The sequence below is a fragment of the Paenibacillus popilliae ATCC 14706 genome, from assembly GCF_000315235.1.
GTDB classification, from domain to species: Bacteria; Bacillota; Bacilli; order Paenibacillales; family Paenibacillaceae; genus Paenibacillus_B; species Paenibacillus_B popilliae.
The window spans coordinates 1-57,551 of the sequence record NZ_BALG01000042.1 but is presented as its reverse complement, the minus strand read 5'-3'; the positions used below and the strand labels follow the sequence as shown (position 1 = coordinate 57,551).

Sequence of the window (57,551 nt, the reverse complement as noted above, 5' to 3'; positions counted from 1 at the left end):
ATGCTAAGGCATCCCTCCGTGCCGAGCTGTTCTCCTTCCGCCTTGAGAATGATAGGGTTAATCATCTCAATCAAGCCGTGCTCGTCTCCGACATCGACGATGATCACGCGCTTCAAAATTCCAATCTGAGGCGCGGCCAGGCCGACGCCGTCCGCGTGGTACATCGTGTCCGCCATATCATTCAGCAGCTTGTGAATATTCGGGGTCAGCTTCGTGACCTCCTTCGCCATCTGATGAAGAACCGGATCCGGTTCATGTACGATAATTCGCAATGCCATAGGGCACACCATCCTTTTTCGTCTTAAAAAATAGCGATCTATGCGATTCAGCCGGGCTACATCATCATCTGCGGGTCGATATCGACGCTGAACCGGACGTCCTGCTCTTTGGCGACCAAATCGAACTCGCGCATCGCTTCCGCCAGCAGACCCGATAGATTTACGTCTCCCCGGCATTTGATCATGCATTGGAAGCGGTAGCGGTTCTTGATACGCGGAATCGGGGAGGCGACCGGTCCGAGAATCTCCATCGCCTCCGCATGCTCATGCAGCGGATGCAGCCAGCCTTGGCGTTCCGCCAGTTCCTTGAGCCGCTGGGCCGCGTTCTCGGCCACGCGCACGAGCAGCGGCAGCTGTTCATGTGATATCGACAGCAGCGCCAGGCGGCAGAAGGGCGGCACCATCAGATTGCGGCGGTGTCGCAGCTCTTCGGAAGCGAAGCCGCGGTAATCATGCCCCGACGCATGGATGATCGAGTAATGCTCCGGCGCATAGGTCTGCACGATGACTTCACCCGGCAGCTCATGGCGTCCGGCCCGGCCGGCAACCTGCGTCAACAGATGGAACGTCTTTTCCGCCGCGCGGAAGTCCGGCATATGCAGCGCCGAATCGGCGGCAATGACGCCGACCAGCGTGACATACGGGAAGTCCAGTCCCTTCGCCACCATCTGTGTGCCAAGCAGCACGTCGGCCTTCCGTTCGCGGAACTGCTGCAGCAGTCGTTCATGCGACCCTTTCTCCGAGGTCGTGTCCACGTCCATCCGAATGACGCGAATGCCGGGGAAGCGGCGGGCGAGTTGTTCCTCTACCCGCTGGGTCCCCGTGCCAAAATAACGGATATGCTCGCTCTCGCATGACGGGCATACTTCCGGCGCCCGCTCCGCGTGGCCGCAGTAGTGGCAGCGCATATGCCCCGTCTTCATATGATACGTCAGCGAAATATCGCATTCCGGACACTGAGCGACATAGCCGCAGCTGCGGCACATGACGAACGTCGAGTAGCCTCTGCGGTTCAACAGCAGCACCGTCTGCTCCTGACGCTCCAACCGCTGCTCTAACGCCGCCTCCAACGGCGCGCTGAACATGGAACGGTTGCCGATCTTCAGTTGCTCCCTCATATCGACGAGCGTCACCGGAGGAAGCGGCCTGCCGCCAACGCGCGAAGGCATCGCCAGCGGGATCAGCTTCCAAGGCGGAGCCTCCAGCCCCGCAGGCAGCTGCTCGTAGCCGTTCAGTCGGGAGGCGTAATACGTCTCCATCGCAGGCGTCGCCGAACCGAGGACGACGATGGCGCCTTGCCGGCGCGCTCGTTCAATCGCCACGTCGCGGGCGTGATATTTCGGCGTCTCTTCCTGCTTGTAAGATGATTCATGCTCTTCATCCATAATAATAAGGCCAATCCGGGGAAAAGGGGCAAACACCGCTGAGCGGGCACCGATCGCCACCTGCACGCGGCCTTCACGGATTTTTCGCCACTCGTCGTAACGTTCGCCCTGGGAGAGTCGGCTATGCATGACCGCTACCCGGGAGCCGAATCTTCCCTTGAAGCGCTCGACCATCTGCGGAGTCAGCGAGATTTCCGGCACAAGCACGATCGCTTCGCGTCCGGAATCAAGGCAACGCTCGATCGCCTGCAAATAGACCTCCGTCTTGCCGCTCCCGGTGACCCCATGCAGCAGGAAGGTCTGATGCTCCTGTTCGTCCACCGCGAGCACGATCGCTTCGAAGACCTGCTGCTGCTCCTCTGTCAGCGGCAGCGGCTTCGATGGCCGAAAGCGGCGTTGAGTGTATGGATCCCGCATCACCTCAACCTCAGCGACAGCCACATAACCTTTTGCCTCAAGCGCCTTGACCGCAGATGCGTTCAAGCTTTTAAGCGGCAGCTCTCCGCCATATTCCTCAAGGAGCCGCAGCGTTTCCTGCTGTCTTTCGGCTCGGTTGCCCAGCCGGCCAACCGCCTCGCCGACATCATCGACCGTCAGCGTCACCCGCTTCAGCCGCTTGATACCGATGCGATCCTTAATCCGCTCCGTCTCCTGCAGCCAGCCGTGCTGGAGCGCTTCCTTAATGAGGCGTGCTGCCTGAGGAAAGGCCTGCAGCAGCTTTCTCGCTGGCAGCGGCTCGTTGCGCTGCACATAAGCAAGCAGGCTGCGTGTCTGCGGGTCGTCCAGCAGACGATCCGGGCGCAGCGACAATTCATCTGCTCCGCTGTCGGCGCCTTGAAGGAACAAGCGCGCATCGGCGCCCACCGAGAGCGCCTTCTCCCGCTTACCCTTGATGGCTCCCGGAATCATCGCCTGAAGAGCAGCCGTCAGCGTGCATACATAGCGGTCGCTCATCCACATTCCGAGCTCAATGAGATCGGCCGGGAGCGGCGGGACGACATCCAGTAGCTGCTGAATCGGCTTCAGCCGGGACAGCGGCACATCCGTCCGGTCGGATAACCCGATAACGAAGCCTTGCACGGTCCGCCCGCCGAACGGGACACCGACCCGACTGCCCGTCTCGATCCATTCCACCATAGATAGAGGAATCGCGTAGTCGAACGGCCGGTCCGTGTCTTTGACCGACACATCGACGATGACGCGCGCGATCAACAAGTCAGGATGAGCCCCGACTGCCCCCGCTTGCCATTTGTCCCGCACCCGCTCCACTTCATTATGGTTCAAGCGAATGTACCTCTCCAGGCTTGGATGGCGGTTCGTCTCCTGCGGCGGACGCTTGAGCCGCAAGCCGGAGCAGACGCCGGGCCACCTCGCGCTTGGCCGTGAGCGGGATGCGCTCGACGAGTCCATTTATACTATATATATGCACTTCATTGCGGTCGGAACCGAAGCCCGCGTCGGTGCGGGAGACATCGTTCGCAACGATAAAATCGAGATTTTTGCGCACCAGCTTGTCCAACGCATACGGCTCCATCTGTTCGGTCTCGGCAGCGAACCCGATCAGCAGCTGATTCTTCTTCATCTCGCCCAGCTCCTGCAAAATATCCGGGTTCCGCTCCAGCTCGATAACGAGCCGCTCGCCCGTCTTCTTCAGCTTCTGGGCGGCCTGGTGCACTGGCCGGTAATCGGCGACCGCCGCCGCCTTCACAACAATATCCGCTTGCTCGTACCGCGAGATGACGGCATCCCGCATATCCAGTGCCGATTCGACGCGGATCAGCTCGACACCCTCTGGAGGAATCGCCTGGGTCTGGCCGGCGATGAGCGTCACATAGGCCCCCATGTCGCGAGCGGCTTCCGCGATCGCGAAGCCCATCTTCCCGGACGAATCGTTCGTAATGTACCGGACCGGATCGATGCGCTCGACTGTGCCGCCTGCCGTGACCAGCACCCGCTTGCCTTGAAGCAGTCCGGACCGTGCGCTTTCTTGGTCGGCTGGCAGCAATGCGGATTCTCCGCCGCTGTCCGCGAGCCACCGCTTCACATATTCCACAATATGCTCCGGCTCGGCCAGCCTTCCCTTACCGGTATAGCCGCAAGCAAGGAGCCCTTCTTCCGGCTCGATGAACCGGACGCCGCGCGAGCGCAAGATGTCCATATTGTGCATGACGGCCGGGTGGGTGTACATATGTACATTCATGGCCGGAGCGACCATGACCGGCGCCGTCGTGGCGAGCAATGTCGTGGTCAGCATATCATCCGCCAGGCCGTGCGCCATCTTGGCGATCACGTTCGCCGTAGCCGGCGCCACCAGCACAAGATCCGCATGATCCGCCAGATCGATGTGGGAGACGACCGAAGCGTCCCGCTCATCGAACGTGTCCGTATACACCGGCTGACGCGACAATGTCTGGAACGTCAGCTCCGAAATAAACTGAGTCGCCGATGCCGTCATCATGACGTGCACCTCAGCCCCCTCCTGCTTCAACTTGCTGCACAGCGCTGCAGCCTTGTAAGCCGCAATGCCGCCCGTGATGCCGAGCAGTATCGATTTTCCTTGCAGCATACGCCCCCCCGCCTTTCCGCTCCTCTAGCGCGCAAGCGCTCCATCCCGGCGGCTGCCTGCCCCTCCCGGATAGGAAGCATTCTCGTCATTTGAAAAAAATAACAACCTGACGGTTGTTATTTGCTTTCCTGCTCAATTAATGGGCGGCGGTCATTCAGCCGGTTCGGCTATCCCGCTCACCGTCTATGAACCGATTCCACTGCCGGTTCGGAGTTACACCTCGTCGCCCTGTTCGACCGTAACCTGATCGCCGTAGATCTCTTCCAGCGCCACGCCGACCTGCTTGTATGATTTGGGATTATGCAATTCGGTCCGCTCCCCGTCGCGCAATTGGCGCGCCCGGCGGGATGCCGCCACAACCAGCGAGTATTTGCTGTCGACTTTTTTCATCAATTCGTCAATAGATGGATATAGCATAGTTCCGCACTCCTTCTCCTGCTTGTCCCGTTGCCTCTTGCCGCCGGGATCGCTTCTTACTCAACCTCGAATCCTGCGCCGCCCGGACGCAGGACAGCGCGTCACTAGGCACACTTTATCGAAAGTGCGCCTCTCTGACTGCCGTCTTACCGGTTAGGCCTGATTTTACAATGTTCGGCTATAATAATGCTCTCTATACGCTTGCATGCCAAGTCGATCTCATCGTTCACGACGGCATAATCATAATTCGCCATCATGGCCATTTCCTCGACCGCCGCCGTCATACGGTGATCGATGACCGCATCATTCTCGGTGCCGCGTCCGCGAATCCGCTCCTCCAGCTCGTCCAGTGATGGAGGCAGCAGGAAGATAAAGATCCCATTCGGGAACTTTTCCTTTACCTTCAACGCGCCCTGCACTTCGATTTCCAGAATGATGTCCTGCCCTTCGTTCAGCGTCTGCTCCACGAAGTCGCGCGGGGTGCCGTAGTAGTTGCCCACATATTCGGCATGCTCCAGCAGCTTATCGTTCTCGATCATATCCAGAAATTCTACCCGCGACTTGAAGAAGTAGTTCACTCCGTCAACTTCTCCGAGACGGGGCTGGCGCGTTGTGGCGGACACCGAATAGATCAGTTCGGGCAGCCGCTTCAATAAAGATTTGCATATCGTGCCTTTGCCAACGCCGGAAGGGCCGGATAGCACAATCAAAAATCCTATCTTCATGTTCATCCCCATTTTATTCGTCGTTGTCGTCGTCCTTCGTTGATAAGCGATGCGCTACTGTTTCCGGCTGGACCGCAGACAAAATGACATGGTCGCTGTCCGTAATGATGACCGCGCGGGTGCGTCGGCCGTAAGTCGCGTCAATCAGCATATGACGATCGCGCGCTTCCTGGATAATTCGCTTAATAGGAGCCGATTCCGGACTCACAATTGAGATGATACGGTTGGCAGATACGATGTTACCAAAACCGATGTTAATCAGTTTAATGGCCATTACAGATCCTCCCTCTACTTTCGAACGCTCCCTATTTATTCCAAGTTCGCGGCTTGTTCACGAATCTTTTCCACCTCTGCCTTCATGTCTACGACATGGTTGATAATCTCCAGATGGTTCGCCTTGGAACCGATGGTGTTCGCTTCCCGGTTCATCTCCTGGATGAGAAAATCGAGCTTCCTTCCGATCGGTTCCGTGCTGTCCAGCAGCTGTCTGAACTGGTTGAAATGACTCTGTAGCCGCGTCAATTCTTCATCGATATTGGAGCGATCTGCAAACAGAGCTACCTCCATGCCGAACTTATATTCGTTCAAGGAAGACTCGGCATCCAGCAGTTGCTCTATCCGCTGTTGCAGCTTGGCCCGATACTCGGCAACGACGAGCGGAGCCCGTGTGGAAATATCCGCATGCAGCGACTTGAGGCGGTTCAGTCGTTCCTTCATATCCTGGGCGAGGTGGCTGCCTTCCATGACCCGCATACGACATAAACTATCCATTGCCTCCGCCAGGCCGGATTCAAGCTCGTGAAGCAGCTCTTCTCCGGACAGCGGCTGCTCCTCCTGGATGGTAAATACATCAGGCAAGCGAAGCCAGTCATTGACGGTCATCTCCCCGGAGATGCCGTATTGGTCTCGAAGCAGCCGACCGGCCTCCCTATAGGCCTTCACGGTCTGCTCATTGATGGCTATCACTGTCTTCGCTTCCCCTTCACGTTCTCTGTTAATAAACACGTCTACCCGCCCACGCTTGACGGATTGCTGAACGAGGCGGCGCAAAGGCTCCTCGCAGCTTGTCCATTCACGAGGCATGCGCAGCATGATCTCGCAATAACGATGGTTAACGGATTTCGCTTCAATCGTAATCTTGTATCCGCCGACGGTCCGGACGGACTGGCCATAACCGGTCATGCTGTATACCATGGGTACCACATCCATTATCCTATTTTAATTCATTACGTATGCCGATACAAGGGGTCGGTTGGGCGTTCCGCCTTTTGCCATACATGTTCCGTCAGTTCGACGGTCATCTCGTAGAACATGAACGGGGTCATGAAGTAGATTCCGTTGAAATTCTTCATCGCCACATCCAGCAGATCCTTGGCGATGGCGACGCCCTCCCGGCGCCCGTTCTCGCCCTCGAGCCCCTTCATTCGTTCCCGCACCTCGTCCGAGAGATGAATGCCCGGCACTTCATTATGTAGGTATTCCGCATTCCGCCCGCTTGCCAGCGGCATGATACCGAGGAAAACCGGCACATTCAAATGCTTCGTTCCTTCGGCAATTCGTTCGCTCAGAGAGGCATCATATACCGGCTGCGTCATAATATAGTCCGCGCCGGCTTCGATTTTGCGCTGTAGGCGTTCGATCGCCTTGCTCAGATGCTTCACGTTCGGGTTGAATGCCGCCCCGACGACAAAGTTCGCACGCTGCTTGAGCGCCTTGCCCGAGAAAGCAAGCCCTGAATTCAGCTGCTTGATCATGCGGATAATCTCGAAGGAGGTCAAGTCATAGACCGAGCTGGAGTCCGGCAGATCGCCGAAGCGGGCCGGATCCCCGGTTACCGCAAGCACATGATCGATGCCGAGCGCATTCAGCCCCATCATATGGGATTGCGTTCCGATCAGGTTGCGATCCCGGCAGGCGATATGGATGAGTGGCCGAATGCCGATCTTATCGAGCGCCAAATAACCGAGCGCCATGTTGCTCATCCGGGTGACTGCAAGTGAGTTGTCCGCCAGTGTCAGCGCGTCAGCCCCCGCATCCTTCAGCGCCTGGGCGCCCAGCATGAACTTGGCGATGTCCAGATCGCGCGGCGGATCCAGCTCCACGATGACGGCATGGCGTTCACGAACCGTATCGATAAGTGACGGCTCGCGTGCCGTCGTCCCCTGCCCGGACACCGACTCCGCGCCGTGATCTCCGATCTCGAGCGGCCGAACGGCCCGGGCCTCCTCCTTGGCCAGTGTAGGGAGGACTGTAACCTTCGCATCCGCCAGCGCCAGCGCTATCGCCTGAATATGATCCGGCGTCGTCCCGCAACAGCCTCCGATAATGCGCGCGCCCAAATCGGCGAAGCGCACGGCACGCTCTGCCATATAGTTGGCCGTAGCCACGAAGTTATACCTTCCGTCCACATAATCCGGTAGACCGGCGTTCGGGTAGGCCGACATCGGCAGTGCCAGCCGACCGGCAAGATCCTCCATCGCCCGCATCAGGCCGTTCGGCCCCATGCGGCAGTTCAAGCCGACAACATCTGCGCCCTTCTCGCGCAACAGGCGGAACGCATCCAACAGACGAAGGCCGTCCTTCGTCCGATGCGACTTCTCGACCGCAAATTGGCAGATGATCGGAATGCGGTCGTCCAGAGCGCGCACGATCTGAACCGCCAGCTTCATTTCCTCCATATCATAGAATGTCTCGAACATGATCCCGTCTACGCCCTCTTCCAGCAAGGCTGACAACTGCTCGGTATAGTCGCGGTTGACCTGATCCGTCGCGATATTTTCCCGCTTGCCAGCACGGATCGAGCCCAACGCCCCCACCACATAGGCGTGGCCTGCCGCCGCCTCGCGCGCCAGTTGGGCCGCGGCGCGGTTAATCGCCTTCACCTGCTTCTCCATCCCATGCTTCGACAACTTCTCACGGTTCGCCGTAAATGTATTCGTTTCCAGGAGCCGGGCGCCTGCGCTCACGTATTCGCGGTGTATGTCCCGGATCCGTTCCGGAGCGCTGATGTTAAGCGATTCATAGGAGATTCCTACCGGGTAGCCCAATTGATATAAATAGGTGCCCATGGCCCCGTCACCGACAATAACTTCCCCTTGCAGCACTTGGCGCAAGTCCTTCATCCCGTCTCCACCTTTCTCCCCATCCCCCATTTTATCAAGCAACGGCACCTCTTGAAATAAAAGACGCTCCTACGGAAGCGTCTTCAGTGCATCGGTGTAGTTCACCGCTTATGCCGCATGCCGCTTCGGATATGTGGGTCTGCCGCCGGAAGGCTTCTTCTTCTGACCGCTCATGACCGAGCCGATGCCAAGGAGGAAGGTCGGTATCCCGGCCATGACAAATGTAATCGCCCAATCCCGGAAGCTGAGCGGAATCGTCTTGAATACCGGCTGAAGCGGTTCGATATACAGCACCCCGAGCAGCAGAAGCAAGGAAGAAATTACCGCGAGCACGAGATACTTATTTTGGAAAAGGTTGCGATGGAATATCGACCGCGAGCTCCGGCAGTCAAAGACGTGAATAAGCTGGGCGAGCACCAAGGTGGAAAAAGCGACCGTCTGCGCCTTCATCAGTTGCTCGGCGCTGCCGGAATCGACCTGCAGCGTCAGCCAGAACGCGATCAGCGTACAGACGCCGATAAGAATACCGCGGCTGATGATTTTCCAGCCGAGTCGGCGGGCGAAGATGTTCTCCTTGGCGGAACGCGGCCGATGCTCCATCAGATCCTTCTCCGGTTGATCGACGCCGAGCGCCATCGCCGGCAATCCGTCGGTCACCAGATTGACCCACAGAATCTGAATCGGTACGAGTGGAAGCGGGAGCCCCAACAACATCGCCAGGAACATGACTAGAATCTCGCCTACATTGGAAGCGAGCAAATAACGGATGAACTTGCGGATGTTCTCGTAGATGCCGCGCCCTTCCTCGATAGCGGCGACGATCGTGGCGAAGTTGTCATCGCTCAGAATAAGCGATGAGGCCTCCTTCGACACATCCGTGCCGGCAATGCCCATCGCGATGCCGATATCCGCGGCTTTGATCGCCGGCGCGTCGTTCACTCCGTCGCCGGTCATCGCTACGACATGCCCTTGGCGCTGCAATGATTTGACGATGCGCAGCTTATGCTCCGGCGACACGCGGGCATAGACATAGACGTTGTCGATGACTTCGTCCAGCGCGTCGTCATCCATCCCGGCCAGTTGGGCCCCGTTCACGCTCATGCCGCCCCGGGGAAGGATGCCGAGCTGATTCGCGATTGCTTCCGCCGTCGTCTGATGATCTCCGGTAATCATCACGGTCTTGATGCCTGCGCGGCGGCACAGGCGGATCGCTTGGCGGACTTCGCGGCGCGGCGGATCGATCATGCCAGCCAACCCGACGAACACCAGTTGCGACTCGGCTTCCGCTTCATTACGAATCGTCTCATGCGGCTTCAACTCGCGGTACGCCAGGCCGAGCACGCGCAAAGCCTGCTTGGCCATCCCCTCGTTCTCCGCTAGCACCTTTTGCTTCAGCGTGCCGGTGAGCGGCACCACCTTGCCATCCCACAGCAAATATTTGCACCGCTCCAGCAGCACATCTGGCGCGCCTTTGGTCAAAACGTGGCGTCCTCCCTGATGCATGACGACAACCGACATCCGCTTGCGCTCGGAATCGAACGGATACTCCTGCGTCCGTTCGTACATGCCTTGCAGCGCCCTCAAGGTCATGCCCAGCTTGGCCGCAAGGACGAGCAACGCGCCTTCCGTCGGATCGCCCGCAACGTTCCAGACGGCCTTGAGAACTTCCGGATCGGCAGCTTTCTCGCTCTTGCGCCCCCCCTTCGCCGAACGAAGCTCCTCCGGGTAGGTTTCCGTCAGGCTCGCATTATTGCAGAGCGCGCTAATCTGCAGGAAGCGGCGCAGTTCCTGATCATGCTTGAGCTCGATCGGCTTTCCCTGCTCGCACACCTGGCCGTTCGGCTCGAAGCCTTCTCCGCTTACCTCCAGCATCCGTCCGCCAAGCCACATCCGGGTCACCGTCATTTTGTTCTGCGTCAGTGTTCCTGTCTTGTCGGAGCAAATGACGGAGGCGCAGCCCAGCGTCTCCACCGAAGGCAGCTTGCGCACGATCGCTTTGCGCTTGATCATACGCTGGACTCCAAGCGATAGCGCAATCGTCACGATGGCCGGCAGCCCTTCCGGAATGGCAGCGACCGCCAGACTGACCCCTGCCATGAACATGGCAAGGGCGGGCTGTCCGTGCATGATGCCCGCGACGACGACCATGACAGTGAGGATGAGCGCCACGATGATGAGCATCTTGCCAAGCTGCTCCAGCCGATGCTGCAGCGGCGTATCCATCGTTTCTGTATTTTCGATCAGGTGGGCGATGTTGCCCATCTCGGTATCCATTCCCGTACGAATGACGACGCCCTTCCCGGTCCCCCGCGTCACCATCGTTCCCATGAAGCTGATATTTTTTTGGTCTCCGAGGGGGATCTCCACCTCCTGAATCCGGTGATGATGCTTGCTGACCGGAACCGACTCGCCCGTCAGGGTTGACTCCTCGACATAGCAGCTGTTGGTCTCCACCCAGCGAATATCCGCGGGAACGCGATCGCCGCTCTCCAGCAGAACGATATCGCCGGGAACAAGCCGGTTGGCGTGAATGTGGGTTACGGTGCTGGAGCGCATCACTTTGGCCGTCGGCGCGGACATCTGCTTCAAGGCAGACAGCGAACGCTCGGCCCGGAACTCCTGAACGAATCCAAGAACGCCGTTCAGCAAAATAATCGCGATAATCGTAATCGAGTCCAAATATTCGCCGAGCATCCCGGAGACGAGAGTCGCCCCCGCCAAAACGAGCACCATGAAATCTTTGAATTGATTCAAAAATAACGTTATCGGCGAAACGCGCCGCCCTGCCGACAGCTCGTTGGGCCCGTATCGTTCCCTTCTTGCGGCCGCTTCTTCCTCAGTCAAGCCTTGATCGGCGTGGACCTCCAACGTTTTCAGCAAATCTACGGCCGTTGACTGGTGCCACTTTAATTGATCCATAGGTACGTTCCCCTTTCCTCCCGTATGATGGCCCTCTTTGGCGTGACAATCCAACTCGTCCAAAGAAACGGTCTTTAGGGTAACTTTATTCGGATGAGTCGGAAAATATCCCAATGTGAACACGGAACTCTTACGTTTTGTCCAAAAATATGGCATCATAGGGAGATAAGGCAAATGAGCGGGAGACCGAACCCGGCCCCGCATGGATAGGAGCAATCAATTATGGCATTGGACGGAATCGTTACCCGCGCCCTTGCGCATGAATTGCAGCAGACCATCGGCGCGCGCATTCATAAAATTTATCAGCCGACCGAGTATGACATCGTGCTTCATATCCGGACAGCGGGACGGAACCGCAAGCTGCTGCTGTCCGCGAACCCGACCTACCCGCGGGTGCATTTTACCGAAGAAAGCTTCACCAATCCGCCGGAGCCGCCCATGTTCTGCATGCTGATGCGAAAAAATTGCGAGAGTGGCATTATCGAGCAGGTGGAGCAGATCGGCAGTGAGCGGATACTGCACTTCCGCGTCCGACAACGGAACGAGTTGGGGGATGAAGCAAATAAAACAATCGTCGTGGAGTTGACGGGACGCCACAGCAATATTATTTTGCTTGATTCGGTGACTGGCTCCATCGTGGACGGCATCCACCATGTGACCCCGTCCATCAGCAGCTACCGAATCATCATGCCGGGCTTCGCCTATACGGCTCCGCCGGAGCAGCATAAGGCCGATCCGCTCGGCACGGACTCGGAGCAGTTCCTCGCATGGTGGGAGGAAGCCGTTGCGGAGGAGGACGGAGTGGGGGCAGATCATCGTCTCTCATCCAAGCAGGCGGCCAAGTGGCTCGTGAGCCGCTTCTCCGGGCTCAGCCCCCGGCTCGCGGATGAGATTGTCTACCGCGTCGGCGTGAGCATGGCGGAGGCGGACACGGACAAGCTTCTCGACGGTCTGGCGTTGTGGGAAGTCTTCTCCTGCATGATGGAACAGGTTCGAGTCCATCATTACGAGCCAACGCTCGTAGAGGATGAAGCCGGCAAGTCGTACTTCTCGGCACTCCCGCTTACGCATAGTAAGGGGACCCGTACTGAATATGAGACGATGAGCGCCTGCATGGAGGCCTTCTATGGCGACAAGGCTGAACGGGACATGATTAAGCAGCGCGTAGGCGACTTGTCCCGCTTTCTCCAGCAGGAGCATAACAAAAACGTGAAAAAGCTGGGAAAGCTGCAGGCGACATTGGAGGAATCGAAGGATGCGGACGGCTTCCGGGTGATGGGCGAACTTCTATTCGCCTCGCTCCATATGCTTCGCAAGGGCGACGCTTCGGTCGAGCTCCCGAATTACTACGATGAGGATGGAGGCATGATTACCATCCCGCTCGACCCGCTGCTCTCGCCATCCGACAACGCGCAGCGCTATTTCAAGAAGTACAACAAGGCGAAAAACAGTATCGCCGTCGTACAGGAGCAAATGCGTGCGGCCGAGGAAGAGAACCGGTACTTCGACATGCTGTTACATCAGCTTGCAGGGGCCAATCTGCAGGATGCGCAGGAGATTCGGGAGGAGCTTGTCCAGGAAGGCTATTTGCGCGATCGGGAACGGAAGGGCAAGCGCAAGAAAAAGGACGGGCGGCCGACGATATACTGCTACACCTCAACCGAGGGCATTCCGATCTACGTCGGCAAGAATAATTTGCAAAATGAGTATGTCACCAACCGACTGGCCCAGCCGAACGACACATGGCTTCACACGAAGGACATTCCCGGATCGCATGTCATCATCCGGAGCGAGTGCTTCGGTGCCGCCACCTTGGAGGAAGCAGCCCAATTGGCGGCCTATTTCAGCCAGGGCAAGCAATCCAGCCTCGTCCCCGTCGACTATACGCTTATCCGCCATGTCCGCAAGCCGAACGGGGCGAAGCCGGGCTTCGTCATCTACGAGCGGCAGAAGACGCTGTTCATTACGCCGGACGCAGACCGCGTCGGCCAGCTTCCGGTCACCGTCAAGACGAACGGTTGAGCAAGCACGCGTAGCAAGAAGCCTAGAACGAAGGAACCGCTCGGTTCCTTCGTTCTAGGCTTCTTGTCTGTTCCTGTTTCCTTTTTGTTGCGCAACTCCTGTCTCTATGCCTGTTCCCCTTTTCGGAGTGCCTTGTCCCCGCCCCAGCGCGCCAGCCTGTACGCCCACTCTACTGTGGTAGAATGAACGTCTGCCGCGGGTCAATCCCGCCCGCTTCGCTCCCGCAAGCGCCGGACAGTCTTCAGCCCGACGCGCCGGCCGCCCAATGCGCCGTGGAATACCTTCCCTTGCCGCGCGCCATGAAAATCCGAACCTGCGGTCGCGATCAGGCCGTGCCGCTCCGCCATCTGCAAGTACCGCTCCGCGTCCGAGGCCGAATGATCCGAATGCCATACTTCGATTCCGTCCCATGGCGATTCATCCAACAGCCGCGCGACCCGTTCGTCATTGCCGTATATACCCGGATGGGCGAGCACGGCCACGCCTCCGGCTTCCTTAATCCAACGCACCGCCTCGCCAGGCTGGATGCGGGCCGGATTGACGTAAGCCGCCCCGCCGACGCCGATATAACGCTCGAACGCCTCCTGCATGTCGTGAACCGCACCACGGCGGACGAGGGCATCCGCGATATGCGGGCGGCCCACCGTCTCTCCCGGCAACAGTGGACGGCCGAGGCCCGACAGGATCTCCTCCATCGTCAACGGAATGCCTAGCTCGTTCAGCTTAGCGATCAGCATATCATTGCGGCGGTCCCGGACCGCGCGCAGCTCGCTTAACCGCTGCAGGAACCGCTCGTCCTCCACCCGCACGAAATAGCCCAGCACATGGATATCGATGCCTTCCTCGACCGTGCTGATTTCGACGCCGGGGACAATCTCGATGCCCCTGCGCCGGCCGGCGGCGAGCGCCTCGCCAATGCCGGCCACCGTGTCGTGATCGGTAATGGCCAACGCCTCCAGCCCGGCCTCCTTCGCCAAGCGGACATTCTCTTCCGGCCGGGTCATTCCGTCGGAAGCCTCCGTATGGCTGTGCAAATCCGCTCCCCCGATTCGGACCGGCGAACCGCCGGCACCTTCCATCGCCGCCAGCTGCGGCTCCTCCTCCTGCGCTGAAGCGGGGATAATAGGTTGTGAATCGGTCATGGCAACCACTCCTTTTCTTATTGGTACGCAAATAGGTCATTATCTCCCATGGACTCTCTCCACCATTATACTCCAGCGGGAGCGAACATGGGACAGGCTGCCCGCGAAGCCCACTTCGGGCCGGGAGCGGCTTTTTCCGGAGCCATGCTTCCGCCATTCCGGAATACCCCCCACCTCAAAAATAAAATGACCGTCCCCGGCAGGGAACGGTCTACTATGCACCGGCGTATGTTATACAGAGCTGCCTATGCGGCGCGCTTCGGAAAGCGCTCCCGCTACTTGCGCTTGCGGCTGTTCTTCATGAGCGTCATGCGGCGGGAATGACGGAGCCAGGAGTAGTACGTTTTCAAATCCCGCAGTTCCATCGTCTCCGACATTTTGCCAAGAAACGTAACGACAATCATCTTCATCATCGGCTCTCCCGCCAGATCGAAATCCCGATCTGAAGGAGAAATATCCGCCACCACGACCAAGTCTCCGTCAATCAGAAACACATCCTGCTCGTTGCGATAGTAAGGAGCGATCCGTCCCTGCTTCAGACAATCCCACATAAACACGGCGATCGATTCGGTATCGGCATCTCTCTTGGAAATCCGATCTACCCAGCGGGATCTGGCATGATGGGTGATGACGATATCAGCCACTTTGTTATCCCCTAACAAGACATAAAAAGGTTCATACGTGCTCCATCGTTCCATGACTTTATCTCTCATTGGTACCACTCTCCACCACGTTAGGTCTTTTTTGCCTATGTATATTTACCCAATATATTACATGAAGCTCAACCCGTTCTCAAGTTCACACCCGCTTTACAGACCGGTTTTAGCAAAAAGGTTAACAAAGTGTTCCAAAAAAGACACATTCTCCAACCTTTTCTGGTAACGTTTCCGCTTGCCCTACGAATCAGCCCTTCCCGGGCGCGTTCGGAGAGCGACGATATCGGCCGCTTCGAGCGTTCTCTGCAAAGAGATGTGTCTCCCGGTCGGAGCGCGAAGAGGCTCGGTCCGGCAACAACAAAAAGACCTATTCCATTAGATAGGAATAGGTCTGTATCCATGTTCTCACATTCCGAAATATTGGGTATTGTCTTGCCTTTCCCCGCCATATTCCGTCTTGATTTCGTTCCGGTACGAGCGTTCGATTTTTTTGACGTAATTCAATCGGCGAATATTCTTCATCGTATCCTCGGCTCGATCCGAGTTAACATACAGAACGGCATAGTGCATTTTGCGTGAAATATAGTGGAGCGTTCCGTATTTGTCCAGATTCCGGGCCGCCTTCACATCGGCAACCCATATAATATATCCCGTTCGCTCAGGAAACATAAATCACCTCGCTTTCCCCCGAATGAAGGCTGGCTAAGAGCAGTTGCTGCAGCCGCCATTGCATCCTCCGCTTCCACAGCCTTTTGACATCAGCGAGTCGTTGCTGGGTACATTGATCGTATCGGAGACCGCATGGGCAATCACCTCTGACAGTTCATGAAGCAGCTCGTCCAGTGCTTGCTCCGCCTGCTTGAAGCGGGCTACCTCGTCAATCTCGTCCATCTGTGCCTGCACTGCCATCACTTCATCCTTCGCCCGGTGATAATCCGGATGGAAATGTCCGAAGCGCTCCGTCTCCTCGAACAGCTCCTTCTTGCGAGCGAATTCGCGAACGAGGCGATCGACCTCCGCGTTCTGCTCCATACGTTTTTTCCAATATAGATATTCGGCTACTTCCACCGACTGGTTAATCATATCGCCCAATTGGTAAGCGTTCATGAGCAGAACGGCCATGTCGACAACGGATCCTACTGACATGTTATCACGCTCAATTCTTATCTAGGATTACCGGCTTGATCCAGGGCAACCTGCGGGAAGCACCAGCCGCTGCCGCTCCCAATCGGCCGGGGACCATGTCTTCAGCTCTGCCGCGTCTCCCTCGCCGGCATCATAAGCTTCCAACAGCCACGCTCCCTTCTCTGCGTCCCGGATTCTGATGGGAATAAGCGTGGCGCACTGCCCCGACTGCTCCACTTCGATAGGGGTCAAAAGCCGAATGGCTGTTGACACCAGATCCTTCTGTGTGGAAGCATGATAGGAATGCAACGTTCTTGTCCATTGGCTGGGTACCTCCCGATAAGGCGCCACCATATCTTCACCAAGCAGCGGTTCGGTCTCCATTTCATAATACTGCAACGGAGAAGGGCTGTAAACCATTGCTTTCCCCGCTTCCTCCGGAGCCGATCCTAATTCGGCGGAAGCCTCCTCCCACACCGATATCATGGCGTCCGCCTCCTCCTTCCCGGCCCATTGGCGCAGAGGCGCGATTCCCGCCTTATCCAGTGTCTTTCCCAGCTCGCGGACGCGCTCCCGATCGACGATGAAGTCCCGTTCCCCGATCGGCTCAATTCCGGCCATGCCAGAAGGTTCGCAGAGCAGCGCTTCCTTCACTTCTGCCGCAGCAACATGGTCCTCACAGCGAAGCAGCATCACTTCGGCGAAGCGGACGCGGCCGTATTGCAAGCTCCACAGCTCCATCGCATCCTGAATATTTTCGGGCACGCCCGACCAGGCATGCGCCTCCATGAAGTGCAAGACAGACTCCCTCGTCCGCCCATGCTCCACCCCTTGCTCGAAAGAGGCTTTAGTCAACCGGTACACATCCATCTGATCGGTGCGGATGTAGTCCGCGATTGCTTCCAGCTCCCACCGGAGATAGTACGGGGCGGCGGCGGGAAGCAAAATCTCGAAGTCCGGTTGAATGAAAAATCCCGGCCCCTCCGCCACTTCCTGTTCAGCGAGACGGTAAGACCACGCCTCCTCCCTCTGCTCTGACCGAGCCAGATGGCAGAAGCCGAGCGCGTGGAAAGTTCGCAGCCAGCCGCGCAGTTGGCGCTCCGCCCGGTCCTCTGCGTTCAGCAGTCCGAGGCCTCTCAGCCGCGCAATGACCTTCCGTTCACTATGCCATGCCCCATCCGCTCCGATAAGGCGCACCGCCAGTACGAGATGGCGCAGTTGCTGATCCGGCGGCAAGTAATGCTCTTCCACCACGGACATCACCGCTTCGCGCCAGACATGCGGAGGAAGCCGCAGCCAGCGGGCCAACTCCAACTCGATCACCGCATACCGGTTCGCCTCCTTCTTCAGCAGGCCGAAGCGAAGCGCGATATCGATGACCAGGGCAAGCGGCAGCGGCAGTGCATCGGCGAACGGATACTGCGCTCCCAAATCATTCGGAAGGTCCGCGGCCGCCCACGGATTGAGCGCCGACAGCCGAGTGACGGCACGCTTGTGGAGCGTTCCCTTTGCCGTCAGCGGCAGCCCTTCCTTTGCTGCGAAGGCGAGCAGGGAGAAAAGGCCGAACACGATGCCGCGTCCCGCTTCGGACAGATAGCCATCCGCTTCCGGACCAGGCGTCTCCTCCACTGACTCCGGCCGTTCCGGATGACCCGCTTCCGCCTGGAGCTGTTCATCAAGCAGACATCCCAGCAACTGAACATATATATCCGACGGCAGGAAGATCAGGCGCTCGCCCCACGCCCGCTTGACGCTCGCCACGATGCCGCGTTCGGCGAGCGAGTCGCAAGCGGCCAACAGAGCCGAACCGGCCGCCTGCGGCCCATGCCAGCTTCGCAGCTTGTCCACCGTGAACGGAAGCGGGCCGGCCTGCTTCAACATGATCACCAACGGGATCCGCAGCGGCGGCTGGAGCGCCTGGAACTCCTCCCGAATCGCTTCCGGCCGCTCTACATAACGCTCCCAGCAGCAGCGGGACGCCGAGGCTTCATCCGGTTCCGTCCGCTTCAACAGCTGATTCGTGTTCAATGCTCTCTTCTCCCTTCTCGATAAGATAGCGGTAGCCCTGCTCCACCAGGAACAACTGCCGCTTGAGCGCGTAATCCCGCTCCTTGGTCGCCTCGCTGACGACCGTATAGAAGTAGGCCATTCGCCCGTCCTTCTTCGGCCGCAGCAGCCTGCCGAGCCGCTGCGCTTCTTCCTGCCGGGAGCCGTAGCTGCCGGATACTTGAATCGCTACGGTTGCGTCCGGCAGATCGACGGCGAAGTTCGCCACCTTCGATACGATAAGCACCGGCAGATCGCCCCGCTTGAACGCCTCATACAGAAGCTGCCGCTCGGCCTGCGGCGTCTGCCCAGTAAGAACCGGTGCCTGCAAGGCTGCGGCAAATGCGTCAAGCTGGGACAAGTACTGCCCGATAATCAGCGTCGGCGCTCCCGGGTGGCGCGCGATGAGCTGCCGGACGGCCGGAATTTTGGCCCCGTTCTCCGCCGCGATGCGCGCCCGTTCGCGCAATCCGGACTGCTGATAAGCGATGCGGGTCGCCCCGGGGAGCGGAACCCTTACCTCCGTGCAGGTGACCCGGGCAATCCAGCCGGCCTCCTCCAGTTGTCTCCATGGCAGCTCGAACCGTTTCGGCCCGATGAGAGAGAACACGTCACGCTCGCAGCCGTCCTCGCGCACAAGCGTCGCGGTCAGACCGAGGCGCCGCGTCGCCTGCAGATCCGCTGTCATGCGGAACACTGGCGCCGGCAGGAGATGAACCTCGTCATAAATGATGAGCCCCCAGTCGCGCTCATGGAACAGACGCATATGGCTACATTCGCCTTCTTTCTGTTGGCGGTAGGTCATCATCTGATAGGTTGATATCGTCACGGGGCGCACCTGCTTGTCCGCCCCCGTATATTCGCCCACTTGCTCGCTCTTCAATGTCGTCCGCTTCAGCAGCTCTTCCTTCCACTGCTTGACCGACGTCGCGTTCGAGGTGAGAATGAGCGTCTCGCTCTGCAGCGCCGTCATCGCCGCCAGGCCGATGATCGTCTTGCCCGCTCCGCAGGGCAGCACGATGACGCCATCGCCGGCTGCCCGCATCCCCGCCCCGATGAAGGCGGCGACCGCATCCTGCTGATAAGGCCGCAGGGAGAAGGATGGGCACTCTTCCAGCCGGAACGAGAGCGACTCTCCGTCGCGGAAGCCCAAATGGTCGATGACGGGATAGCCCGCGCGCGCAAGGGCCCGCTTCAGCTGCCCGCGGTAGCGGGCATGGACGAGCACCCGACCCTGCTGCGGCCGGCTCGAGAACAGCGTGCCGACTTCCACATCGTGCATGAATCGTTCAAGCGTCTTTTCATCCTCAGAGCGAAGGGTGAAGTGCCTCTCTTTATCCTCCCCTTCCAGAATGAACAGGCCGTACCTTCCCATCCACATCTCAATCTCCTGCTTGACCTTGATAGGCGTCGGGTACGTCGCGTACCGATCCAGCGTTTCCGTGACCGACTGGGCCGTGGCGCCGTTCGCGGCCGCGTTCCACAACGTTATCGGCGTCATCCGGAACGTATGGATACCCGCCGGAATCTTCATCAGTTCGGCGAACCGTTGCACGGCCGCCCGAATCTCCGGATATTCCGGGCTCCGCTCGTTCACCAGCACCGTGCAATCCTGTTGTACCACCATTCGAAAAGATGCCTGAGCCAATCCTCTATCCCCTTTCCTGTCCTGCAACACAAAAAAGTTCATCCGTCTCGGAAGAGAGGATGAACTTGTGCCGTCCAGCCTGACCTAGTGCGTATACGGCGATTGTTCGGAAATCTCGCTTAATGCCTCTCCCGCTTCATCCACGAAATGCACGTGTACGGCAAGATCCCCAAGCGATACGATGCCGACCAGTTTACCATCCCGTACGACCGGCAGACGCCGCACCTGGTGGTCGGCCATCAATTCCGCCGTCTCGTCGATGGTGGCCTCCGGGCCTATGGTAATGACATCTTCCGTCATCACATCACGGACGGAAGTGGAGCCAGGGTGCTTGTCGGCCATTCCGCGAATGACAAGATCCCGGTCGGTAACGACACCGATTACGCGTTCGCCATCTACGATTGGAATGAATCCGGTGTCGTGCTGCTTCATCTTGACTGCGGCTTCATAAATATTGTCCTGTGCCGTGCAGGTAACGATGGAATCCGTCATCATGTTCTCAATGCTTGGCATAATCATCCTCCTGTTCAACCATTAGGATAACCGTTATGCCTATGAATTATGCTGGATTATGGATTCATGAGCAGCCGCATACCAGCCCCGCCAACAGCTCACCAGCCATCAGCATCGCCGGCTCGTCAATATCGAAGCACGGTTCGCGGTGCTCCGCCATCGCGCGGACGACGGACAGCAGTGTCGCTGTATGCGCGTTATGGCCGCAAACATGCATCGTTTTTTCTATATTGTACCATAAAATCCGGGTCACGCGGCTCCTTATGCTTCGGTTCAAGCAGACCCATTCATTTCGAATGCCGCCTCTTCCGCTCCACCGCCGCAAGCGATGTCTTGCGCAAGCTTAGGAAACATACTATCATGAGAAAGAGGTAACCGATTGCACTTGATGAATTAGGAACGATTGAAGGAGGAATAGATGCATGATTATTGACAACACCGGCCTGATCGGCCTCGAATCGGATCTGCCCTACTTGGATGAGGCAACGGAGAATCTCGGTTTTATCCGCTGGCAATGGGAATATTACCGGGCAACATACGATTTGAAAATGGAAGATAAAAAGAACGGCGAAGCCTACTTTCTGCGCATCAATACCCGCGTGAAGGAAGGGAAGCTGGAGAAGCCCGATTCGATTCTCGCCATCGAGGCGGTCTACATGGGCCGCGCTTCCTTCCCGCATGGACTGGATTACGAATCTGCGATCCCGCAGCCGATCGTGAATCATGCCACCCAGAAGCTGAATGAGCTGAAGCATGTGCTTCTTAGCGCCTAGAGGTACGTTCCCTTGAACAGTCCGCATAGACCCAGTCAATCGAAGAACCCGCCAAGCACGGGCAAGGGAGCGCCTGATTTTATTCTGCTGGTGCTGACCCTACTGCTTGTCGGGTTCGGCGTCGTGATGGTATTCAGTTCAAGCTCAAGTCTGGCTGCCGTATCTTCGAGGTATAATTATGATTCCTTCTACTTCGCCAAGCGGCAGCTGATGTGGGCTGGGTTAGGCCTCGTCGCTATGCTGTTCGCCATGAACATCCGTTATACGGCCTACAAAATACTGTTCATTCCGTTATTCATCGTTACGATCATCCTTCTTCTGATTGTCCCGTTCACGGCGGAGGATATGCACGGAGCGCGAAGCTGGTTTAACATCGGAGGCCTTGGCATTCAGCCTACCGAGCTGGCGAAGATTGCCGTCGTGCTGTATTTGTCGGCCTTGATCGCCAAGAAGGGGGAGAAATTCCGTGACTTCCGCACCGGGCTATTCCCGGTCATGATCATTGTCGGATTCGTCGTCGGCTTGATCATGCTGCAGCCCGATATGGGCGGTGCGATGATATTGGCAACATGCGCCGGCGTTATCGTCATCGCGGGCGGAGCCAACCTGAAGCATATTATGAATTGCCTGCTCGTCGGCATCATCGGCGTGCTCGGCGTGCTCGGATTGAGCATGCTGTTCATGCCGGACAAGCTGTCGGGCGGTTACAAGATGGCCCGGTTCCAATCTTGGCTCGATCCGTTCCATGATTCGCAGGCAGCCAGCTACAATCTGCTTCATTCCTTAAAGGCGATCGCGCACGGCGGCTGGACGGGAGCCGGCTTCGGGCAAAGTATTCAGAAGCTGTTGTATTTGCCTTATCCGTACAATGATTTTATCTTCGCGATCATCGCGGAGGAATTGGGCTTTATTGGAACCGCCATCTTTTTGCTCGTCTATATATGCTTCATATGGCGGGGCATCCTGATTGCGCTGCGCTGCCCGGATATTTATGGCACGCTCGTCAGCATGGGCATAGTCGGTATCATCGCCGTTCAGGCCTTCATCAATATCGGCGGCGTCACGCGGACGATTCCCATTACGGGAGTCACCCTGCCGTTCATTAGCTACGGAGGATCTTCCCTGTTCATTACGATGGTCAGCGTCGGAATACTGCTCAGCGTCTCGCGGGAATACAACCGCGTGCAGCAGAAGAAGGAGACCGGACAATCGGTCCCTCGCAATTCCAACAAAAAAGACTACCGGCCGCTTCGGTCCGTGTAGTCTTTTTTGTTCCCATGCATGATGCTCATCCATTCATAAGGACTATTTGATGCGCGGCATTTCTTCCAATTCCTCATCCTTGAATGCGACGCCTTCCACTTTGACGTTGACCTCAATCACATTCAATCCCGTCATGTTCTGCACCGCTTCCCGAACATTCATCTGCAGTTGTCGGCATACTTCCTGTATCGGCATTCCGTACATAATGATAACTCTCAAATCTATGGCCGCTTCCACTTGGCCCACTTCCACGGATACACCCTTTTGCACGTTGCGGCCGCTCAGGCGCTTTGCCCATCCTTCGGACAGCCCTCCGGACATGGCAGCAACACCTGGAGTTTCCAGCGCAGCGAGACCTGCGATTGTGGCGACAACATCATCCGATATGCGAATGTTCCCTTCATGGGTATTCAGTTGCTCCTCTGCCATCGTCATCCTCCTTTCTCTTATCTTTATTGTACCGATCCCCAATCTTGAAAGCAAACACCTGATGACAGGTAACGACAGTAATTTTTGTTTACGATCTCGATGCGGTTGGTTATATTAAATATCGGATGATCTCACGTAATTATGAATTTAGTAGGGGTGATGTTTTGGGAAAACGATTGTTCTTTATTATCCTCTGGCTGACCTTCATCCTAAGCGCAACCGGACATTACTTATCCTGGAACATGACGCTTCAGTTCACCCTGTCCGCCGTGGCGATTGTGTTCGTGGCCGGATTCCTCGGCCGGTCGACAGAGGCCGTCTCGCATTATGCGGGCCAGCGCCTGGGCGGATTCCTGAATGCGACCTTCGGCAATGCGGCTGAACTCATCATTGCGATTTTCCTGGTGCGGGAAGGGTTGTTCGACATGGTCAAGGCGAGCCTGACCGGCGCCATTATCGGCAACCTCCTACTTGTGCTCGGATTGAGCGTGCTTGTTGGAGGCATCAAGTATAAGGTGCAGACGTTCAACGCCAACCTGGCCGGTATGAACGGCTCGCTAATGATCTTGGCCGTGATCGCGCTGTTCGTGCCTGCCGCTTTATTCACGACCCATTCCCTCAGCGAGACGGGTACTGTAGTCTTGAGCCTGGTCGTGGCCGGAATTCTCATCGCCGCTTATTTGCTCTGGCTTCTGTTCTCCATGGTCACGCATAAGGAGATGCTGACGGAAAAATCGGAGCGGTCGGAGGAACAGGTGGAAGAGGAGCCGCAATGGTCAAAAGGGAAATCCGTGCTCTACCTCGTCATCTCCACGGTCATGGTTGCTTTCGTCAGTGAATGGCTTGTCGGGACGTTGGATACGTTCACGGCGCAATTCGGCTTGTCGGAGCTGTTCGTCGGAGCCTTCGTCATCGCCATCGTCGGCAATGCCGCAGAGCACAGCGCCGCCGTCATGATGGCCATGAAGAACAAGATCGGGGCCGCCGTGGAGATCGCAATCGGCAGCAGTCTGCAAATCGCGCTCTTTGTCGCTCCTGTGCTTGTCTTCGTGAGCGCGCTGTTCGGGCAGACGATGGACATCGTATTCACGACCCTGGAGATGATCGCGATCGGGGTAGCGGTATTCATCGCCAAATCGATCTCTCAGGACGGACGAACGAACTGGTATGAAGGTCTGCTGCTGCTCGCCGTCTATATCATTCTGGGGGTATCTTTCTACCTTGTCTAAGCTGGGTAGAAACGAGACTGCACTCAATAGGCCCGGGATATAAAATCCCGGGCCTTCCTGTGTTCGCGGATACCCGCGTAACGCGATAGCAATTATTGAGTAGCCTTATTCAATGCCTCATACAAGGTAGCCAGATTGCGTTCCAGCTTGCTGACAAGCTGCTTGCCAACGCTTTCCTCCACCAGTCCGGCTCGAATTGCGAAGTCAACCTGCCGAGAAAAACCGTACATTTGCGTATCCAATACTTCCTCATAGAGAGGGCAGTAACGCGTCGCCAAGTTCTCCATCTGGACCTGGATGAGTTTCTCTATTTGATGCGCATCCGCTTCTAGCAGAGTGAGCGCTCTGTCACTTAGCTGTTGCAACACATTCGACGAAGACATGCCTGGTTTCCCCCCTATGACTTGAAGTCACGATTGTTCTAACTCTAATATTAGACGATCATGACGGGTAACACAAGATGCATGACGAACTTCTCTTATGCTGTGCAATCTCCGCTAGCCGCTATCATGGCAATAGATTATAGAAAGAGCCGGAACATCCTGCTCCGGCTCTCGCTGTTACTCCGCTACAACAGATACGTCCAATCCATGCTTCTTGAATACTTCCGCCATCGCTGTCTTCGCTTCATCCGCATCCGGCCCATGAACGTGAAGCTCGTACTTCTGGTTGCCCACCAAGGTCGTGAACAGACCCAGAATGCTCTTAACATCAATGTATTTGTTGTCAGCTTGCAAGACTATCGAAGATCTGAATTTGCTTGCTGCTTGTGAGATTTCCACAATTGCCGTGTTATTAGACATCGAAATCCCTCCATCATCAATTAGTTCGACTAGTATCCTTACATTTCCATCATACCGCGAATGAGACGCTTGACGCAATAATAAATCTGCAAAAACATGTGAAAATCAACGGATTCCGCTTATTTCAGACGCTCCGGGTTCAAGCACTCCAGCTCAGGGATGACAAAAAGTCCGTCTTTACGCACAAGAACATCGTCGAAATACATTTCCCCTCCGCCATACTCCGGACGCTGGATCAGTACCAGGTCCCAATGGATCGAGGAACGGTTGCCGTTGTCTGCCGTCTCATAGGCCTGACCCGGCGTAAAGTGGATGCTGCCCGCAATCTTCTCATCGAACAGCGTATCCTTCATTGGATGCAAAATATACGGATTAACCCCAATCGCAAACTCCCCGATATGGCTCGCCCCCTCGTCCGTATGGAGAATATGGTTGATCCGGTCCGTATCATTGCTCGACGCTTTCACAATTTTGCCCTTCTCGAACCGGAACGAAATATTCTCAAAGGTGAAGCCGTTATAAATCGATGGCGTATTGTAGGTCAACGTGCCATTGACCGAATCGCGAACCGGCGCGGTATAGACCTCGCCATCCGGGATATTGTTCTGCCCCGAGCATTTAACAGACCCAATGCCCCGGATCGAGAACGTTAGGTCGGTTCCCGGGCCGGTCAGGCGGATCTTGTCGGTGCGGTCCATCAGCGCCTTCAGCGGCTCCATCGCTTTGTCCATCTTGAAGTAATCCAGATTACACACATCGAAGTAGAAATCTTCAAACGCTTCCGTTGACGTGTTGGCCAACTGGGCCATTGAAGCGTTCGGATAACGAAGCACGACCCACTTCGTGCGCTTGACACGCTCTTCCATATGTACCGGATGCGAATAAATGGTGTCATACAGCTTCATTTTGTCTTCCGGCACATCCGACATTTCGTTCGCGTTCTCCCCGGCGCGAATCCCGATATATCCCTGCATGTTCTGCATCCGAAGCAAATCATATTCCCGCCACGTCTTTATCTGCTCCTCAGACGCGATCTTGATCAGCGAGCGCAGCACTTTACGGTCGGTCAGTTGCACGAACGGGCGGCCGCCCCGCGCCGCGACTTCATTTACTAGCATCATTACCAGTTCGCGCTCGGAGCCAATCATCTCAATCAGCACATTTTCACCTGACTGCACATTGATGGAATATTGAACCAAGTTCTGTGCCAGCTTCTGCAATCTTGGGTCTTTCATGTCATGTTCCTCCTCGGTCGGCCGATAAAATGATGAAACCTTACCTACTTGTAACATGAGCGCTTATCGAAAACAGCGCCGCGCTCTCGATTGGCTGCGGACCGGCCAGGCTCGGGACGCTGCGGCGTTACTTATAAGAGAACCTCGTCTTCGTATGAACGGTCTCCCGGCGTTCCTTGCCATTGTCATTATAGCCGGCCGTAAACCATCCTTCCAGGATGACAGGCAAGGAATGGCGCCGCTCCACCCAGACGACATAACGCCCGGCGATGCTGGCGGCCTTCAGCTTGTGATCCAGGTCAGACCGGCTTCGGTCCACAATTGTCTTCAGCTCCGCATCTAATCTGCTCCGTTCCTGCTCACTCAGCGAACGACGCATTTTCTGGTACGGCTCGGAAGGGGGAATGATCCGCTTATAATCCTCCTCCAACTGGCTGATATAGATTCGCTTCGCATCCTCGTTGGACAACGTTACTTGCAGCGGAACCAGTTCTCTCCCTTCTTGCTCTGTCTTGTTGCCTTGTCCAGTCCCCTTCGCCCCAACAGGCCCCTCCCCTTGAGACAGGAGGGAGACCTGCTTATCCGGGATCCGCTGCAATTGATCCATCTGCGTTACCGGATTCCAGCGCTTGGCGGTCGTCCGCTGATCCATATCGGCGCTCAGCTTCATATGGACGCCCTTGTGCTGCTTCGCCTCTCCTTCATACCGGAATTGCTTGGTTAGCAGCATGTCCTTGCCGACGCATATCTCCGCCAAGCCTTCGAACCGCACTTGATCCTGACCCCCAACTCCGCTTAGGGCCCGGTTCAGTATATCATCGGGATTAGCGGTTACTCCGCATCCGTGCAACAGGATGACGAATCCGGTAATGATTGCGGACAACAAGATGCATCTTCGCCCCTGGCCTATCGTCCCGCCCATAACGAATCCTCCCCTTCTCTTGTCGCAACAAAATTTTCAATCCCCAAAAAAAGGACCGATTTACCAAAATAGAAAGAGATGGACATTGATCGCCCATCTCTACTATCGTCTCACGCTTGAATTGGGATTATTCATCAGGCAGCGCCGCATGCTAGGTGCTGATGCGGATCTGATTCCGCCCGCTGTCCTTCGCTTCATACAGCGCCATGTCGGCACGGTAGAACAGCGATTCGACACTGACAATATCGTCCTTCCAACTCCAGTCGGCAATGCCGCAGGAGACTGTGACATGCGGCTCCGTCTCGTTATCCACCCGGATCCGAATCCGTTCCGCAACCCGTATCGTCTGGCCGATGCTGAGCTGTGGAAGGTATACCGCCAACTCCTCGCCGCCCCAACGGGCCGCGATATCAGATTCGCGAATCGAGCTGCGAATAATATGACTGACCTGACTCAATATTTTATCGCCCACCTGGTGGCCGTAGCGGTCATTGATCTGCTTGAAATGATCGATGTCCACGACGATAAGCGAACCGCAGAAGTCGCTCTGTTGCTGGCGCTGGATCTGCTTGTCCAAGTAATGGCGCGCATATAACCCGGTCAGCTGATCGTTGTTGGCGAGATGCTTGACCCTGCTATGCAGCGCTGCATTCGCGATCGCCAGCCCGATGTGGGTCGCCAGCATCTGCAACAGCTTGAAATTGTCATAAGTGAAGAATTGCTTGCGCCGATCAGCAAGAATGACGATGCCCACCATCTCCCCGCTGCCGAACAAGGGCGCGGCGATGACAGAATGATAATTCAGCTTCTCGAAAAACTGCATGGACGCGGGTGCGTCCATCTCAATATCGGATACGATGACCGGCTCCTTTTCCACATACATATGACCGAACAATCCTTCATCGAAGGATAAATGCGCATCATCGAATTCTTCCATGTTGCTGGACACTACTTCATAGCACTGCCGCTCCGCGTTCAATTGAAGCAGTGTGCAGAAGTCGGCCCGAAACACGCGCAGCAGCTCGTGGGTCGCATCATGGAACACATCCTGCAGCCGCAAGCTCTGATTGATGCGCTTCGTCAAGTCATTGATGAAGCGCAGCTCTTGTATGACTTTATTCGCCTGCTCATGAAGACGGGCATTCTCGAAGGCCGTGCCGGCCGTCTCCACAATAAGCTGAATAAGCTGTACATCGGAAGGATCCGGCGCCATCCCGGGAAAGCTGACCTTAATCACGCCATAGGCCCCCTGCTCGCCGCACAGCGCAAACCCTACTTCCGTATCACTGTCCGCTCCGTCACGTTCATAACATACGTCTCCCTTCATGAAGGCTTGACGCACAACGCCGTCGCTTCCCGGCTGGAACAACAAAGGCTTTACCTTCAGATTCGAGCTGGTGTGATCCTGGGACAAATAGACCTCAATCCGCGCTTCCGGAACCAACTGCTCGACGCTGGACATAATCTGCGATAATACGGAATCGACATTGATCCGGTCATGCATGTGCCGAATAGCGCCATGCAGCACATCGCGGCGCTTCAGCTCCCGTTCGGCCGTTCTCAGCGTTCGCACCAGCTCGTCGACAATGACCAGCTCGAATTGCCGGTAAAAATGCGTTCGAAGTCCATAAACCCATGCATCCATGCCTACGGAGAACGATTCATCCGGAGCCGCGTCCAAACGGCATACGACTGCAGCGAAGCTCTCTTCCCGCTTGTTCAGCAGCGGGCAGGCGGCATAGAAGTAGCCGACTCCCGTCCGGACGGCCAGCTTGCCTTCCTGGAGTGCGGCAGCGGCTGCGCGGTCGGCTGCGGCTTCGCCGGATAATTCGGAGTCGCCCGCCATCCACTTGCCCACATAATCAAATAACGCCATACGGCCTCGCAGAACACAAGCGCGGGCAGGCAAATCATTCGCCCATTCCTTGTAGGCGGATTGCAGCGGCGACTGCAAATCAGGGAAATCGAAAACATTCGCATCCCGCTGCAACACCCAGCTGTCCCATGATAGAGGCTGCAGATCCCGGGTTCCGTTCGGGACTGAATCGTTCGTCCCTATAACCTTCATGTCCGATTCAATTGACTGGTGATGGACTAGACGTTCCGTCATGCTCTTCTCCTTCTATATAAAGGGTACTATATATTATCATACAATATATCTCTACTAAAATGTACTACTTCGATACAACCTTCTAAAAGTTTTTTCAGGTCATAAGAACTATGTTGAAAGATCTACGGTTTGTAAGCCACATATCGTAAAATATTTACTTTTTTTCTATTATTAGATAGAATCATTGAAAAACACGAGATTGCAGCAGGCAGTCTTGACATTGAGCCTGATGATCTTATAGAATTATTAGATGTATAAGGGGAGAACTGTTGTGTCACCCTCACGTATTTCCATCGCCGGACGGGCAGCGGCTGAAACCCTGTGCCGGAGCTGATTGATTTCAGCATAAGGATGGGAATCGGCGCAAAGCGACCCATTATCTAACATTCGTTTGAGAAGGAGTCAACTTTCATATGGCACGTTACACAGGTCCTAAGTTTAAATTGAGCCGCCGTCTCGGCATCTCTCTGAGCGGCACAGGCAAAGAACTGAAAAATCGCGCGTATCCTCCAGGACAACACGGTCCGGGTATGCGCAAAAAATTGAGCGGCTACGCTGTTCAACTGCAAGAGAAACAAAAGCTTCGCCATATGTACGGCTTGGGCGAGAAGCAATTCCGCACCTTGTTCGACCGTGCAACCAAAATGCAAGGCATCGCCGGTGAGAACTTCATGTTCCTGCTGGAGAGCCGTCTGGACAACTTGGTATACCGCCTCGGGTTCTCGAATTCCCGCGCAGGCGCCCGCCAATTGGTTGCTCACGGCCATGTTACGGTAAATGGCAAGAAGGTCGACATCCCATCCTATATCGTTACTCCAGGCGACGTTATCGGCCTTCGTGAGAGAAGTCGCAGCCTGAAAGTGATCAAAGAAGCGATGGAAGGCCGTCATCACCTTCCGAACTACTTGGAATTCAACGAAGCTGCTCTTGAAGGCAAGTACATCCGCCTGCCAGAGCGCGGAGAATTGTCCCAAGAGATCGATGAGAAGCAAATCGTCGAGTTCTACAGCCGTTAAGATGCTCATCTTAGGCAACGAATCGCCGTTCCGTATGGACGGCGATTTTTTGCGGCCTTTTTTCTTGCTCTGTGCGCACCAAGACCGCAATAAGAAGGCTGTTCAACAGCAAAACTCAGGCTGTTGGGAAACCCTATTTTTTGCGAAGGTTGATTCAATCATCGCTTTTATAGCACAACCGATCCGGTTCGTCAAATCATTTGCTTCGCCTTCCGCTTTCCAAACATCATTTTGTAAGTTGATAAGGAAAGTAACATCTATCAAATCAACTTTTGTGGTATAATGGAAAGCGCTGCAATATAAGGAGGAAAAAATGCATGGTAGATGAGAAACTGACGGAAAAGGACGACAAGCCAAGGCCGAAAAAGTCGGTTGGACGTCGAATCTGGACTGTCACGAAGTGGCTCATGCTGCTCGGTATTCTATGTTGCTTATTCGCAGGCGGTGTTGGCATTGGCTACGTCACTTCCCTCGTGAAGGATGAACCGATTCGTTCCCGGGAATACATCGAGCAGAAGATTCAGGAAAATGCATTCACAGGTTTTGTATATTTTAATGACGGCTCTCCTGTCGGCCAGCTTCGTACTGATGAAGACAGGCGGCCGGTCACGATGGACGAGATTCCCCAGACCGTTATCGACGCGCTTATCGCAACGGAAGACAACCGTTTTTTCGAGCATATGGGCATTGATATTCGGGGGTTGTCCCGAGCTGTTGTGCAAAAAGTGCTGAATAAGCCGGTGCAGACAGGCGGGAGTACTTTGACCCAGCAGTTGGCGAGACAAGTGTTTTTGACCTTGGATCGGACCGACATCCGGAAAGCAAAAGAGATCTTTCTATCCCTGCGCATCGAGCGCATACTGTCGAAGGAAGAGATATTGACCGCTTACCTGAACAAGGTTTCGTTCGGCAACGGATCGAGCGGTTATAATCTGTATGGCATCAAGGCAGCAGCCAAAGGCATCTTCAAAATCGACAAGCTTGATCAGCTGAATATCGCCCAATCAGCGTATTTGGCCGGTCTTCCCCAGCTCCCTTCCGTCTATTCCGCGTTCACAGGCAAGGGAGAAATCAATGAGGAAGGCATTGAAAGAGCCATCAAGCGCCAGAAGCTGGTTCTGAAACGCATGCTTGAAGAGCATAAAATTACGCAGCAGCAATATGACGAAGCATTAGCATTTGACATTCGGGGCTCCATCGCCAAGCCAAATGCGAAGGCATATGCGATCTATCCATACCTGATGCTGGAAGCGGAGCGGGCTGCCGCCAAAGTGCTTGTCCTGCAGCAGTACCCGGAATTCACGCAAGCCGATCTGCGCAAGCGCGAGAATGCGGAATTGCTGCAGAACGCCCGGGAGCAGTTGCTCCACGGCGGATACAAAGTCTACACCACGATCGACAAGATGATTTACAAGGCCATGAAAAACGTGGCGAACAACAAAGACAACTTCTCTCCATACAGCGAGACAAAGGGCTTGGAGCAAGTCGCTGCGATGATGATCGATCATCATACCGGGGCGATCCTTGGCATGATCGAAGGTCGAGATTTCTATGAGGAGCAGATGAACTTCGCCACGCAGATGATGCGCCAGCCTGGCTCGACGATGAAGCCGTTGGCCGCGTATTTGCCAGCTCTGGATCAAGGCTTGATTCAGCCGGCCTCCATACTGGACGACGCGCCGATGGTGTTGAAGGATGGTTCCAAGGGCTACCATATTCCCGGCAACGCAAATATGAGATACCAGGGGCTCGTAACCGCAAGGAAGGCGCTGAATGAATCGCTTAACTTGCCAGCGCTCAAGATCTACATAGAAAAGCTGGGCGTCAAGCAGGCGCTTGACTTCGTCAAGAAGCTCGGATTCACGACGATTCAGCCGGAAGATTATTACGCCCAGACCGGGGTAATCGGCGGCCTGAGCTATGGTGTTACCGTGGAAGAGATCACCAACGCCTTCGGTGTTATTGCCAACGACGGGAAGTATAACGATCCGTACATGATATCCAAGATCGTCGATTCGAACGGCAAAATCATATATCAGCACAAAGTCGATTCGAAGCCGGTCGTATCCGAGCAGAGCGCGTATTTGATGACGGATATGCTAAAAACCGTCATTACCGATCCGCGCGGTACCGGACGCCGGGTGCAGTCCGAGTTCAATCTGTTCGGCCAAGTGGAAGTGGCCGCCAAGACCGGTTCGACCCAGAACTATGCCGACACCTGGTTCGTCGGCTACACGCCGGATGTAACGATGGGCGTATGGGTCGGATATGACCAGCAGATTCACGTATTAAATCGAGACGCCTATTCCCGTTCCACAGAGATTTGGTCCAAAGTAATGAACGAAGTAAACAAGTTGAAGCCGGAATTGTTCGAGACGAAGCAGTTCAGCCAGCCTGATGACATCGTGCGGATGACCGTCTCCGGATTGAGCGGGAAGCTTCCGAACGAGCTGACGAAGCAGGCCGGCCGCTACGTAACGGAGCTGTTCGATCGCAAATTCGTGCCTACCGAGACCGAAGATGCGCTGCAGCGGATGAAGTACATCACGTATGACGGCGTCAACTATATCCCGCAAGATACGACTCCTGATGATATGACCCGGGAGAAAGTGGTCATCAAGCGCGAGAAACCGATTCAAGAGCTGATCGAGGAGCTGACGCAAGCGCTGAATCATCTGTCTTCCAGTAGTCAGCGGCGCTCGCTGTCCTCCTATTTGCCGGAGGACGCCAATACGGATGCGCCTGCGAAGGTCGATCCGCGCAAGGATGACGACGAGGTGCCATCGCCGCCGTCTGGCGTAAGTATGGAGGAATTGGGCGATACGACGCTGCGCATTTCGTTCTTGCGGAACGGTGAAGCAGATGTCGTCGGTTATCGTCTGTACCGCTCCTTGGATGGCGGTCCGTTCAAGCGCGAAGAAGGAACGGTGCTAACGGGAGAGGCGCTTCAATTCAAGACGTATTACTCTAGTTCGCATCAGTATGCTTACTATGTGACGGCTGTCGATGTGGCCGGCAACGAGTCCGCCCCATCTCAGACCGTGACACTGGGAGGCGCTAACGTGGAGCCTAATCCGGATGGTTCCGGCAATGGAAGCTCGGATACGCAGAACCCCGGCTCAACGGGAGACGGCAGCGCGGACGAAGACAGGCAGGATCAAGGAACGGAGACGGGGGCTCAGGATGAGGCGGACAGCCCGCCGAGCACGCCAGGCAATCCACAAGCTTCCCTGACCGATATGGGCTTGAAGCTGACCTGGGGCACCTCGTCCAATAATCCGAGCGAGTATGTGATCTACTACAGCTCCGACGGTGGATTATATGAACGCATCGGCACCACGCCGACGGCACAGTTCGAGCTCATCACGATCTCGCCCGCAGGCTGGTACCGGGTCACGGCCGTGAACACGGCCGGGGAATCGAGTCCGACTTCGGCAGTTCAAGTCAAAAATCCATAACGAATGGGCGCGAACCCTCGCGGCCTGCGAACGAACAACAGCGATGGCTCAGGAGGCCATCGCTGTTGATTATGCGAATCGACTGACCATCCGCTCGATAATTTGGTACGAGTGCAGCGCGGCTTTGACCGTGAATTCCGCGAAATTGACATGGGCCGATCCGTCCGCTTTGTCCGACATCGACCGGATAATGACGAACGGAACCCCATGGATATGGCATACTTGTGCTACGGCCGCGCCTTCCATTTCCGTGCATGCCGAACCCGGAAACGTCTCGTACAGCGCCTTGACCTTGTCGCGGCTGGCGATGAATTGATCCCCGGACAGCACCCCGCCTTTAAGATAACGTCCCGGGAACAGCTCGGCGCATACCTGATCCGCCAGCTGGATGAGGGCTCCATCCGCCTCGAACCGAGAGGTCTCCTGGAATGGAATGACCCCGGGCTCGAAGCCAAGAGCGGTTGCATCCATATCATGATGCATGCAGTACGTCGAGATGACGATATCTCCGATGTTCAGCTCCGGGTGAAGCGCGCCGGCTACTCCGGTGAAGAGCACCTGATGGGCCCCGAAGCGGTCAATCAGCACTTGCGTCGTAACGGCGGCATTGACTTTGCCGACACCCGATTTGCAGATGACAACCGAACGCCCCGCCAGTTGCCCCCTATAAAAGGTCATTCCCGTTACTTTCACTTCCTTAACGTCCTGTGCAGCCTGCAGCAGGCGCTCAATCTCTTCGTCCATCGCGCCAATAATTCCGAGTACGGCTTCGCTTGCCATATCGCCTTCCTCCTTCATGATCCAATATCTTGCACCGCAGCAGACCTCGACACACAAAAAGCCCCAATAATAGGGGCTCTTCATATGCCGCCAACATGCTTGCCGGACTTACTCATTCACCTGGCTGACCGATAAGCGAAGAATCGTCTCGTGCGGCAGAATGACCTGTGAATTCTCCACGTTCTCCTTCTTCATCAGCTTGGTCAACAAGCGCATCGCCACCGCGCCGATATCATAATCGGCTGAGCTACCGTCGTCAGTTGTGGACGAACCATCGAAGCCATGCGGATATTGTCTACGCTGATGACCGAGAAGTCGTCAGGCACCTTCAACCCGGCGTCCTGAATGCAATGAATCGCTCCGATCGCCATTTCGTCGGTTGCCGCAAAAATCGCCGTCGGGCGCTTCTTCAGACCGAGGAAATATTTCATGGCTTCCACGCCGGATTCATATCGGTAGTTCCCGATACGGACCAGGTCTTCCTTGTACTCGATCCCTGCGCTCTCCAAAGCCTTCTTATAGCCCTGGAAGCGCGCGAATCCGTTCGCCGGATCCTGAAACGTGCCGCTAATCATCGCAATATCGCTGTGACCGTGGCGAATGAGGGTGTTGACCGCATCGAATGCGGCCCCTTCATGATCAATGTCTACCGAAGGAATGGAGCCATGCTCGTCCGTCGTCGCGCATAGCACGATCGGAACAGATGCGGTACGGAACGCCTGGATATGATCCTCCGTTACGGCACCGCCCATGAACACAAGCCCGTCCACTTGCTTCTCCAGCAGCGTATTAATGACGCGTATTTCCTTCTCTTTCTTCTTGTCCGCGTTGCACAAAATGATATTATAGTGGTACATGTTCGCAATATCTTCAATTCCTCGTGCGACCTCAGCAAAAATAGAATTGGAGATATCGGGAATGACGACCCCAACGGTCGTCGTCTTTTTGCTCGCAAGTCCGCGTGCGACTGCATTCGGGCGATAACCTAAGCGCTCAATCGCTTCATACACCTTTTTTCGCGTTTGCGGCTTCACGTTCGGATTGTTATTCACAACCCGGGAAACGGTGGCCATCGAGACGCCCGCTTCTCTCGCTACATCATAAATAGTTACCGTCACGAATCTTCTCTCCAATTTACCGAAAATTTGTTACGACCCTTTTGTTTACATTTTATGATACGATATTTTCAGAAAATTCGCAATGTTACAACTGGAACCGACTGGAAACACGTCATTTAGCGGGAGGAGTACGTCAACTCCGAACTTACATTGTCAAATGTTATCGTATGATGAGAGTCGTGCCAGACGACCTGGCCCTCTTTCATCACAATTGCAGTAGGCAAAGAGCCTCTTACCTTATTTTAACCCGATCCGGATAGAAACTAAAACCGGAAATCTGTTTTAAACGCTGTTGCAGCTCAGACATCCATTCCTCATCCTCCAGCATCTTCGCCAGCAGGTACATGTCCAGAAGCTTGTTAACCCTCTCGTTCATCACTTTCTCTGCGTACGGAAGCAGATCGTCGGGCCCGAACGCGTCCACACATTCGACCAGTACATTCACCGCCTCGTTCATCTTCTCGAAAAAATAGTGCCGCGGCACAGAATCGCGTTCCTCCTCCATACCGGATAACTCCTTGCTTTGACTGGCCTTGCGGCAGTGAATCATATCCGTTATCTCCGACTTGATCGCCGGATACAGCTCCGAGCGTTCACAATGCGGGCAAGTCAACACAGGCACATGGTGAATGTGTATTGTCCTGTCGTGGATTACAGTACGCAAAGCAAGCCGCATTTCATGGCCACAGTTACATTGTTTGTTCATACAACCCCCCCCTACATCACAGTCTCTCTCTGTCAGACCCCTTATGTAATGAATAGATAAGGAACAGTCCATCCGCAGAATGAATCTCCCTGTTAAAATCGTAGGCGATTCCGCCTCAAGACTCAATAGGCTTCATTATGGAAATAGAGCCGTTAAGATGCAATAAGGGCCGGATCGCGTTCGATGCACGGGAGGTTTGTTCTTCGATACAACGTGCGAAGGAGTCGAGATATTTATGCGTTTAAGCGGCAAGCGCATCATCGCGCTCGTTGATAAGGACTTCGAGGATTGGGAATTGTGGTATCCAGTTCACCGCGTCCGCGAAGAAGGGGCGGAGGTGCATCTGGCTGGCGATAAGGCCGGCAAAATATACATCGGGAAGTACGGTGTTCCTGCTACGTCTGATTATGCTTTCGAGGATATCGATAGCGGCACATACGACGGCGTGCTCTCCATTATCCGCGACATGGACAGGCGGGCAAGCCGATAGGCATCATGGCCCCGTTCAAGGGGCCATGCCTTTTATGTTAGGAAAGACGCCCCCTGCCTTGAAGAAGGACGAAAGGCGTCGCTGCATTTATGTCAGGACGTAAAATACATCTTAACCAACTCATCGATCTCGGCCTTGGAACGGGCATCGAAAATGCGTTCCGTCAGCTGCTCGCTCCCGGTTCGGGTAGTGCGGTGGATAGCCGCCTTCACTCGCGGAATGAAGCGCGGGGACATGCTCAGCTTCGTGACTCCAAGAGCGATCCAGAGTGGCACGGCCCGCGTGTCTCCCGCCATCTCGCCGCAGATGCTGATGCCGATGCCCCGGGCCTGGGCTGCCTCGATCGTATGGCGGATGAGCCGCAGCACTGCAGGATGGAACGGATCATACATATGCGCAATCTGCTCGTTCATCCGGTCAACGGCAAGGGTATACTGCACCAGATCGTTCGTGCCGATGCTGAAGAAATCAACCTCTTCCGCGAGGCGATCGGCGATCAGAGCCGCAGCCGGAACCTCCACCATAATGCCTACAGGCAGCTTCTCGTCAAATGGCAGCCCTTCATCCCGTAGTTCTGCCTTCGCCTCTTCCAGCACCACCTTGGCCGCGATGATCTCTTCCACGGACGAGATCATCGGGATCATAAGCGCGACCGGCCCATGTGCGCTCGCCCGGAGAATAGCGCGGAGCTGAGACTTGAACAGCTCCTGCTGGTCGAGGCAAATGCGAATCGCCCGATAGCCGAGGAACGGATTGTCCTCTTCCGGAAGATTCAAATATTCCATCGGTTTGTCACCGCCGATATCGAGCGTGCGGATAATGACCTGCGAATCTTTGTAATGCTCGGCCACATCTCGATAGACCGCCAATTGCTCCGCTTCGGACGGCGGGTATGAACGATCCATATACATAAATTCGGTCCGGAACAGACCGACGCCCTCCGCCCCGTTCTGATCAGCGATCTCCAGCTCGCGCGTAGAGCTGATGTTGACCGTCAAGCTGATCGTCAGGCCATCCTGAGTGACGGCAGGAAGCTTAACCAGCTTCTTCAGCTCGTCCACCTCCCGCGCATACGCTTCGTACCGGGCCTCGTACTGCTTCACGACCTGATCTGGCGGCTCGATATAGACAATGCCGTGCTCCCCGTCCACGATAACCAGGTCGCCGGTCTGGACAGGCCTTGTCATTTTCCCCTCCAGTCCGAGCACGAGCGGAATGCCGAGGGCCCGGGCCATAATCGCCGAATGTGACGTCTTTCCTCCCATCAGCATGACGATGCCGAGCACATTTTTTGGATTCAGATGGACAAGCTGCGACGGCGACAGTTCCTTCGCGACCAAAATATACGGCTGCGTATCGGTCGGCAGCGTAATGTCCGGTGCGCCCAGCAAATGCTTGAGCAGACGGTTGCCGACATCCTTGATATCCAGCGCCCGTTCCTTCATATACTCATCGTCCAGCAAGTCGAACATCGTGACGAAGTGATCGATAGCCTCCTTCACCGCCACTTCCACCGCCTTGTACTGCCGCTGGATTATGCCTTGAATCTCATTCATAAAAATCGGATCGTCCAATATGGCCAGATGCGCGTCAAATATCGAGGACTCTTCATTCCCGACCATTTCACGAATCTCGCTCTTAATGAACTCGATCTCATCCTTCGACGAACGGATGCCTTCGTACAGCCGCTCGAATTCGCGGGCCAGATCAGAGGGATCCATCTTCTCCTCCGGCACGTCCCATTCCCACATAGGAAGCACGAACGCCTTGCCGATGGAGATCCCGCTGGAAGCCCCGATTCCCTGCACCTTCTGCGTCATCGTCTACCACCTCCGTTAGCATACTCCTTCAGCACGACCGACATGACGGAAGTCTGTCCCCGCTTAACTGCCGCGAACGGCGCGAAGCTCCAGGAAGCGACCGCCTCCGAATTCGTAATAACCATCGGGGTCGCCAGCGATGCACAGCGCTTCTTCACTTCGTTATAGTCGAATTTAATCAAAAGCTGTCCCGGTCCCACTTCATCACCTTCCTGTACAACTGCCTGAAAACCGGCACTATTCAACGATGACGTCTCGATTCCGATGTGAAGGAGGACTTCCAACCCTTCCGGCGTCTCGATGCCTAGCGCGTGCATAGTAGGGTAGATATGGCGTACTCGTCCATGTACGGGCGAGACAAGCTCGCCTTTGTCAGGCAGGAAAGCGACTCCTTGTCCGACAAGCTTTTGCGCGAAAATGCGATCCGGCACCTCTTCAATCGGGATCATTTTCCCTTGCACCGGAGCGACAAACCAGACTTGCATCGAGTTGCGCTGCAGCCGCTTGACTATCTCATCCTTGATCAGCTCCGAGTAGGTGCCGAAGACGACCTGCAAGTGCCCTCCCCCCAGACGAATGACGCCCGCCGCTCCAAGCTTGCGGAGCGTATGGCGATCGACCAGTTTGTCATTGTTGACGCGAAGCCTCAGCCGGGTAATGCAGGCCTGAATGTCGGCAATATTATCCTTGCCGCCGAGTACCTGAATGATGAGTGGCACCCGGTGCAGCAGATCGCTCGCCATATCGTCGAGCAAGGAGCCTTCCACCCGGCCGGGGGTCGGAATCTGGAACTTCTGGATGGCAAACCGAAATACGACATAATAGATGAGCGCGAACGCGATGCCGACAGGGATAATCCACAGCGCTCCCTCCGACTGGTAGAAATTGACGACATAATCTATCGCTCCTGCCGAGAACGAGAAGCCATGCCGCACGCCGAGCTCGGCCGTAATCCACATCGCGGCCCCGCTCAACAGCGCATGGACGATGAACAGATACGGCGCCGCAAACAGGAACGCGAACTCAATCGGCTCGGTAATTCCCGTAAGCAGCGAGACCAAAGCCGCCGTCATAAATGTCTTGCGCACTCTGGGGCGCAGGTCCTCCCGCGATTCGTGCACAATGGCCAGCGCCACGGCCGGCAGCGCGAATATCATTATCGGATACAGACCGGCCATATATGCGCCCGCTGCCGGATCTCCTGCAAAAAAACGAGGCAAATCGCCGCTGTACGTCATTCCTTCAGCATCGGTGTATGTACCTACCTGAAACCAATACAGGTTGTTCAGGAGATGATGCAGCCCGAAAGCGACCAGCACCCGATGCAGAACGCCGTATAAAAATATGCCGAATCCGCCCATCGCCACGATTTCCTGCCCCAAAAACTGTATGCCCTGCTGCATGAAGGGAGCCAGCATAATCATTACCCAGGAAAGGGCGATAGAACACAGGGTCGTAAGGAGCACCGCAAACCGCTGGCCTCCGAAAAATTGGAAATATTCCGGAAAGCGCACATCCTTGAAGCGTTGATGGACGAGTCCCGCCAATATCCCGAAGATGATGCCGTTCAATACGGTCGGCTCGAAGGCCGATTCGCTCCATTGATTCAGCAGTTGACGGAAAATAAAGATGCCGAGCAGCGCAGACAAGGCGGCAACTCCAGCATTGTTAGCCAAGCCAAGCGCAACCCCAACCGCGAAAATGTAGGGCAGCACAAAAAAAATCGTCCTGCCTGTCAGCTCGAACAGCGCGGCCGTATCCTGCAAGCCCGTACCTGCCAGAAGATGGCCGAACGCCAGCGCCAGCGCCGCCGCCGGCAGCGCGATAAGCGGCTGCATAAGCGCCCGCGATAACTGCTGAAGAATCCCTAACTGATTCAAGGACATCTCTCCTTCTATCAAGAATGGTAAGGGCTTCGCAGATCTTTGTCAAAATTAAAAAGGCAGAAGCCGGGAGTTCTCGTTCCGCATAGGACGAGAACCCCTGGCGAGCTGCCCCGGTTTTGGCTAAGATACGGTCTTCCCATGCGGGAGCAGAATCGAATCCAGTACTTTGATGCACAGGTCCATGACGCAGAACATGCCGTTGTCTGCCGCGATACGGGCCACTTCTTCATTGACAATCCCCTGCTGCATCCATATGGCCTTCGCTTTGACCTTCGCCGCCTCCCGCATAACGTCGGCGCAATATTCGCTACGACGGAACACGTTCACGATATCGATTGGAACCGGTACGTCTGTCAGCGAGGGATAGCAAGTCTCGCCAAGGATCTTGTCCGCCTTCGGGTTAACGGGAATGATCCGATAGCCCTTCTTCTGCATCGCTTCGGCAACCATATAGGATACCCGCGTCGGGTCATCGGACAAGCCGACAACGGCTATCGTGCTGCTCTCGTTCAGCAGCTTGCGAATCTCTTCTTGGGGCGGGTGCTCATAGCTCATTTGCATTCACTCCTTTCACTGTCCTAACCGGAATGGCATAGGTTATCCTTCCACCCATTCCACCTGTGCGTCCAACGCTTGCAAATGTTCAAAATATTGTGGGTACGATTTGGCGACATGATGGGCATCGCGAATACGAATCGGCTGGCGCGCACGCAGCCCGACTACCGTGAGAGCCATAATGACCCGATGATCGTAATGCGCGTTGATCTCGACGCCGCCAGCTATGCCTTGCGGCTTCCCGTGCACGATAATCTCCGCCTGCCGCTCCTCCACATCCGCGCCGGCCTTCCGCAGCTCGGCAACATAATCAGTAATGCGGTCGCATTCCTTGTACCGCAAGTTCTCTACATTGTAGAAGCGCGAGGTTCCATCGGCGAAGACGGCGGCCGCCACCATCGCGAGCACGGCATCGGTTGCCGCGTCTCCGTCGAACTCCACCGCCTTTAGCGGTCCGCCGCCCTGGATCCGAACCGTCGAATTCGTATGCTCCAGCGGCACGGCCATCCTATGCAGCACGTCGACAATCGCGCGCTCTCCCTGCTTGCTGTCCTCGGTCAAGCCTTTGACGACGATATCGGAAGGAACGACGGCCGCCGCCGCCAGAACGGCGGCCGAGCCCGGGTAATCCCCTGGCACGACATAAGTTTTCGCTTCATAGCTTTGGTTGCCCGGCACCCGGAAAACCATCAGATCTTCGCGGGCGTCGATACGAATGCCCGCCTGAGCCAGCACTTCCAGCGTCTGGCCTACGACAATCTTGGACTTGAGATCGTTCACGACCTCGATAACGCTGTCCTCGTGTAAGAGCGGAGTGAGGAAGAGCAAGGCGCTAAGGAACTGGGAGCTGACGCTTCCCGATACGCAGATATGTCCGCCCTTCGGCTCCCCTCCGCGAATGGTGATCGGCAGCTTGCCATCCCGATGCGACACGCTCACCCCGAGCTGAGTGAGCGCCGTAATCAGATCGTCATGCGGCCGCTTCCCTAGCGAATCCGGGTAGGCGTTGATGAAATTCACCTCCGGCAGCAAAGCGGCAACGGCCATCAAAAACCGCAGCACCGCTCCGGCGTTGCCCACATTCAGTTCACGTGCCGGATCCGCCAGTTGCGGACGGCGTCCGAAGCCCGTAATGACCAGCTTCTCCTCGTCCTCCTCCAGCACCGCGCCAAGTCCACACAGACAGCGGCGCATGGCATCGCTATCTTCACTGTGGGCCGGATAGTATATCGTGCTCGTCCCTTCCGCCAATCCGGCGGCAAGCAAATACCGGGTCGTGTAATTTTTGGATGACAATGCCTGAATCTCCCCTTGCAGCCGGGAAGTCGGCCTTACGATAACGTCCATGCGCTTCCACTCCTTTACATTTATTCGTATAATATTGAATATATTCACTGAGCGCCCGGCTTCAAGAGCCGGAGCAACTCCATCATTCCCGTTGAGAAAGGATGCTTGTTCCCAAATGACACCCATCAAAACAATCGAGGCCGCAGAGCTGAGAAGTCGGTTGCAGCGCGGCGAAGCGTTAAACATAATCGATGTGCGCGAGGATGAGGAAGTTGCCCTAGGCATGATTCCCGGCTCCAAGCATATTCCAATGAACCAGATTCCGGAGCGGCTTCAAGAGATTGAGCCGACGGAAGAGGCCATCTTCATCTGTCGCAGCGGCTACCGCAGCGAGCTCGTGTGCGAATATTTGCAGCGCCTCGGCAGGGTCAATGCCGTAAACCTGGAAGGCGGCATGCTCTCCTGGAGCGTATTGGAATCCGACGACTAATTCCGTTCAATATAAGAGAGGATTCGAGTGCACAACTGTTCCACAGACTCGCTGTCCGTCGGTACGCATAGATGGGCGAAGTCGTACAGCCCGCGGCGTTCCGTCATCAAATGGCGAACCCGCTCCTCCACATCTCCCTGCAGCAACGGACGGCTCCGGTCCTGGCGGACCCGCTTCACGATCGTCGCCTCCTCTGCTGTCAGATGAATCACGGTCGCCTGCTCCTTCATGCGCTTCCGGTTCTCTTCCTTCAAGACGGCCCCGCCTCCGGTAGCGATAATCTGAGAAATTTCCTCTCCCAGCAGCAGAGAGAGAATGCGTCCCTCCTGATCTCGGAAATAAGCCTCCCCCCGCTCTGCGAAAATATCCGGAATGGGCCTTCCCATCCGGCTGGCAATCTCCTCATCCAAATCGCGGAAGCGAAGCTTCAACTGCTCAGCCAACCGTGCTCCAACAGTTGATTTCCCGGTTCCCATAAATCCGATAAGGACAATCGTTCGATTGCTCATGCTGGTATCCCCCGTCCTGCTTGGCGTAAACTTCCCATATGATAGCATATGTATCTTCCGTTCGACAATGGCGCCATGTATAAAATCACTGCCTTCGACATAAAGATGATGGTAATAAGAATGTGTGCGCCTTGAGCCGATGCAATGCGTCTTGCCAGATAGGAAGGTAAAGGCATGATCGGCAATCGATGAGGCCGCGTAGGAGTGAATCGGCATGTCCACCTTGCCCTCCCCGGATTCCCGTTCCACCCAGCGCAGCGTATCCACCCGTATGGCCCGTATTATGGACACGCAGCATCCTCTGTGCAGAGAAGACATCGTGTGGGTATTGAACTTCGTGAAAAGCAAGCTTACCGAGCAGGATGAAGCATGGGTGCGTCTCGGTCCGGAACGAATTCTGCAAAATTTCCGCTATTTTTCTGAAATTTCCCTGCTTCTCATTCACGGTGTAAGCTTCAGCGAGAAATCGGAACATATCCGCCAAGATTTGGCCGAAGCAACATACGGGCTTCTGGACCAGCAAGGCAACCCGTAAATAACGCCGGACCCACACGGGCCCGGCGTTATGATTCCTTATACGGACAACCAGTTATAGTGGAAGCTGCCTTCCTTATCGACGCGCTTGAACGTATGGGCGCCGAAGTAATCGCGCTGGGCTTGAAGCAGGTTCGCAGGCAACCGTTCTGTGCGGTAGCTGTCGAAGTAAGCGAGCGCGCTCGCGAAGCCCGGTACCGGCACACCGTAAGCGACTGCCGTGGCAACCACATGACGCCATGCATCCTGATAGCATTCCACAATATTTTTGAAGTAAGGATCAAGCAGCAGATTTTTCAGCTCCGGATCCCGGTTATACGCTTCTTTGATGTTATGCAGGAAGCGGGAGCGGATAATGCAGCCGCCGCGGAAGATCATCGCGATATCGCCATAGCGCAGATTCCAGCCGAATTCGTCGGATGCGGCACGCATTTGAGCAAATCCCTGTGCATAAGATACGATTTTGCTCGTATAGAGCGCCTTGCGCACATTTTCGATAAATTCAGCCTTGTCGCCCGTAAATGGCTTGGTTGCCGGACCTTGCAGCACCTTGCTCGCAGCGACGCGCTCTTCCTTCAAGGCGGACAGGAAGCGGGAAAATACCGATTCCGTAATCATCGACAACGGCACGCCAAGATCCAACGCGCTTTGGCTTGTCCATTTGCCCGTGCCCTTTTGCCCGGCGGAGTCAAGAATGACGTCCACCATCGGGTTGCCCGTCTCTTCGTCAACCTTCGAGAAGATATCGGCTGTAATCTCAATCAGGTAGCTATCAAGCTCCCCGTTATTCCATTCCGTGAAGATGGAATGAAGCTCCTTCGTCTCGACGCCAAGCACCGTCGTTAACAGGTGGTATGCTTCGCAGATCAACTGCATATCGCCGTATTCGATTCCGTTGTGAACCATCTTGACATAGTGGCCCGCTCCATCCGGACCAATATATGTACAGCATGGATCTCCGTTGACCTTGGCCGAAATGGAGGTCAGAATCGGTTCGACCAGCTTGTAAGCACTCTCCTGACCGCCCGGCATAATCGCCGGCCCCTTCAGCGCTCCTTCTTCCCCACCGGATACGCCCGTTCCGATGAAGCGGAAGCCTTTTTCCTCCAAATATTTACTGCGGCGCTGCGTGTCCGGGAAGTGGGCATTTCCGCCGTCAATAATAATATCCCCTTGATTCAGATGAGGCAGAAGCTGTTCGATCGTCGCATCGGTAGCCTGTCCCGCTTGAACCATAATCAGGATCTTACGCGGCACAGCCAGGGAATCCACGAATTCTTCAATGGTATATGTACCCGTCAACTGCTTGCCTGCCGCCTCTTGCAGAAGCGAATCCGTCTTCTCGCGTGAACGGTTGTAGACAGATACGGCAAACCCGCGGCTTTCGATATTAAGCGCCAAATTTCTGCCCATTACGGCAAGGCCGATGACACCAATTGAATTCTTCATCATATGGTCCTTCCACCCTTTATCTATAATTTGATAGAGCGTAACATTACGCCTATTGTACCGCACAGGAATACACCCTGCAACATTCCGCCCTATATAAATCTTGCGGGAGGAACGGTGTAATCCAGGGTATTGGGTTCCCGGCCTCCGAAGGCTGCAGCGTATCATTACCATTCCAGTTGAAGTATTTCTAGACGCAGCATCTCGAGTCTCTCCTTATCGTCCGCCGCCTTCTCCGCATCATTCGTTCGCATCGCTTCATGCAATTCCGACAGCGCATAATCAACCTCAAGCCGAAGCTCGCCCATCCGTTCCTCCGCCTGCGTAGACGCGAAGGCCTGCGCCATCTCCTCCATTGTAATGACCGTCGGCTTCTGGTACAGCACCCGCTGCTCGGGTCCGCATATCTCCACGAGGCGAATCCGTTCACCGAACATAATATTTTCAACCAGCACCTGTCTGTCCCTGCATCGCCGCACGACCGCATGGCCGCACACATGCCCGATCATTCGCTCCATGAATTCGGATAATTTCTCATCGCGTATCGTATAGTCGCCTACCAGCTTGAACCGATCCCGAAAGCGTTGAAAACGCAATTTAACCAGCTTCCTCCCTGTTCGGATAGACACGATAAACAATGTCTCATTCTCGCTCCAATACAAAGAATAGCCTTCCTGTATCAGATCCCGAATAAGGTTTCGGATTTGCCGACGGTCAAATCGCAGCTCTAGATTGCGGTATTCGACCTCATCACTGCGGTTCACGCAATCCCTCCTTACGATATCGTATACTCCATCTTATGATTCGGCAACTTGGTTATTGACTCGAATTGCTCGCAACGCTCAAGTGGATGCAGATTATGGTATAATCGGCTTACCTCCTCTGGCGTACTTGACGACAGGCAGATCGAGCCATCAATGGGCAAGCTCCGAACAGGCGCATTACCATGAAAGGAAGGAAAACGATGAGCACACCATTTACCGGATTTAACGCACCCGACTTCCAGGTCTTCCTTACCGAAGGGCTCGAAGCCCGCATGGAAGGAATCCGTGAACATATCCAGCCCAAGTTCCAAGCGATAGGCGAAGAGCTTGTCGGCGACGCCGCTGTGCAGAGCGGTCAAGAGATGTTTTTACATATCGCGAAGCATGCCCGGCGCACGGTCAATCCGCCGCAGGACACCTGGCTCGCCATCGGTCCGAACAAGCGCGGATACAAATCGTTGCCCCATTTCCAGGTCGGGCTGTTCGATGATCATGTGTTCATATGGCTTGCCTTCATCTATGAAGTGGCGAACAAGCGCAATATCGCGAGCATGATGCTGAGCGATACGAAGCGGTTCCGCTCGCTTGTCCCGGCCGACTTCGTCATTTCGATAGATCATATGAAAAAAGACAACGTCCGCCTCGACGATATCAGCGATGAGGAATTGAAGAAGATGCTTGTCCGCTTCCGCGACGTTAAGCAGGCGGAGTGGCTCGTCGGGCGGAATATCGTCGCGCACGATCCGGTGCTTTCCGACGGCGCAGCGTTCATGGCGCTGGCTCGCCACACCCTGACGGCGCTGATGCCGCTGTACAAGCTGGCCCTGGAAGCGTAAGCTCCAGTCCAACTTCGCCTGCCCGGCACAATGGCCAACCGGACAAGCCGCAGCATCAGAGAAAAGGGGGACCCCCTTGCCCTCAGGTGGGAGAATCACCCTTATTTTATCCTTGGTTCCAATCATATGAGAGCCGTCCAGGTTGGAGGGACTACATGGAAGTTCCGGCCGAAGCCTTCGTCCGTTCCGCCACCGAAAAGCGAACGAGCAGGCCGATGGCTGCCAGGCACAGAATGCCGCCGACGATATATGGCAGATCGACGTTCCATTTGAAGATGGCGACGGCCAGAACGGGTCCGGCGATCCGGCCGCAGCTGTCCATGGATGAATGGAGACCTGACGCGACCCCCTGGCTGACTGTCGTCTTCTGTGTGATAAGGGATGTGACGCATGGCCGGATCAGCGCGTTACCGATTCCAAAGACGCATAAAAATATTGTCGCGTTCGCCATGTTCGATGACAGCAGCAGAAGGAAAAAGCCGAGCGCGGAAATGACCAGCCCGGCACCGATCGTCTTCTTTTCCGCTCCGTTCTTGATATACCGTCTGACAATTCCACCCTGAACGAGCGCGCCGACGAGACCGCAGTAGAAGAACATAAAGCCAATGTCCACGGCCGTAATATCCGGAATGCGGGCCGCCTGGAAATAGAGCAAGGTGGACTCCAGCCCTGCAAGCGCAAAGGTCACGAAGAAGGACAGTGCATACAAATATTTCATCATGCCGGTAAAGGCCGTCCAGCGGGAAGGCGCCGCCTCGCGCGGCCGCATCCGCTTCTCCTTCGGCAGCGATTCCTGCAGCAGGGCGAAGCCGAACAAGCAGGTCAGCAGCGTGAAAGCCGATGCGGCAAAAAAGGGCGCGTTATGTCCGAGCTTGCTGATGATGCCCCCGAATGCAGGACCGAACGTGAACCCCAGACCGATCGCCATGCCGACCATCGCCATTCCCTTCGTCCGCCGTTCCGGCGGCGTAATGTCCGCTACATACGCGACGATGACGGCGGTCACCGCACCGGAGAACAAGCCTCCGAGCAAGCGGGAGGCATACATCAGCCACAGCGAGCCGTCTGCCAGTCCGAACAGCCCGTAACTGGCGCTGAAGCCAAGCGTTCCGATGAGGATGATCGGGCGTCTGCCTACTTTTTCTGATAACGCTCCCCACAACGGGGACAGAATAAACGATACGAGCGAGTACAGCGAGAGCATCAACCCCAGATGCACTTCGTTCGCGCCGGCATCGGTAATCATCATCGGCAGAACCGGAATGACGATACCGAATCCGATAAATACCATTATCAGCATGAGCACGACGACAGTCATTTGTTTTTTCATGACACAGTTCCCTCCTATGTATACGTTCATCCTAACATAATTGGTTATCAACGAAAATGACTAAAATGCGACAAATGTCACACTCTCTCGCAGCTCGGAAAAACTGCTTGCATTCCGAAACGTTTTTGTTAAACTTATCATTGTTTGCGTCAAGGTGGACAAACACATCTGCATTTTCAGCAAGAAAGGTTGTGATTACAGCGATGAACCACCATCGGACACCTCTTTTTACCGCTTTGAAGGAGCATGCCGCTCGGAATCCGGTTCAATTTCATATTCCGGGGCACAAAAAAGGCGCCGGCAGCGATGCCGAATTCCGGGACTTTCTCGGGAATAACGCCTTCTCTATCGATTTGATCAACATTGCTCCGCTGGACGATCTGCACCAGCCGACAGCCGTTATCGCCGAAGCGCAAGACTTGGCTGCGGATGCCTTCGGCGCAGATTATACGTATTTCAGTGTACAAGGCACAAGCGGGGCCATCATGACGATGATTATGTCCGTCTGTTCACCCGGCGATAAAATTATCGTGCCTCGCAATATCCATAAATCGATTATGACGGCGATTATTTTCGCCGGGGCGCGCCCGGTGTTCGTATCGCCGGCAAGGGACGCTAATCTCGGAATCGATCACGGCATCACGACCCGTTCCGTCCGCCGCGCGTTGGAGAAGCACCCAAATGCGAAAGCGGTCCTGGTGATCAATCCAACCTATTTTGGCATTTGTGCCAATTTGAAGGAAATTGTCGACCTGGCCCATTCCTACGGCGTGCCGGTGCTGGTCGATGAAGCTCATGGCGTGCTGATCCACTTTCATGGGAAGCTGCCGATTTCGGCAATGGAAGCGGGCGCGGATATGGCGGCAACCAGCGTTCACAAGCTAGGAGGCTCCATGACCCAGAGCTCGGTTCTCAATATCAATGTCAAGAACGGGCTTGTCAACCCATACCGGGTTCAGACCATGTTCAGCATGCTGACAACGACTTCAACTTCCTACTTACTGCTCGCTTCTCTGGATACATCCCGCCGTAACCTCGCGCTGAACGGCCACGCGATCGCGGAGCGCACCATTGAGCTGGCCGAGGAAGCGAGAGTGCAAATCAACGCGATTCCGGGCTTGTACTGCTTCGGGGAAGACATTCTTGGCGGCGAAGCGACCTATGACTTCGATCCGACCAAGCTGACTATTCATGTACGCCATCTTGGCATCACGGGCTACGAGACGGAAAATTGGCTCCGAGATCATTACCAGCTCGAAGTAGAACTCAGTGATATGTACAATATTTTGTGTCTCGTGACGCCAGGCGATTCCAAGGAAACGATAGGTATACTGCTGAAAGCTCTGCGGGAGCTGTCTGCAACGCATTTCGAGAAAAATGAGGTGCAGGAGCTTATCGTCAAAATACCGGAAATTCCGCAGCTCTCGCTGATTCCGCGGGATGCGTTCTATGCCGCTACAGAAGTCGTCCCGTTCAAGGAGTCTGCCGGACGCATTATTGCCGAGTTTATTTATATTTATCCGCCCGGAATTCCGATTCTCTTGCCGGGTGAGGTCATTTCGCAGCAAAATATCGATTACATCCGGGACCACGTCAACATCGGATTACCGGTCAAAGGTCCGGAAGACCGAACTATAGAGTATGTTAAAGTCATTGTGGAAGAAACCGCGATATTTTAAAGCAGCAGGCCGTCCAGCTAAGGGCGGCTTGTCCTGTATTAGAAATAGATCGGTATTTGCATTGCCTTATGTTAATATTGCCAACAAAAGGGCGCGATGATATGATAAGGATGATCTGAGGTTGCATGGAGGTGGAAGGATGAGCCAAAGCGCATTCATTACATTTGTGGAAGGATCGGCCGTATCATCCGTCACGCTGGAAGAACTGAAAGAACAGCTTCTCCGTTACCGACACCAGACCAGCTTGACCGGAGAGCAACTGGGATGGGAATACGCCGACGCCGCGTTCCCGTACGCCATCGAGTCGAAGCCCGAACAGGAAGAGCATTGGTTCTACCTAAAGGGAACCTCTCCCCGCTATCATTATATCGTGTTCGGTACCGGAACGAAGGAGGGGGATCCGCCCCGTTCCCACGTTCAGGTCGTCCTCCCGGATGGAGCGACCCATGGGGACAAATCGAAAGGCAACGAGCTGTGCAAATGTTTGGCAAAGAAATGGAAGGCTGAATTGACCTTGTTCAACGGCAGGACCATGTACTTCAATCCGCGCAAATAATACGAATGAAAGCAGCAGTTTACATAGGTGACAGCAGCAGCAAAAAAGCTCCGAGCGGACGCTCGGAGCTTCATCATCTTCAACGAACGGGCCGCTGAAGAGTTGCTTGTTCAGATTAGTCTTCCTGGGAGGCAACCATCTGATCGTAAGCCTGCTGCACCCGCTCCCATTCCTCATCGTCTTCAATCGGATTCAGTACCATGTCTTCATCCTCTTCGTCAACGCGCACAATGATGCCATCCGCTTCCGGATTGTTCCGTGCCAGCAACAGAGCATATACTTGCTCGCCTACATTGAACGTCTCAACAAGAGCCATATCGATCTCATTGCCCTCTTCATCTACTAATGTGATGACCAATTCGTCGTGTTCGTGATCATGTCCGCAGCCGCAGTCCTGGTCATGATTATGTTGATGTTCGCTCATGCGTGAATCTCCTTTGGTTTCAGGTAATGGGTTGGTTATACTTCCGTATCGTACCACTTTCTGATAAGCAGGTCAACGAAGCAGGAGCGATGTCTTGTATGTAAGCGCGGATGATCCGTTCAGTAGGTTCATATTATTGTGAAGCCAATGGAACTGGCGCCATTAGACAGTCGGCAGCTTTTTCTGCGAGACCAGCGTATATTCCCCGTTCTTCTGCTTCAGATAGCAGGAGATCAGATAGTCGCCCTTCGTCTTGAAATCGTACTTGAATTCATTGGTGCGGAACCAGAAGTTATCTTCCTTATTATCCTCGACGGGTGACTCCTGTATGTCCGTCTCGTTTCCTTTTGGATCAGTGATTGTAAACTTTATCGTGTCCACTGACGTGTTCAGACTATCGATCTGTGCCAATACAGTAAAAGAAGTCTTGCCTGTCGGAACTTTGCCGAACAATGAATTATCTTTAAATAACAGCAAATCCACATTGGGCTTATCGATGACAACCTTCTTGCTGGCATCATCCCAAGTGACGAACGCTTGCAGCGCATCACTTAATTGGCGTACGGACAAAAACGCCCGTCCTTCAACCATAATGCCCCCATCCTGAATCGTGCTTCCGTTCATCACGACCTGAACTTTCTCCCCCTGCACGACAGCCGGTTCAGCCTCTTGTGCCGATATTTGTGCCGATGCGAATGTCCCGCTCATCATGGTACCGAACAGAGCCAATGCTACAATTCTTCTGTAATTCATCGCGATACCTCCAACTGGTTAATTGTTAAGTTATACTCAGCTAAGCATGGAGAGTTGCGGAAAAAAATTGTTAATAACATCGTTGCCATTTTGCAAAATGAATAAATGATTTTTTTAAAACAACATTTACGTCCCCTTCCCGTTTTCAACGGCGCTGTTTTTTATTTTATCGCCCAGGTGTATACTAAGCTAAAGAAAAATAGATATGAAAAGCCTTTTAAACGAGAACGAGCGTGACAAATTGTCGACGGAATGGGCGTAAACCGATGGTTACGGAGGGATTGGATGACACTGCGCATACAAATGATTGGCACGGGAAGTGCTTTTGCCAAAAAGTATTTCAATAATAATGCGCTAATATATACAAAAATCGGCAAGCTGCTGGTGGACTGCGGCATCACCGCGCCGCAAGCTTTGTACCACTTGGGTGTATCCTTCGATGAATTAGGCGGCGTCCTCATCAGTCATATTCATGGTGATCACGTGGGCGGGCTGGAGGAATACGCATTTCAGATGAAATTCCGATACCATCGCAAGCCGAAGCTGTTCATCGCTGCCCCGCTTATTGCTCCGCTCTGGGAGCATACACTCAAGGGGGGGGTGACACAAGAGGGCTTGACCTGCCTGGAGGATGCCTTCGAGGTGCATCCGCTAGAACCTGGACAGACATCGGAGCCGCTGTCCGGTCTGAACGTGAAGCTGCTGGAAACCCCGCATATCCCAGGAAAACGAAGCTTCTCCTTTCTGTTCAATGATACGTTTTTTTACAGCGCAGATATGCAGTTCCAACCCGATCTGCTTCGTTGGCTCGTTGAGAAGCAAGGCGTAACGACCATCTTCCACGACTGCCAACTGCGCGGGAAAGCCGAGGTGCATACGGGACTTGACGATTTGCTCACCTTGCCGGATTTCATTCAGAAGAGGCTGTGGCTGATGCATTATGGAGATGAGCAGGATACCTTCGAAGGCAAAACGGGGCGAATGAGGTTCGTAAAGCAGCAAGAACTTATGGAGATTCCATAACAACGTAGTACCGGCAAGCAGCGAGACATGCACTGCTTGCCGGTGTTCTATTACCGTGCCATTCCTGCTGTCAGAACAGCGGCAGATTATCCAAATTATTCGTCGGGTCTCCATCTGCCTCGCCGCGCAAATACATCCCTCCGTCTCTGCCTTTAAAGACATTGACTCCGGCAATATTTCCTGCCTGAACCTCATCCAGAGCCTGTTCGTAGGACAGATGTCTTCCTGTGCTCGTCTGGAATGCGCTCAGATCGCCATCCCCGTTCTTTTGCACAGCTACGATCGTCTCCCGGTTGTTCATTCCCTACGCCTCCTGAAGAAGATATTCTGCACCAAGCATACCATCTTAGCTTGCCCGGAGAACTGGGGGAATATTATAACTTCTTCTCCATACGGACATGCAAAATGCCTGCATCGTAGAACGGCTCTTCCGATACGGTCGTATAGCCAAGAGAGTAGTAAAATCCTTCTGCCTGGCACTGCCCGTCTAACATACTCTTCTCCGCCCCCATGGAACGGGCAAGCTGCTCCAACGCAACCATGAGCGAACGGCCGATCCCGATCCCGCGGAACGGCTTCAATACAGCGACGCGCTGCATTTTTGCTGTCGTCTCATCCAGCCATTTCATCCGCCCGGTCGCCGCGACTTGTCCGTCTACTGTTATAAGGATATGATTGCTTTTTGCATCCAGGTGATCCAACTCGTCAATTTCTTCTTCCAACGGCACCTTCTGCTCGTCCACAAATACTTCCTTACGAATTTCCAAACATTGCTGAAGCTGTCCTTCGGTTTTTACTTCAATCACTTCTGCTGCCATAGCTGCACCTTCCTCTCTTGTCAACCAATTGTTAAAATTATGTACATTTTTTGGTTTAAGATAAGATATCATTATATAAAAAAGATTTCATGCATAGTCTGTTGTGATCGATCTCACAGCGATTTGAAGGAGGAAACGCATTGAACTCTATAATGGTCACCACATTCCTTGATACCGATCAAGCCCGTGAAGAAAAGCAGGGCGCCGACGACGACGCCAAGCCCTAATCATCATAATAACGGCCTTGTTCCCACGCCACAGCAAATGAATTTCTGGACCGGAACAAGGCTTTGTGTCAGGCTCTCGGTTAAGGCGAATATACACGGGACCGGACGCGTGTTCCATACACATCCTGTTGAATAACGGGAGTAGACGGTCCAAAACGATCCGGCTGTGGGAAGGGAGCCGCGCCGCGAGCCCAGGCGGTACAGCCGACAACAATCAATAGAACACTCAGCAACGCAGCCACAAAGACCAGCCACTGCATGCGATTATTCATCCGTAATACCTCCGAATGCCCCGCAACTTGAAAAAACAATATTGGGTATTTTTCCCTGAATCTCCTGATTGTAAACCTGCTCGCCCAGATAGCGCCCCTTTCCTTTCGCCCTTCGAAGGACCTGACCTGATGGATAAAGTATTGCGTGCTAAAACCGGTCCGACTGTGCATCAAGTAAGTTGATCCGAGTGCTACTCGTGCGCGCCGTTTTGAATCATTTTCTTTTATGATTATAGTCTTCCAAAACAAAAACGCCTCTCTTTCGAAATGAATCGAATGAGAAGCATCCCTCGTATGTATTCGCGCCTGAATCAATGTCTCGCCCTGCGAAAGCGTAGGCACTTCACCCTGCGTACTGTCCTCTGTTAGTCCAACGATAGTCGAAAGCCCACAAACGTGGATACGACGCGATAATATGCGTATGGTGTTCTGAGACGGGCTCGAACCGCCGACCCCCACCCTGTCAAGATGCGGTTGTAAAACGGCTGTCCATCGTTAGTCCACCCGAATACGGTTACGGGAGTCGAAACGGCATATTCTACGCGGATTCCGTGAAGTTCGAGACTCAACGGAATCGGTGCTTGCTCACTCGATTACCGTTAATTATACGCCTAGGAACGGCACCCCGCAAGTCCAGAAAGCGCCACCCCGTAAATTTTCCTTCTATTATATATGCGGTACTATAAACGAAGAAAAGAGCCGCGAGGAACGCTGATTCCCCGACGGCTCCACGACTATTCTTCCGACATATCTTCGCCAGTGTGTAATTGAACAAGCGTCTGCCCGATGGCCTCATCCAATCCTTTTCGAGTGTTTCGTTTTTTGATTTCAAGTCCTCGATATACTTTAAGTCGTCTTTATAAGCGTCGCTATCTTCGTATTTGATACGTCTAGTCCAATGGCTCCTCGATTGAACTGAACACTCGACTCAAATACAGTTGGCCCGATTCCGCTATTAACTGTAATCCCGTGCTGTGCGCCAATGTGGAAGCCTCCGGATGTACCGATAATCTGCCCTTGCCAGCTTCCCGATGCATCGTTGAACCCAATGCCCGCGATTCCCTGCTCGCTGTCCGTTTGGATCGATATCCTTGATGTGCCGGATGAGTCAATAGCGCGGAATCCACGTTGATCCAACTCAATCCGTCGCCCACTTGCGGCGGTTCGGATGAGTCCGCCTGTGAACGTTGTACCGTCAATCGTACCTCGGAATCTCCCGTTTCCCGCGTACATGTTCCCCGCAGCATCTACCGTAAACATTCCGTTTCCAACGTTGATTGACGAACCGACAATTTGACCGCCGCTAAATTCTGAACTATTTATCTTAGCGTAATTCGCCGTCAGGCTATTCGCAAGCAAGTTCCCTTTCATGTCGAGGTGAAGGCGGAACGGTCGGCCTCTCCATTTCGGAGCGGAAGTTAACGAACGGAAGTACTGCATAAATGATCGCTAGTTGCTTGATTGTTCGACCTCCGTAAGCATGGTAAAGCTCCCGAACAGTCTTGCGGAACATCCGTGTATGTTGGAACTCCTCTAGCTTATTTTCCGAATCCTTTAAGACGCCGCGATAAAATACGCTCGGATTCATGTACAGCTCTTCGCCCTCTTCCCGAATAATTTCTTCCGCAATCAGTTTGCGATAAAATTCCGAGAACCGAGCGCGACTCATTCCGACTAGTGCTTCTAATTGCTTGCGTCCGATTATTGTCCCGTTGTCGTGTTGGAGCCGCCCGTCCTTGTATCCGGTATAAGTGCCGATGAACATCAAACGGGCTAAATCGGATTGACTCAGCGACGGGAAACATTCCTCCATCGTCCGGCAGCTATCAAACAGCGCGAACACAAACCCGCCGTTTTCGACTTCGTGGATAGACAGCTCACCCACCACTTTTAAAGCTCGGTGTTGCTTTTCTGTTGCTCTTACGACAAGTTCGGCGCGATGGGATTTATCAACGCCCTGTGCGTCATATACAACACCATCACGGATAGTAGCATTCCTCTGTAGCTCCAGGAAACTGCTCTTGCCTTTCGGCGTAATAATCTCCACGCCTTTATCTCGCTTTTACGGCTGATTGCCATTAAGTATGCTCCTTTCATCAGATAATGTTAACTTTGCACTCCTCACCTTCATCGTAAATAGATTCAATTTTCGATAATTTCTCCGGCGTCAGACTTAACTCAGAAACCAAGAGTCGTTGCCTTTCCTCTGGAAACAATCGCTCCCCTCTCTCTACATAAAGAATGAATCGTCCGGAGACTCCAAGTAATGCTCCGAACTCTTCAAGGGACACGCGATAAACTGTTCGAATTTTCCGCAGTTGCTCTCCACTGATAACCAAGACATCACCTCCCTAAAGGTTCATTTTTCTGAACTACAAGGCAAAATAAAAACTCGATTCGCCAAGCATACGAATCAAGCTAAATTCCCTCCCATAATATATAGCCAAGTTAAGAGCAAAAATGGTACCTATAATAAAAATACTTTTCTATAATACGTAGCTTGGCTTTTTCATGGCTTCTTTTACTTTTTCCAGTTCATTATGCTTATCCATGGCGTTCCCCACTTTGTCCGTTTCTTTATCTGTTTCTTATTCGATAAATGGTTTATTTTTCCTTACCACGGCTTGCTAAGAAATTTGATTCAACTTATATAGAACGCTTGACGAAAGAGAAAGATCCTAATGGCAAAGGTTTACATCGAAATGGAATCTCAAAATTGTACAATGGGGATACGAACGGGATACAATTTGAAACACTGGACCTGTTGTGCAAGTCATTAGAATGTACGGTTGCAGACTTGATTGAGTATGTTCCGGACGAGGATTAGAACAGTTGCCAAATAAAGTAGACGTATAAAAACCACTATGTTATCATATAAATAGAAAAGGAGTCGTGGAGGAACACGACTCCCGAGCAATAGCCGCTTTAAGAGCGGTCGGCTGTTGGAAGTTATGCGAAGTAGGTCGCGATCCTTTCCCGAGGGGCGGCCTATTTCTTATGGTTATAAAGAGCAATGACGACGGTAAAGATTAACGTCAGTAATGCAGTACTAAGCAAACCGAAGTCAATCATAAGCGTCAAAGCATCTTTTATCTCCATGTCGCGTCACCTCCCTTCCGGGAGAGTTCAGCCTAGACCGCCCATAAAGCCTTTCTATTGCATGGTAAGTATACCCTATTTCTCTGGACTCTGTAAACTAGAATTTGTCGAATAATGGCCGTGCTCTCGCTCAATATAAGCGCAAATCAGGCGTTTTCTATTTTAGTACACGTAGGGGAGAAGACAGCTAATATGGCGAGAATATTTCGAGAGTCCGTGGATTATAGACAAGAAGCCCCGTTTTATTCAAGAGGCCACTGAAAAAGTCCTTCTCATGAAAAAAGGTACGGCTCCTCAAGAAAATTGAGGAGCCGTACCTTTTTTCGTTTATAATTAATGCATCA

At 54.5% G+C, this 57,551-nt stretch carries 54 protein-coding genes and 2 pseudogenes (1 of these 56 running past the window's edge); 14 read left to right on the top strand and 42 right to left on the bottom strand.

All coding sequences use genetic code 11. The features are described 5' to 3' along the window. The 9 genes from def to PPOP_RS04980 form a co-directional block, all read right to left on the bottom strand. Positions 1–278, bottom strand: partial view of a peptide deformylase gene (gene def, locus PPOP_RS05020; protein ID WP_006284997.1) — the 5' portion only. It extends 205 nt beyond the left edge of the window; only the first 278 of its 483 coding nucleotides appear in the window; it begins with the start codon at positions 276–278; its stop codon lies beyond the left edge, outside the window. Between the two features lie 56 nt (positions 279–334). Then, positions 335–2,923 (bottom strand): primosomal protein N', encoded by a 2,589-nt coding sequence (priA, locus tag PPOP_RS05015; protein ID WP_199898949.1) that lies wholly within the window; start codon positions 2,921–2,923, stop codon positions 335–337. Between the two features lie 13 nt (positions 2,924–2,936). After that, positions 2,937–4,229: a bifunctional phosphopantothenoylcysteine decarboxylase/phosphopantothenate--cysteine ligase CoaBC gene (gene coaBC / locus PPOP_RS05010; protein ID WP_006284995.1), complete on the bottom strand. Its 1,293-nt coding sequence runs from the start codon at positions 4,227–4,229 to the stop codon at positions 2,937–2,939. 213 nt (positions 4,230–4,442) lie between these two features. Beyond that, complete coding sequence (gene rpoZ / locus PPOP_RS05005) at positions 4,443–4,646, bottom strand: DNA-directed RNA polymerase subunit omega (RefSeq protein ID WP_006284994.1); 204 nt, start codon at positions 4,644–4,646, stop codon at positions 4,443–4,445. 146 nt (positions 4,647–4,792) lie between these two features. Then, positions 4,793–5,371 (bottom strand): guanylate kinase, encoded by a 579-nt coding sequence (gmk, locus tag PPOP_RS05000; RefSeq protein ID WP_042227496.1) that lies wholly within the window; start codon positions 5,369–5,371, stop codon positions 4,793–4,795. Between the two features lie 13 nt (positions 5,372–5,384). Continuing rightward, positions 5,385–5,645, bottom strand: a complete 261-nt coding sequence (remA, locus tag PPOP_RS04995; protein ID WP_005548256.1) for an extracellular matrix/biofilm regulator RemA — start codon at positions 5,643–5,645, stop codon at positions 5,385–5,387. A 35-nt stretch (positions 5,646–5,680) separates the two neighbouring features. Beyond that, positions 5,681–6,565, bottom strand: coding sequence for a YicC/YloC family endoribonuclease (locus PPOP_RS04990; protein WP_042227488.1), 885 nt, complete (start codon positions 6,563–6,565; stop codon positions 5,681–5,683). Positions 6,566–6,597: 32 nt separating this feature from the next. Next, positions 6,598–8,493 (bottom strand): bifunctional homocysteine S-methyltransferase/methylenetetrahydrofolate reductase, encoded by a 1,896-nt coding sequence (locus PPOP_RS04985; protein WP_042227487.1) that lies wholly within the window; start codon positions 8,491–8,493, stop codon positions 6,598–6,600. 108 nt (positions 8,494–8,601) lie between these two features. Next, a complete protein-coding gene (locus PPOP_RS04980) occupies positions 8,602–11,412 on the bottom strand; it encodes a calcium-translocating P-type ATPase, SERCA-type (protein ID WP_042227486.1) in 2,811 nt (936 codons plus the stop codon). A gap of 222 nt (positions 11,413–11,634) precedes the next feature. Between PPOP_RS04980 and PPOP_RS04975 the strand changes: the two genes are divergently transcribed. Further along, positions 11,635–13,434, top strand: a complete 1,800-nt coding sequence (locus PPOP_RS04975) for an Rqc2 family fibronectin-binding protein (protein ID WP_006284985.1) — start codon at positions 11,635–11,637, stop codon at positions 13,432–13,434. Positions 13,435–13,634: 200 nt separating this feature from the next. On the opposite strand, the gene PPOP_RS04970 is transcribed toward PPOP_RS04975, so the two are convergent. The 8 genes from PPOP_RS04970 to PPOP_RS04935 form a co-directional block, all read right to left on the bottom strand. Beyond that, positions 13,635–14,576, bottom strand: coding sequence for a PHP domain-containing protein (locus PPOP_RS04970; protein ID WP_006284984.1), 942 nt, complete (start codon positions 14,574–14,576; stop codon positions 13,635–13,637). Positions 14,577–14,851: 275 nt separating this feature from the next. Beyond that, on the bottom strand, positions 14,852–15,289 hold the full coding sequence (locus tag PPOP_RS04965; protein ID WP_042227485.1) for a hypothetical protein: 438 nt from the start codon (positions 15,287–15,289) through the stop codon (positions 14,852–14,854). A gap of 348 nt (positions 15,290–15,637) precedes the next feature. Then, the gene (locus PPOP_RS04960; RefSeq protein ID WP_006284981.1) at positions 15,638–15,901 is read right to left on the bottom strand and encodes a YlbG family protein; all 264 of its coding nucleotides are present in this window, start codon (positions 15,899–15,901) and stop codon (positions 15,638–15,640) included. Between the two features lie 33 nt (positions 15,902–15,934). Then, positions 15,935–16,378: a YlbF/YmcA family competence regulator gene (locus tag PPOP_RS04955; RefSeq protein ID WP_006284980.1), complete on the bottom strand. Its 444-nt coding sequence runs from the start codon at positions 16,376–16,378 to the stop codon at positions 15,935–15,937. A 27-nt stretch (positions 16,379–16,405) separates the two neighbouring features. Continuing rightward, entirely contained in the window at positions 16,406–18,385 is a 1,980-nt protein-coding gene (locus PPOP_RS04950; protein ID WP_006284978.1) for a helicase-associated domain-containing protein, read from the bottom strand. Beyond that, positions 18,345–20,030: a DNA repair helicase XPB gene (locus tag PPOP_RS04945; RefSeq protein WP_006284977.1), complete on the bottom strand. Its 1,686-nt coding sequence runs from the start codon at positions 20,028–20,030 to the stop codon at positions 18,345–18,347. The genes PPOP_RS04950 and PPOP_RS04945 overlap by 41 nt, the downstream gene beginning before the upstream one ends. Before the next feature lie 105 nt (positions 20,031–20,135). Next, entirely contained in the window at positions 20,136–20,564 is a 429-nt protein-coding gene (locus PPOP_RS04940; RefSeq protein WP_006284976.1) for a CBS domain-containing protein, read from the bottom strand. Positions 20,565–20,628: 64 nt separating this feature from the next. Next, positions 20,629–20,817, bottom strand: coding sequence for a hypothetical protein (locus PPOP_RS04935; protein ID WP_042227484.1), 189 nt, complete (start codon positions 20,815–20,817; stop codon positions 20,629–20,631). A gap of 169 nt (positions 20,818–20,986) precedes the next feature. Between PPOP_RS04935 and PPOP_RS04930 the strand changes: the two genes are divergently transcribed. Both PPOP_RS04930 and ftsW read left to right on the top strand, forming a co-directional pair. Continuing rightward, positions 20,987–21,337 carry a YugN family protein gene (locus PPOP_RS04930; RefSeq protein WP_006284975.1) on the top strand — a complete coding sequence of 117 codons (351 nt, stop codon included), beginning with the start codon at positions 20,987–20,989 and terminating at the stop codon, positions 21,335–21,337. Positions 21,338–21,349: 12 nt separating this feature from the next. Next, positions 21,350–22,600, top strand: coding sequence for a putative lipid II flippase FtsW (gene ftsW, locus PPOP_RS04925; RefSeq protein WP_042227483.1), 1,251 nt, complete (start codon positions 21,350–21,352; stop codon positions 22,598–22,600). A 42-nt stretch (positions 22,601–22,642) separates the two neighbouring features. Here the strand turns inward: ftsW and PPOP_RS04920 are convergent, their stop codons facing one another. Further along, complete coding sequence (locus PPOP_RS04920) at positions 22,643–23,029, bottom strand: Asp23/Gls24 family envelope stress response protein (protein ID WP_006284973.1); 387 nt, start codon at positions 23,027–23,029, stop codon at positions 22,643–22,645. Between the two features lie 164 nt (positions 23,030–23,193). Between PPOP_RS04920 and cax the strand changes: the two genes are divergently transcribed. Then, positions 23,194–24,258 (top strand): calcium/proton exchanger, encoded by a 1,065-nt coding sequence (cax, locus tag PPOP_RS04915; RefSeq protein WP_042227482.1) that lies wholly within the window; start codon positions 23,194–23,196, stop codon positions 24,256–24,258. Between the two features lie 92 nt (positions 24,259–24,350). Here the strand turns inward: cax and PPOP_RS04910 are convergent, their stop codons facing one another. From PPOP_RS04910 to PPOP_RS04890, 5 genes are all read right to left on the bottom strand, one after another. Continuing rightward, positions 24,351–24,641, bottom strand: a complete 291-nt coding sequence (locus tag PPOP_RS04910; RefSeq protein WP_006284971.1) for an Fpa/YlaN family protein — start codon at positions 24,639–24,641, stop codon at positions 24,351–24,353. Between the two features lie 177 nt (positions 24,642–24,818). Next, entirely contained in the window at positions 24,819–25,061 is a 243-nt protein-coding gene (locus PPOP_RS04905; protein WP_006284970.1) for an HPr family phosphocarrier protein, read from the bottom strand. Between the two features lie 119 nt (positions 25,062–25,180). Continuing rightward, a complete protein-coding gene (locus tag PPOP_RS04900) occupies positions 25,181–26,296 on the bottom strand; it encodes an aminopeptidase (RefSeq protein ID WP_006284969.1) in 1,116 nt (371 codons plus the stop codon). Positions 26,297–26,423: 127 nt separating this feature from the next. Then, positions 26,424–27,218 carry a hypothetical protein gene (locus PPOP_RS04895; RefSeq protein ID WP_006284968.1) on the bottom strand — a complete coding sequence of 265 codons (795 nt, stop codon included), beginning with the start codon at positions 27,216–27,218 and terminating at the stop codon, positions 26,424–26,426. Positions 27,219–27,369: 151 nt separating this feature from the next. Beyond that, a complete protein-coding gene (locus PPOP_RS04890) occupies positions 27,370–29,328 on the bottom strand; it encodes a sensor domain-containing diguanylate cyclase (RefSeq protein ID WP_006284967.1) in 1,959 nt (652 codons plus the stop codon). A gap of 413 nt (positions 29,329–29,741) precedes the next feature. On the opposite strand from PPOP_RS04890, the gene rpsD reads away from it, so the two are divergent. Both rpsD and PPOP_RS04875 read left to right on the top strand, forming a co-directional pair. After that, a complete protein-coding gene (gene rpsD, locus PPOP_RS04885) occupies positions 29,742–30,344 on the top strand; it encodes a 30S ribosomal protein S4 (RefSeq protein WP_006284966.1) in 603 nt (200 codons plus the stop codon). Between the two features lie 317 nt (positions 30,345–30,661). Next, complete coding sequence (locus PPOP_RS04875; protein WP_006284965.1) at positions 30,662–33,802, top strand: transglycosylase domain-containing protein; 3,141 nt, start codon at positions 30,662–30,664, stop codon at positions 33,800–33,802. A gap of 69 nt (positions 33,803–33,871) precedes the next feature. Here PPOP_RS04875 and PPOP_RS04870 read toward each other — a convergent pair whose 3' ends face one another. From PPOP_RS04870 to PPOP_RS04860, 3 genes and pseudogenes are all read right to left on the bottom strand, one after another. Next, a complete protein-coding gene (locus PPOP_RS04870; RefSeq protein WP_006284964.1) occupies positions 33,872–34,582 on the bottom strand; it encodes a 5'-methylthioadenosine/adenosylhomocysteine nucleosidase in 711 nt (236 codons plus the stop codon). Positions 34,583–34,690: 108 nt separating this feature from the next. Further along, a pseudogene (ccpA, locus tag PPOP_RS04865) lies at positions 34,691–35,700 on the bottom strand (catabolite control protein A). Positions 35,701–35,932: 232 nt separating this feature from the next. Beyond that, positions 35,933–36,406: a hypothetical protein gene (locus PPOP_RS04860; RefSeq protein ID WP_234399686.1), complete on the bottom strand. Its 474-nt coding sequence runs from the start codon at positions 36,404–36,406 to the stop codon at positions 35,933–35,935. A 235-nt stretch (positions 36,407–36,641) separates the two neighbouring features. Here PPOP_RS04860 and PPOP_RS04855 point away from each other — a divergent pair. After that, positions 36,642–36,857 (top strand): annotated as a pseudogene (locus PPOP_RS04855) (DJ-1/PfpI family protein); the annotation flags it as partial. A 131-nt stretch (positions 36,858–36,988) separates the two neighbouring features. On the opposite strand, the gene ptsP reads toward PPOP_RS04855, so the two are convergent. From ptsP to aroA, 4 genes are all read right to left on the bottom strand, one after another. Then, entirely contained in the window at positions 36,989–38,716 is a 1,728-nt protein-coding gene (ptsP, locus tag PPOP_RS04850; protein ID WP_006284960.1) for a phosphoenolpyruvate--protein phosphotransferase, read from the bottom strand. Beyond that, positions 38,713–40,602, bottom strand: a complete 1,890-nt coding sequence (locus tag PPOP_RS04845) for a glucose PTS transporter subunit IIA (RefSeq protein WP_006284959.1) — start codon at positions 40,600–40,602, stop codon at positions 38,713–38,715. Before PPOP_RS04845 ends, ptsP begins: the two co-directional genes overlap by 4 nt. A gap of 120 nt (positions 40,603–40,722) precedes the next feature. Beyond that, on the bottom strand, positions 40,723–41,157 hold the full coding sequence (locus PPOP_RS04840; protein WP_042227479.1) for a CoA-binding protein: 435 nt from the start codon (positions 41,155–41,157) through the stop codon (positions 40,723–40,725). Between the two features lie 42 nt (positions 41,158–41,199). Beyond that, positions 41,200–42,504 carry a 3-phosphoshikimate 1-carboxyvinyltransferase gene (gene aroA, locus PPOP_RS04835; RefSeq protein WP_006284957.1) on the bottom strand — a complete coding sequence of 435 codons (1,305 nt, stop codon included), beginning with the start codon at positions 42,502–42,504 and terminating at the stop codon, positions 41,200–41,202. Positions 42,505–42,619: 115 nt separating this feature from the next. Here aroA and PPOP_RS04830 point away from each other — a divergent pair, with 115 nt between their 5' ends. Continuing rightward, positions 42,620–42,934, top strand: coding sequence for a rhodanese-like domain-containing protein (locus PPOP_RS04830; RefSeq protein WP_006284956.1), 315 nt, complete (start codon positions 42,620–42,622; stop codon positions 42,932–42,934). On the opposite strand, the gene PPOP_RS04825 is transcribed toward PPOP_RS04830, so the two are convergent. After that, a complete protein-coding gene (locus tag PPOP_RS04825) occupies positions 42,931–43,443 on the bottom strand; it encodes a shikimate kinase (protein ID WP_042227495.1) in 513 nt (170 codons plus the stop codon). The genes PPOP_RS04830 and PPOP_RS04825 overlap by 4 nt on opposite strands. A 214-nt stretch (positions 43,444–43,657) precedes the next feature. Between PPOP_RS04825 and PPOP_RS04820 the strand changes: the two genes are divergently transcribed. Then, a complete protein-coding gene (locus tag PPOP_RS04820; RefSeq protein ID WP_006284954.1) occupies positions 43,658–43,978 on the top strand; it encodes a hypothetical protein in 321 nt (106 codons plus the stop codon). Positions 43,979–44,016: 38 nt separating this feature from the next. On the opposite strand, the gene gndA is transcribed toward PPOP_RS04820, so the two are convergent. Together gndA and PPOP_RS04810 are read right to left on the bottom strand one after the other, a co-directional pair. Beyond that, positions 44,017–45,429: an NADP-dependent phosphogluconate dehydrogenase gene (gndA, locus tag PPOP_RS04815; RefSeq protein WP_006284953.1), complete on the bottom strand. Its 1,413-nt coding sequence runs from the start codon at positions 45,427–45,429 to the stop codon at positions 44,017–44,019. 164 nt (positions 45,430–45,593) lie between these two features. Then, complete coding sequence (locus PPOP_RS04810) at positions 45,594–46,190, bottom strand: hypothetical protein (protein WP_006284952.1); 597 nt, start codon at positions 46,188–46,190, stop codon at positions 45,594–45,596. Positions 46,191–46,390: 200 nt separating this feature from the next. Here PPOP_RS04810 and PPOP_RS04805 point away from each other — a divergent pair, with 200 nt between their 5' ends. Further along, positions 46,391–47,026 carry a YktB family protein gene (locus PPOP_RS04805; RefSeq protein WP_006284951.1) on the top strand — a complete coding sequence of 212 codons (636 nt, stop codon included), beginning with the start codon at positions 46,391–46,393 and terminating at the stop codon, positions 47,024–47,026. Positions 47,027–47,177: 151 nt separating this feature from the next. On the opposite strand, the gene PPOP_RS04800 is transcribed toward PPOP_RS04805, so the two are convergent. Beyond that, a complete protein-coding gene (locus PPOP_RS04800; RefSeq protein WP_006284950.1) occupies positions 47,178–48,356 on the bottom strand; it encodes an MFS transporter in 1,179 nt (392 codons plus the stop codon). Positions 48,357–48,559: 203 nt separating this feature from the next. On the opposite strand from PPOP_RS04800, the gene PPOP_RS04795 reads away from it, so the two are divergent. Next, a complete protein-coding gene (locus tag PPOP_RS04795; protein WP_042227494.1) occupies positions 48,560–50,035 on the top strand; it encodes an aminotransferase class I/II-fold pyridoxal phosphate-dependent enzyme in 1,476 nt (491 codons plus the stop codon). A gap of 139 nt (positions 50,036–50,174) precedes the next feature. Continuing rightward, positions 50,175–50,591, top strand: coding sequence for a DUF1885 family protein (locus tag PPOP_RS04790; RefSeq protein WP_006284948.1), 417 nt, complete (start codon positions 50,175–50,177; stop codon positions 50,589–50,591). A 115-nt stretch (positions 50,592–50,706) separates the two neighbouring features. Here PPOP_RS04790 and PPOP_RS04785 read toward each other — a convergent pair whose 3' ends face one another. Continuing rightward, on the bottom strand, positions 50,707–51,015 hold the full coding sequence (locus tag PPOP_RS04785; protein WP_006284947.1) for a DUF1292 domain-containing protein: 309 nt from the start codon (positions 51,013–51,015) through the stop codon (positions 50,707–50,709). Between the two features lie 162 nt (positions 51,016–51,177). Further along, positions 51,178–51,768, bottom strand: coding sequence for a stalk domain-containing protein (locus PPOP_RS04780; RefSeq protein WP_006284946.1), 591 nt, complete (start codon positions 51,766–51,768; stop codon positions 51,178–51,180). A gap of 285 nt (positions 51,769–52,053) precedes the next feature. Here PPOP_RS04780 and PPOP_RS04775 point away from each other — a divergent pair, with 285 nt between their 5' ends. Then, a complete protein-coding gene (locus PPOP_RS04775) occupies positions 52,054–52,791 on the top strand; it encodes an MBL fold metallo-hydrolase (protein WP_006284945.1) in 738 nt (245 codons plus the stop codon). 70 nt (positions 52,792–52,861) lie between these two features. Here the strand turns inward: PPOP_RS04775 and PPOP_RS04770 are convergent, their stop codons facing one another. The 5 genes from PPOP_RS04770 to PPOP_RS04745 all read right to left on the bottom strand — a co-directional run bounded on the left by PPOP_RS04770 (position 52,862) and on the right by PPOP_RS04745 (position 56,447). Beyond that, positions 52,862–53,092 (bottom strand): DUF3892 domain-containing protein, encoded by a 231-nt coding sequence (locus PPOP_RS04770; protein WP_006284944.1) that lies wholly within the window; start codon positions 53,090–53,092, stop codon positions 52,862–52,864. A gap of 73 nt (positions 53,093–53,165) precedes the next feature. After that, on the bottom strand, positions 53,166–53,609 hold the full coding sequence (locus tag PPOP_RS04765; protein WP_006284943.1) for a GNAT family N-acetyltransferase: 444 nt from the start codon (positions 53,607–53,609) through the stop codon (positions 53,166–53,168). A 1,389-nt stretch (positions 53,610–54,998) separates the two neighbouring features. Then, on the bottom strand, positions 54,999–55,307 hold the full coding sequence (locus PPOP_RS21675) for a hypothetical protein (protein WP_148277829.1): 309 nt from the start codon (positions 55,305–55,307) through the stop codon (positions 54,999–55,001). A 146-nt stretch (positions 55,308–55,453) separates the two neighbouring features. Beyond that, entirely contained in the window at positions 55,454–56,155 is a 702-nt protein-coding gene (locus PPOP_RS04750; protein WP_006284940.1) for a hypothetical protein, read from the bottom strand. A gap of 49 nt (positions 56,156–56,204) precedes the next feature. Next, a complete protein-coding gene (locus PPOP_RS04745; RefSeq protein WP_006284939.1) occupies positions 56,205–56,447 on the bottom strand; it encodes a helix-turn-helix domain-containing protein in 243 nt (80 codons plus the stop codon). Positions 56,448–56,707: 260 nt separating this feature from the next. Here PPOP_RS04745 and PPOP_RS20035 point away from each other — a divergent pair, with 260 nt between their 5' ends. Continuing rightward, complete coding sequence (locus PPOP_RS20035) at positions 56,708–56,935, top strand: helix-turn-helix domain-containing protein (RefSeq protein WP_006284938.1); 228 nt, start codon at positions 56,708–56,710, stop codon at positions 56,933–56,935. A 161-nt stretch (positions 56,936–57,096) separates the two neighbouring features. On the opposite strand, the gene PPOP_RS23840 is transcribed toward PPOP_RS20035, so the two are convergent. After that, a complete protein-coding gene (locus tag PPOP_RS23840; RefSeq protein WP_234399685.1) occupies positions 57,097–57,207 on the bottom strand; it encodes a putative holin-like toxin in 111 nt (36 codons plus the stop codon). Positions 57,208–57,551 lie beyond the last annotated feature (344 nt).

What these genes read in the sequence shown, in the direction of transcription:
- coaBC (WP_006284995.1), bottom strand. Translation starts at nt 4,229, where the DNA reads ATGCTGCAAGGAAAATCGATACTGCTCGGCATCACGGGCGGCATTGCG.
- rpoZ (WP_006284994.1), bottom strand. Translation starts at nt 4,646, where the DNA reads ATGCTATATCCATCTATTGACGAATTGATGAAAAAAGTCGACAGCAAA.
- gmk (WP_042227496.1), bottom strand. Translation starts at nt 5,371, where the DNA reads ATGAAGATAGGATTTTTGATTGTGCTATCCGGCCCTTCCGGCGTTGGC.
- remA (WP_005548256.1), bottom strand. Translation starts at nt 5,645, where the DNA reads ATGGCCATTAAACTGATTAACATCGGTTTTGGTAACATCGTATCTGCC.
- PPOP_RS04990 (WP_042227488.1), bottom strand. Translation starts at nt 6,565, where the DNA reads ATGGTATACAGCATGACCGGTTATGGCCAGTCCGTCCGGACCGTCGGC.
- PPOP_RS04985 (WP_042227487.1), bottom strand. Translation starts at nt 8,493, where the DNA reads ATGAAGGACTTGCGCCAAGTGCTGCAAGGGGAAGTTATTGTCGGTGAC.
- PPOP_RS04980 (WP_042227486.1), bottom strand. Translation starts at nt 11,412, where the DNA reads ATGGATCAATTAAAGTGGCACCAGTCAACGGCCGTAGATTTGCTGAAA.
- PPOP_RS04975 (WP_006284985.1), top strand. Translation starts at nt 11,635, where the DNA reads ATGGCATTGGACGGAATCGTTACCCGCGCCCTTGCGCATGAATTGCAG.
- PPOP_RS04970 (WP_006284984.1), bottom strand. Translation starts at nt 14,576, where the DNA reads ATGACCGATTCACAACCTATTATCCCCGCTTCAGCGCAGGAGGAGGAG.
- PPOP_RS04965 (WP_042227485.1), bottom strand. Translation starts at nt 15,289, where the DNA reads ATGAGAGATAAAGTCATGGAACGATGGAGCACGTATGAACCTTTTTAT.
- PPOP_RS04960 (WP_006284981.1), bottom strand. Translation starts at nt 15,901, where the DNA reads ATGTTTCCTGAGCGAACGGGATATATTATATGGGTTGCCGATGTGAAG.
- PPOP_RS04955 (WP_006284980.1), bottom strand. Translation starts at nt 16,378, where the DNA reads ATGTCAGTAGGATCCGTTGTCGACATGGCCGTTCTGCTCATGAACGCT.
- PPOP_RS04945 (WP_006284977.1), bottom strand. Translation starts at nt 20,030, where the DNA reads ATGGTGGTACAACAGGATTGCACGGTGCTGGTGAACGAGCGGAGCCCG.
- PPOP_RS04940 (WP_006284976.1), bottom strand. Translation starts at nt 20,564, where the DNA reads ATGCCAAGCATTGAGAACATGATGACGGATTCCATCGTTACCTGCACG.
- PPOP_RS04930 (WP_006284975.1), top strand. Translation starts at nt 20,987, where the DNA reads ATGATTATTGACAACACCGGCCTGATCGGCCTCGAATCGGATCTGCCC.
- PPOP_RS04920 (WP_006284973.1), bottom strand. Translation starts at nt 23,029, where the DNA reads ATGGCAGAGGAGCAACTGAATACCCATGAAGGGAACATTCGCATATCG.
- PPOP_RS04910 (WP_006284971.1), bottom strand. Translation starts at nt 24,641, where the DNA reads ATGTCTTCGTCGAATGTGTTGCAACAGCTAAGTGACAGAGCGCTCACT.
- PPOP_RS04905 (WP_006284970.1), bottom strand. Translation starts at nt 25,061, where the DNA reads ATGTCTAATAACACGGCAATTGTGGAAATCTCACAAGCAGCAAGCAAA.
- PPOP_RS04900 (WP_006284969.1), bottom strand. Translation starts at nt 26,296, where the DNA reads ATGAAAGACCCAAGATTGCAGAAGCTGGCACAGAACTTGGTTCAATAT.
- PPOP_RS04895 (WP_006284968.1), bottom strand. Translation starts at nt 27,218, where the DNA reads ATGGGCGGGACGATAGGCCAGGGGCGAAGATGCATCTTGTTGTCCGCA.
- PPOP_RS04890 (WP_006284967.1), bottom strand. Translation starts at nt 29,328, where the DNA reads ATGACGGAACGTCTAGTCCATCACCAGTCAATTGAATCGGACATGAAG.
- rpsD (WP_006284966.1), top strand. Translation starts at nt 29,742, where the DNA reads ATGGCACGTTACACAGGTCCTAAGTTTAAATTGAGCCGCCGTCTCGGC.
- PPOP_RS04875 (WP_006284965.1), top strand. Translation starts at nt 30,662, where the DNA reads ATGGTAGATGAGAAACTGACGGAAAAGGACGACAAGCCAAGGCCGAAA.
- PPOP_RS04870 (WP_006284964.1), bottom strand. Translation starts at nt 34,582, where the DNA reads ATGGCAAGCGAAGCCGTACTCGGAATTATTGGCGCGATGGACGAAGAG.
- PPOP_RS04860 (WP_234399686.1), bottom strand. Translation starts at nt 36,406, where the DNA reads ATGAACAAACAATGTAACTGTGGCCATGAAATGCGGCTTGCTTTGCGT.
- ptsP (WP_006284960.1), bottom strand. Translation starts at nt 38,716, where the DNA reads ATGACGCAGAAGGTGCAGGGAATCGGGGCTTCCAGCGGGATCTCCATC.
- PPOP_RS04845 (WP_006284959.1), bottom strand. Translation starts at nt 40,602, where the DNA reads ATGTCCTTGAATCAGTTAGGGATTCTTCAGCAGTTATCGCGGGCGCTT.
- PPOP_RS04840 (WP_042227479.1), bottom strand. Translation starts at nt 41,157, where the DNA reads ATGAGCTATGAGCACCCGCCCCAAGAAGAGATTCGCAAGCTGCTGAAC.
- aroA (WP_006284957.1), bottom strand. Translation starts at nt 42,504, where the DNA reads ATGGACGTTATCGTAAGGCCGACTTCCCGGCTGCAAGGGGAGATTCAG.
- PPOP_RS04830 (WP_006284956.1), top strand. Translation starts at nt 42,620, where the DNA reads ATGACACCCATCAAAACAATCGAGGCCGCAGAGCTGAGAAGTCGGTTG.
- PPOP_RS04825 (WP_042227495.1), bottom strand. Translation starts at nt 43,443, where the DNA reads ATGAGCAATCGAACGATTGTCCTTATCGGATTTATGGGAACCGGGAAA.
- PPOP_RS04820 (WP_006284954.1), top strand. Translation starts at nt 43,658, where the DNA reads ATGTCCACCTTGCCCTCCCCGGATTCCCGTTCCACCCAGCGCAGCGTA.
- gndA (WP_006284953.1), bottom strand. Translation starts at nt 45,429, where the DNA reads ATGATGAAGAATTCAATTGGTGTCATCGGCCTTGCCGTAATGGGCAGA.
- PPOP_RS04805 (WP_006284951.1), top strand. Translation starts at nt 46,391, where the DNA reads ATGAGCACACCATTTACCGGATTTAACGCACCCGACTTCCAGGTCTTC.
- PPOP_RS04800 (WP_006284950.1), bottom strand. Translation starts at nt 48,356, where the DNA reads ATGAAAAAACAAATGACTGTCGTCGTGCTCATGCTGATAATGGTATTT.
- PPOP_RS04795 (WP_042227494.1), top strand. Translation starts at nt 48,560, where the DNA reads ATGAACCACCATCGGACACCTCTTTTTACCGCTTTGAAGGAGCATGCC.
- PPOP_RS04790 (WP_006284948.1), top strand. Translation starts at nt 50,175, where the DNA reads ATGAGCCAAAGCGCATTCATTACATTTGTGGAAGGATCGGCCGTATCA.
- PPOP_RS04785 (WP_006284947.1), bottom strand. Translation starts at nt 51,015, where the DNA reads ATGAGCGAACATCAACATAATCATGACCAGGACTGCGGCTGCGGACAT.
- PPOP_RS04780 (WP_006284946.1), bottom strand. Translation starts at nt 51,768, where the DNA reads ATGAATTACAGAAGAATTGTAGCATTGGCTCTGTTCGGTACCATGATG.
- PPOP_RS04775 (WP_006284945.1), top strand. Translation starts at nt 52,054, where the DNA reads ATGACACTGCGCATACAAATGATTGGCACGGGAAGTGCTTTTGCCAAA.
- PPOP_RS04770 (WP_006284944.1), bottom strand. Translation starts at nt 53,092, where the DNA reads ATGAACAACCGGGAGACGATCGTAGCTGTGCAAAAGAACGGGGATGGC.
- PPOP_RS04765 (WP_006284943.1), bottom strand. Translation starts at nt 53,609, where the DNA reads ATGGCAGCAGAAGTGATTGAAGTAAAAACCGAAGGACAGCTTCAGCAA.
- PPOP_RS20035 (WP_006284938.1), top strand. Translation starts at nt 56,708, where the DNA reads ATGGTTTATTTTTCCTTACCACGGCTTGCTAAGAAATTTGATTCAACT.
- PPOP_RS23840 (WP_234399685.1), bottom strand. Translation starts at nt 57,207, where the DNA reads ATGGAGATAAAAGATGCTTTGACGCTTATGATTGACTTCGGTTTGCTT.